The sequence below is a fragment of the Collinsella sp. AF16-8 genome (assembly GCF_003462695.1).
Taxonomy (GTDB): Bacteria; Actinomycetota; Coriobacteriia; order Coriobacteriales; family Coriobacteriaceae; genus Collinsella.
Window position 1 is genome coordinate 57672 of record NZ_QRXX01000007.1, and the last position, 57442, is coordinate 115113.

A 57442-nucleotide genomic window follows, 5' to 3' on the forward strand; every position below is an offset into this window, starting at 1 on the left:
GCCGCATCCCCGTTGAGCTGCCCGACCTGACCGGTCGCAAGAATATCCTTGAACTGCACGCCAAGAGCGTGAAGACGCAGCCGCCGATCGACCTGACCGCGATCGCCCGCGCCACGCCTGGCGCCTCGGGTGCCGACCTGGCCAACATCATCAACGAGGGCGCCCTGCGCGCTGTCCGCGAGGGTCGCAAGCGCGCCACGCAGGATGACTTTGAGGAGTCGGTGGAGGTCGTCATCGCCGGCCAGCAGCGTAAGTCCACGGTGCTGTCCGATCACGAGAAACAGGTCGTGTCCTATCACGAGATCGGCCATGCCATCGTTGCCGCCCGCCAGAAGGGTTCTGCGCCGGTTACGAAGATCACCATCGTGCCGCGTACGAGCGGTGCTCTGGGCTACACCATGCAGGTCGAGGAGGACGAGCGCTTCTTGACCACGCGCCAGGAGGTGCTCGACAAGCTCGCTGTCTACTGCGGCGGACGTGCTGCCGAGGAGCTCATCTTTGGTGAGATGACGACTGGCGCGGCCAATGATATCGAGCAGGCCACCAAGCTCGCCCGCAACATGGTGACGCGCTTTGGTATGTCGGAAGAGTTTGGCATGATGGCGCTCGGTACCGTTCAGAATGCCTACCTCAACCAGGACACGTCGCTCACCTGTGCCCCCGGTACGGCCGAGCGCGTCGACGCGATCGTCGCCAAGCTGATCGAGGACGCACATGACCGCGCCCTGCAGATCCTCAAAGAGAACAAGTTTAAGCTCCATGAGCTGGCTCGTTATCTGTACAAGAAGGAGACGATCACGGGCGAGGAGTTCATGAATCTCCTCACGCGCGAGAATCCGCTGATGCCAAAGCAGCAGTAAGGCTGGTTGCACAACGTCGAACGCCCCATTTGAGTTTCTATCTCAAATGGGGCGTTTTGTTTGGGAGGGATATGTATGAAGATCGTGGTGAGTGCCTGCTTGATGGGAGAGAGCTGCAAATATAACGGGCTCGACAATTACCATCGCGCGTTGGTCGAGGCCTGCGAACGCACAGGGACCGAGGTCCTGTTGGTGTGCCCCGAGGTTTTTGGCGGCTTGCCCACACCGCGCAAGCCGTCCGAGATTGTGAATGGCGAGGTTTGTACCTGCGAGGGCATCTCGGTCGATCGCGAGTTTCGCCAGGGTGCTCAGCGCGCGCTCGATATGTGCGAGCAGGCGGGCGGCCCGTCCGAGATCGTTGCGTGCATTTTGCAGGACCGCAGCCCCTCGTGCGGTACGGGTCACGTCTACGATGGCACCTTTAGCGGTACGCTCACCGCGGGCAATGGTGTTTTTGTCGATCTGCTGCTGCGTCACGGGTACCGTGTGATTCCGGCTAGCGAGTTCGATCCCAGCATGCTGGAACATTGTCCACAGCACTCGAACCCAACACTTCCTCACGGGTGACCGTTTTGGCATCATCCGTGAAGTTGATATTGAGTACGACCCGGTCATCAAAGACGTAGACCGAGTTGACAGGCGCCGTACCCAGGCAGCCCCTCCCCACGGCCCTCGCGCAGGAACGCGCACACGGCCTTCCCGTCTCTTGCGCCTCTCCCGGAACTGTCCACATCAGCGTAGCCAATCCAGTCCGCCAAGGGCTGCAGCCCGGACAACGCGGCGATGGAGGGCTTCTTCGGCCTGCTCAAGAAGGAGTTCTGGCACGGCAGGGACTGGTCGGACTGGACCCCCGCCCGCTTCATCGAGGAACTCGGGGGCTGGATCGGCCGATACAATACGGAGAGGCGCAGCGATGCGCTCGGCGGCCGCACGCCGGCCGAGTTCCGCTCCGCGCTGGGAAGGGCCGCGTAACGGTCCAAGAAATCGTCCGCAGTCCCCATTCTTGCCCCTTTGGGACGGCTTCTTGTTGGGGCGTGCCTGCCTCAAACCCTGCTAGGAACGAGTGCAGCAAACTGGAATTTTAAATTACTCTTTGCAAATAACCTTTGAACCTTCACCATCAATTACAATTCCCTGACGATTGTTAATTGGGCATAGATTCAAATCCGAAAACTCAGTTATTATTTTCTCGGTAACTTTCTTAAATGGTGCTGTAAGAAAATGCGGAAGAACATAGAAATCAATCAAATTAAGCCCTGCATCATCTTCTTGTGAGTAGTCCTCCGGCTTTTCATCCATTTGCTCGATATATTGGATGCTTGGAGCGCATACAATCGCACCTGCCGATTCACCAATCATCAGTTTTCCTTTTGCCAATTCTTTCTTCAACAGCTCATCCGTTCCCGTTTTACGGAGCTGGTCTATAAGGAAAAAAGAATTTCCGCCGGTAAAATAGATCACATCCGCATCTTCAAAAAGAGACTGTATCGTTGAATAAGCCTCCGTTGAAATATCAATTTCAGTTACGATTGCTCCCAACTTTTTGAATAATTTTCGAGCCGAGCCGACATAACCGGTGTAGCCTTCACGCAGCGAAGCTGTTGGAATAAATGCGACTTTTTTACTTTCAACTTCTTCCTTAATCAGACTTCCTACACTTGAAAAGTGAGAACATAAAAACAGTTTCATCAGTATTCTCCTTTATATATAAATTCTTATTTGTTGAACTAAGCCGTGTATACCATACTCTCCAATGAAAGAACGCCCTGATATAGCGAAATTTTGCCGTTTTCCTGCGTACGTGCGTACACACTCCACAGGAATTCTAAGGGGCCTGCCCCCTTAGCACACGGACTTTGGAACAAAGTCTAGTGTGCTACGCCTTGCCAGAGGTGTACAGGCTCCCGGTATGCACGTACGAAGCAATTGCCATCAATGCGCCATATAAGTGGCGATCAAGTTCGCATAAAGCGACCTTGATCCTGCAAAACAAAAGGCAGGATACCATCACCACGATGATACCCTGCCTCTGTTCGTTTCTGTTTACCGTTCCGAGTAGTCCTTCCGCAGAATTTCCGATAAACAAAAAACGTACCCGAACCCTTTCTCGTAAAGAATCGGGTTCGAGTACGAACTGAATGCTGGAGCAATAAAAAACCACCAGAAAGGTGCCCGTCCCCTTTGTGGTGGTTTTGGGTCAGTCCTAGAGCGTGTGGCCGTAAGCGTTGGCGGCCTTGATGGCGGCGGCGAATTTCTCGTCGGTGAAGGGCTCCGGGTTGCCTTGCTTCCATTCGTTGGTGGCGTGCGCGTACTCGCACAGGGCAGGGATATCAGCCTCGGAAAGCCCGACCTGCTCAAGCGTCACGGGCAGGCCCATCTGATTGTTAAAGGCGGCGTAGCGCTCAAGGTTCTCGGTATCGCCCGTATAGGCGAACAGTACCAGCACACCCAGGCTCACGACCTCGCCGTGCAGGTAGGAGCCCTCGCGCGGAATGCTGCAGGAAGCGTTGTAGAACGCGTGCGCCACGCTCGAGTTGTAGTAGTAATCGTTTTGGTTGGTCAGGTTGGAGACGTAGCCCGTGTTGACCACGATATCGAGCGCGATCTGCTTGACGGCTTCGGTCGACAGGTTCTGGCGAACGTCCTCAAGACCCTGCACGCCATAGGTAAACAGCGGCTCGGAGCAGGTGTGTGCGAGTGCTAGGCCAAGGCCTGCCGTGTGCTCCAGGTTGCCGGCGCTCGTGGCGTACTCGACCTCGGGCTGCTTGGACAGGGCATCACCCACGCCGGCCCAGAAGTACTCCGCCGGAGCCTCGGCGATGATCTTGGGGTTGATGAAGATGTGCGCAGGTCGGTTAGGGTACGAATAGCCCTCGAGCGAGCCGTCGTCGTTGTAGACAACGGCAATGGCGGTCGCGGCGGAGCAGTTGGAACAGATCGTCGGTACCGTAAAGACAATCTTCTTGAGCTCGATAGCTGCGGTCTTCACGGTGTCGAGCGCCTTGCCGCCGCCGCATGCGATAAGCACGTCAGCTTCCTGGCAGGCAGGGGAGTTTACGACCTTGGCGATATTTGCGCGCGTACTGTTGGTGCCGTAGACGCGCGTCTCCAGAATCTCGACGTCGGTACCTGCCAGCGCAGCTTCGATACCGGGAAGTGCTGCGGCCAGTGCTCGTTTACCACCAATGATGGCGACCTTGGTTGCTCCGTACTCGGCCAACGCGCCGTGCAGCTCGTCAAAGCAGTCTTCGCCAACGGTATAGTCGCTCATTCCGATCGTGCGCATAGCAATCTTCTTTCGTTCGATAAAGTGCTTACAGGTATTTTGCTCCAAGAGAAGGTCCACGGCCGCAAGAAATTTCGAACGTATAAAACCAGTGTTGAGGGTTTTTCGCCGGTGCGGAACGTGCTAGCATACTCCGCATAAGCGTTGATGGGGACGAGTAGTCGGCCGTCCGCATGCTACAGAGAGCGGGGAGCGCTGAGAACCCGTGCATGCGACCGATGAAAATCACCCCGGAGCTGCGGTCCCAACGGACGTGCCGCGTAGGTTCGTCTTAGTAGACATCGCCGAGATGGTCGTCGATACAGACCAGCCGAGTAACGGATGCGAGCGCGCGAATACGCGGGCGATGGCATCTAAGCTGGGTGGTTAAGCGAAGAGCTTTTGCGGGCGTGCAGCCCGTTTGTGGCGCTTCGTCCCAGCTTGTAGGGACGGGCGCTTTTTTGGTGCCCAGAGGGCGTGCGCGCCCACGACATGAAAGGGGTACCGTGGCAAACGAGTACAAGCAGACGATGAATCTGCCCAAGACCGGTTTTCCCATGCGTGCCGGTCTTTCCAATTCCGAGCCCAAGCGACTCAAGGACTGGCAGGACAACAAGGTCTACGAGCAGGTTCTGAAGAAGAACGAGGGTCACAAGAAGTTCGTGCTGCACGACGGCCCTCCGTACGCCAACGGTCCGATCCACATCGGCCACGCCATGAATAAGATCTCCAAGGACATGATCAACCGCTACTGGATGATGCAGGGCTATGAGGTTCCCTACGTCCCCGGTTGGGACTGCCATGGTCAGCCGATCGAGCACAAGGTCGAGGAGAAGCTCGGCACCGAGAAGTTCAACCAGACCTCCACGGCTAAGATCCGCGAGCTCTGCAACAAGTTCGCTGTCGAGAACATCGAGCTGCAGAAGGCCGGCTTCCGTCGCCTGGGCGTGCTCGGCGACTGGGACAACCCCTATCTGACGCTCTATCACCAGCATGATGCCGCCGACATCGAGGTCTTCAAGGCCATGTTCGATAAGGGCATGATCTATCGCGGCCACAAGCCGGTTCACTGGTGCAAGCACTGCCACACCGCGCTGGCCGAGGCCGAGATTGAGTACTCCGACGAGACGAGCCCGTCCATTTTCGTGCGCTTTGAGATGACCTCCAAGCCCGCCGGCCTCGAGAACTTCGACGGCCCGGTCGACTTTATCATCTGGACGACCACGCCGTGGACCATCCCCTCCGACCAGGCCGTTTCCCTTAAGCCCGGCGCCGCCTATGTCGCCGTTGAGCACGAGGGCCGTGCCGAGGTCATGCTCGAGGACCTGGCTCCTAAGTGTTGTGAGGAGTTTGGCTGGGAGTACACCCCGGTCATGGTCGATGGCAAGCCCTACGTGGTTTCCGCCGAGACCTTCCACCACATCCACTACAAGCAGCCGATCTTTGACGGCGTTGAGGGCGTGGCGCTGCTGGCCGATTACGTCGGTGTCGATGACGGTACCGGTATCGTCCACAACTCGCCCGGCCACGGCGTCGACGACTACTTCGCCTGCCTCAAGGAGGGCATCACCGACATCTGCATGCCGGTCGATGACGACGGCAAGTTCTACACCGGCGAGGAGTTTGGCACCGGCGGCCCCTTCAGCGGCATGGATACCGATGAGGCCAACCCGCACATCATCGAGTTCCTGCGCGAGCGCGGCACCCTGGTTCTCGAGAAGAAGATCACGCACAGCTATCCGCACTGCTGGCGCTGCAAGCACCCGGTGCTCTTCCGTGCTACCGACCAGTGGTTCGTCTCGATGGACAAGACCGGTTTGCGCGAGCAGGCTGGCAAGGAGGTCCGTGAGAACGTCAAGTGGTATCCGGCTCACGCCGCCAACCGCATCGGCGCCATGGTCGAGCAGCGTCCCGACTGGTGCATCAGCCGCCAGCGCAACTGGGGCGTGCCTATCCCCAGTTACACATGCGCCGACTGCGGCGAGAAGGTCATGAACGACGCCACGCTCGACGCCGTCATTAAGCTCTTCCACGAGAAGGGCTCCGACGCCTGGTTCACCGACGCTCCTGAGAGCTATCTGGGCGAGGCCTGCGTCTGCCCCAAGTGCGGTGGCCATCACCTCAAGGCTGATAAGGACATCCTTGACGTGTGGTGGGACTCCGGCGTGTCTTGGAAGGCCGTCTGCGAGTACCGTCCCGAGCTGGAGTACCCGGCGGACGTCTACCTCGAGGGCTCTGACCAGCACCGCGGTTGGTTCCAGAGCTCGCTGCTCACCTCGGTGGGCGCCAACGGCCACGCTCCGTACAAGGCGGTCGTCTCGCAGGGCTTCACCCTCGACGGCCAGGGCCGTAAGATGTCCAAGTCGCTCGGCAACGTTATCGACCCCAACAAGGTCTGTGACGAGATGGGCGCCGACATCATCCGCCTGTGGGTTGCTTCCGTCGATACCAGCTCCGACGTGTCCATCGACCACGAGATTCTTGCTCGTACGTCCGATGCCTACCGTCGTTTCCGCAACACGCTGCGCTTCCTGCTCTCCGAGCTCGAGGGTCAGTTTGAGCCCGAGACCGACGGCGTCGCCTTTGCCGACCTGCTGCCGCTCGACAAGCTCATGGTTGCCCGCCTGACCCAGGTCCAGGCCGAGGTCGACGACGCCTACGCTAGCTACGAGTTCCCGCGCGCCTACCGTGCGCTTTACGACTTTGTGGTTACCGAGCTGTCCAACGTGTATCTCGACGCCCTGAAGGACCGTCTGTACTGCGAGAAGCCCGGCTCGCTCGAGCGCCGGAGCGCCCAGACCGTGCTTGCCGAGCTCTTCTCGATGCTCATGCGCGACCTGCAGCCGATCCTGTCCTACACGGTCGACGAGGCCATGGCCTATGCACCCACCGGCTGCGTCGATCACCAGAAGTACGCCGCGCTGCTCGATTGGTATAAGTCGCCCATTACGGTCGACGAGGCCAATGAGTTTGAGGGCGTGCTTGAGGCTTCGCTCGAGCTCCGTAGCGCCGTGACCAAGGCCCTTGAGGATGCCCGCTCCGCCGGCACCTTCACTAAGAGCCAGCAGGTCCGCGTCAAGGCAGTCGTTCCCGCCGAGATGTATGCGCTGCTGACCGGCGACAAGGCCGTCGACCTGGCCGAGTTCTACATCGTCTCCGCTGTTGAACTGACCCAGGGCGAGGACCTCTCCGTTGCCATCGAGGCTGCCGAGGGCGAGTGCTGCGACCGTTGCTGGAATTACCGCACCACCGTTGGCGAGTACAACGGTCACGCTCACATCTGCGAGAGGTGTGCGAACGCACTCTAGTTACGCGGTTTTACCAAACCGCGTAACGGCTCGACGCTGCAAACCCGCCAGAGCGGCAATCTGCCTTTCAGCTTCGGCGGCATGACCAGAAGGTCTATGCCGCCTTGCTTCAAGGCACCTTGCTCGCTCTGGCGGGTTTTCGCTGTTGGTAGCGAATCATCGGCTATTTCGTTGCTGGTCAATATAAGATATTGATTTGCGTTAAACGTAATTCGATGTTTTTGAGGGTAGGGGATTGATTTGGGTCGTTCTGCGGATATGACGCCGCCTTTGCGTTGGCGGTTGGGTGTTGCTGGTAGCGTGGCGTTGGCCGTGCTGCTTGTTGACCAGCTGACCAAGCTTGCGGTTCGTGCCGTCGGCGATGCTCTACATGTGACTGTTATCCCCGGTGTGATCGACTTCCTTTTCGTGCGTAACATCGGTGCTGCCTTTAGCATGGGCGAGGGACATGGCCTCGCGTTTGCCGTGCTGGCGTTTGTCGTTATCGTTGCGATCGCGGTGTACTTGCTTCGCGCGCCCCAGCTTGCTCGCTTTGAGGTTGTGGGCATGGCTATGGTCGTGGGCGGCGCCATTGGCAATGCGATCGACCGTCTGGCTTTTGGCTTTGTGACCGATTTTATTGCCACCACCTTCATCGACTTCCCCGTCTTCAATGTGGCCGATGTCGGCATTACGGTCGGTGTGGTGCTTGCCCTCATCGGCTACATGTTCTTGAGTCCTGCGGCCCGTGAGGTCGATGCGACCGCCGAGCTTAACGCTCGTGACGAGGCCCGCGCCAAGCGCAAAGCCAAGCAGCGTGGGGAGCGTGCCCGCAAGATTCGCGAAAGGAATGAGCGCTAATGGCCGACATCCATATCCTTGTTGCCGACGATGCCGCTGGTCAGCGCCTTGACGCCTATCTGGGCGCCAATGACGGCTGCCCTACGCGCTCTGCCTGCGCGCATCTGATCGAGGGCGGTGCCGTTGCCGTCAACGGCGAGACATGCCTGTCAAAAAAGTATGCCGTGCGCTCCGGCGACCGTATTTCGGTCGATTTGCCCGAGCCGCACGATCCCACCGATGTGATTCCCGAGGCCATTCCCCTCGATATCCGCTACGAGGACGACTACCTCATCGTGCTCTCCAAGCAGCGCGGTCTGGTGTGCCATCCCGCCCATGGCCACGAGAGCGGCACCCTTGCGAACGCCTTGGTCTATCACTGTGGCATTGACCATCTGGGCACCGTGCAGGGCGAGGACCGCCCCGGCATCGTGCATCGCCTGGATCGTGACACCTCGGGCCTTATGCTCGCGGCAAAAGACGACGACACCCAGCGCGCGCTCCAGAATCTCATCCGCACGCGCACGCTCGACCGCCGCTACATTACGCTCGTCCACGGCCACATTGCCATGGACGAGGGCACCATTAACACTGGCATTGCCCGTTCTACGCGCGACCGTGTCAAGATGGCGGTTTCGGTCGATCCTTTCGCGCGCCAGGCCATTACGACCTTTAAGGTCCTCGAGCGCTTCGATTCCACACGCTTCGACGACGGCTACACGCTCGTCGAGTGCCACCTGTTTACGGGCCGCACACATCAGATTCGCGTGCATATGCGCCATATCAACCATGCCTGCGTGGGCGATCCACTCTACGGCAAGTGCGATGCGCGCGCTGATCAGGGCCTGACCAGGCAGTTCCTGCATTCCTGGCGCGTGGCGTTCGACCATCCCGTGACGGGGGAGCGCATTGAGTGCCGCGACGAGCTGCCGTGGGATCTCGCTGCGGTTCTCGACGATTTGGCTCCGCGTTCGCTTGGCCGCACCGCTGCCGGCGACGAGATCGTTCCTCAGCTCGGTCTTCTCGAAGCCTAGTTAGTATTAGGTGGTTTCTTGAACGCCCCTAGCCTGCGGTAAGATATACGGTTGTTTACGTAACGCGTTCCTGGGAGCCTGCATGCTCGCCTTTTTACAAACCAACACGCCCATCGTGATCTTTAACCAGATTGTGGTTACGCTGCTCACGGTCTGCTTTTTGTACCAGGTGGTCTTCTTTGTTATTGGCGCCCTGCGCGGTGAGGTCGCACCTCCCAAGGCCAAAAAGCTCCACCGGTATGCTTTCTTTATCGCGGCGCATAACGAGGAAGCCGTGATCGCCAACCTCGTTCGCTCCATCAAGGATCAGGATTATCCTTCCGAGCTCATCGAGGTCTTCGTGGTCGCCGATGCCTGCACCGACAACACGGCGCAGCTTGCGCGCGAGGCGGGCGCCATTGTCTATGAACGCAACGACCTGGCCCGCAAGGGTAAGAGCTGGGTCATGGATTTTGGCTTCGACCGCATCCTTAACGAGTATCCCGACACCTTCGAAGGCTACTTTATCTTCGATGCCGATAACGTTATCTCCCGCGATTACGTATCCAAGATGAATGACGCCTTTGACCAGGGCTTCCATGTGGTCACAAGCTACCGCAACTCCAAGAACTTCGGCAGCTCGTGGATCTCGGCAGCTAATGCCACCTGGTATCTGCGCGAGGCACGCTTTCTCAACAACGCGCGCAACATCTGCAAGACTTCTTGCGCCGTCTCGGGTTCGGGCTACCTCATCTCCGCCAGTGTTATTGAGGGCATGCACGGCTGGCAGTTCCACACGCTGACCGAGGACATTCAGTTCACCACGTTCTGCGCCATTCACGGCATCCGCATCGGTTATGCGCCGGCAGAGTTCTTTGACGAGCAACCCGTGACGTTCAAGGCATCCTGGAAGCAGCGTATGCGCTGGACCAAGGGCTTTTATCAGGTGTTCTTTACATATGGTAAGCACTTGGTCAAGTCGACCTTCCGTTACCATCGCTTTGCCGCCTACGACATGTTTATGACCATCGCTCCGGGCATGCTTCTGTCCCTGATTTCCATGCTCGCCAACGCGACGTTCCTCATCGTGGGTGGACTCTCACACGGCTTCTTGGCTACCGAAGTCGAGATGCAGGCTTGTGCCGCCTCGCTCATTATGACCTTCGCGATGATGTACCAGACCTTCTTTATCCTTGCGCTGCTCACGACCATCTTTGAGTACAAGCATATTCACTGCGCGCAAAAGTGGCGTCTGGTGACCAACCTGTTTACCTTCCCGATCTTTATGTTCAGCTATATCCCCATCACGGTGGCTGCTCTGTTCCTAAAGGTCGACTGGGTGCCGACGCAGCACGCCGTAAGCGTTACCCTCGACGAGGTCATGCAAGGCGCCAAATAACCACCACCAAAACCACCACAAAGGGGACAGGCACCTTTGTGGTGGTTTTTGCGTTTGAGCTGCTGCCCAAGGAGGTGTTCGATGGTCTATATCCCGTTTTGGATTTGCATCTTTGCCGGCGCGGCGATTGATGCCCGTGAGCGGCGGTTTCCGAATGCGCTTGCCGGTGCGTGTGCGGTGGCGGCGTTTGCAGGCGTCTGGCTCGACGAGGGCGTTAACACGGCGCTTGACCATGCCGGTCTTGCTCTCATCGTCTGCCTTGCCCTTGTGCTTACCGAGTTGCTCTGGCGTCGTGTTCGCCACGCTCCCGGCATTGGCATGGGGGACGCCAAGGCGCTCTTTGCCCTTTGCACGCTCGACCCTCTGGGCGGCATCGTGGCATTTGCCGTCGCGCTCCTGGTGCTGGCCCTCTCCTGCCTCTTCGCAAAAACGCGTTCTCTGCCTTTGCTGCCGTTTTTGGTGCCGATTTTTGCCATAATCGAGGTCGTGGGCTGCACATTGTAACCGATTGCGCATCCTTCTTAAGGAGCATGCCATGGCATCTAATCAAGAAACGGCCGTCATTAAGGCGCGCATGGACCGTATTCCCTCGGCGTTATCGCCCGAACTTGTCGAGCGCATTGCCGCAGATCGTGCTTCGGGCTATGTCAACCCGTACCGTTGCGACGATGACCAGGTCATCCGTCGCGTTGATCGAGCCGCAGACGAGGGCACGCTCATGCGTCCGGCGTTTATGCGCGATACCGAAAAGATTCTTCATCTTCCGGCGTACACTCGCTATGCCGGCAAAACACAGGTCTTCAGTTTTCGCAGCAACGACGACCTGTCGCGTCGTGGCCTGCACGTGCAGCTTGTCTCGCGCATCGCACGCGATATCGGCCGCGCCCTGGGGCTCAACTGCGACCTGATCGAGGCGATTGGCCTGGGCCACGACTTGGGCCACACGCCCTTTGGCCATGCCGGTGAGCGATTTCTCAACGATATCTATCACGAGCGCACGGGTCGCTACTTTTTCCATAACGTGCAGTCGGTCCGCGTGCTCGATGCGCTGTATGGCCGCAACGTGTCGCTCCAGACGCTCGACGGCGTCCTGTGCCATAACGGCGAGTACGAACAGCGTGTTTTTGAGCTTTCGGACATGAGTTCCTTTGACCAGTTCGACCGAACTGTCGAGGATTGCATTGCCACTGGCTATAGCGCGATTGAGCACCTGCGTCCCATGACACTCGAGGGTTGCGTGGTTCGCATCTCGGATATCCTTGCCTACGTTGGGCGCGATCGCCAGGACGCCATTGCGGCGGGCCTGCTGTCGCCCGACGCTTTTGACGACGGTCGGGGCGGCGCCTATAACAGCTGGATTCTCACGCACGCTTCCATCGATATCGTTGAGCATAGCTACGGCAAACCGCGTATCGAGATGAGCGAGGACCTGTTTGAGGAGATCCGCCGGGCTAAGCGCGAGAACTACGAGAAGATCTATAGCAAGGGCGGTATCGAAGGCGACTCCGAAGCGGAACTGCGCGAGGCCTTCGAAAAGCTCTACGACCGTTGCCTGCAGGATATATACGAGGGTGACGAGTCATCCTACATCTTTAAGCACCACATTTCGCGTATTGAGCAGCAGCTTTCCTATTATGGCCGCACCTATGCTTGGCAGGACGACAAGGATCAGGCCGTCGTCGATTACATCGCAAGCATGACGGATGGTTATTTCTGCGAGCTGACGAGCAAATTGTTCCCAGGTCTAAAGTTTCCGCACCGCACCTATATTAACGAACGGTAGTTCGCATCCTTTCGGTATACTGTTGGTCAACAACGATTTTGATTGATGCACGGGATGGCTATGGACGACCTTTTTTCTGCTTCGACGCGCGAGCGCTCTTTTCAGAATGCCCCGCTTGCGGTGCGTATGCGCCCCAATTCGCTCGACGAGTATGTGGGCCAGCAAAAGGCCGTCGGTAAGGGCTCGTGGCTGCGCGCCGCGATTGAGCATGACGTGCTGTCGAGCGTGATTCTGTACGGCCCGGCTGGTACGGGCAAGACGACGCTGGCGCATATTATCGCCAACCATACCAAGAGTGAGTTTGTCGAGGTCAGCGCCGTCACGGGTACCGTGAAGGACCTTCGTCGCGTGATCGACGAGGCAAAGACGCGCCTGAATACGTATGACCGCCGTACCATCTTGTTCATCGACGAGATTCACCGTTTTTCGAAGTCGCAGCAGGATGCGCTTTTGCATGCGGTTGAGAACCGTACCGTCATTATGATTGGCGCCACGACCGAGAACCCGTACTTCGAGGTCAACTCCGCACTGTTGTCGCGTGGGCGCGTGGTAGAGCTTGATCACCTGAAGGACGAGGATATCGCCACGCTCATTGAGCGTGCTCTCGAGGCGCCGCAGGGTTTGAACGGCAAGTTCTCGGCCGATGAGGATACGGTTAAGACCATCTGCACGCTGGCTGCGGGCGATGCACGCTCGGCTCTGACGACGCTCGAGCTGGCAAGTGAGATCGCCGTGACGCGCCCTGATACCGAGGGTACGCCTGCACCGACGGCGGGGGAGCGCTATCCCATTACCGTGGATGACGTAAAGATTGCCAATCCGCGTCGTGGCTTTACCTATGACAAAAACGGTGACATGCACTACGACATCATTAGTGCGTTTATTAAGTCCATGCGCGGCAGCGACCCCGATGCCACCATCTATTGGCTTGCGCGCATGATCGATGCGGGGGAGGACCCCAAGTTTATCGCCCGACGCATCATGATCCATGCTTCCGAAGACGTCGGTAACGCCGATCCGCAGGCCCTGCTTATAGCGCACGCTGCGTTTAAATCTGCCGAGGTCATTGGGTATCCCGAGTGTCGTATTAACCTGGCTCAGGCTGCACTCTATGTGTGCCTGGCGCCCAAGTCCAACGCGTGCGAGGCTTCGATCGATGCGGCGCTGGCCGATATCCATAGCAGTGGCTTGCGTGAGGTGCCGAGCTATCTGCGCGATCGTCATCGTCCGGGCAGCGATGAATATGGTGTGTACAAGTATCCACATGATTATCCCGAAGGCTGGGTCGATCAGCGCTATTTGCCCGAGGGGCTGGAGCGCGGCGCGTTCTGGCAGCCTGCGGGCCGCGGTTGGGAAGAGTGGCGTGTGGAGCAAAGCGAACGCGACCGGAGCGGGAATGCTCCGAAGTAACTGCTGATTATTTTGTCCCAGGATCTCACGCTTGGCATGTTCGGTCCCCTTTGGGGTACCATGAACAGCGTCTGTATTTCGATTCCTTTGGGAGGCTTGTATGAGTCCCATTCAAATCGCCCTGCTGCTGCTTGCTGTTGTCGGCGTGTGGGCCGTCGTTGAGCTTGCACTCACACTGCGTAAGACTCGCACCGTCGTTGACTCGCTCGATAAGACCGTGAGCGACCTTAACAATACGCTTGCCGAGGCACAGCCCGTGGTGGCAAAGCTCGATGGCGCTGTCGATGAGCTCACCCCCGCGCTGGCACAGGTTGAGCCGCTCCTCAAGTCGAGCAAGACTGCCGTTGATGCTCTGACGTCTAACCTCGTTGAGGTTGAGGCGGTCGTTCGCGACATCTCCGAGGTCACGGGCAGCGTGGCCGAGGCCAGCAATGCCGTATCGAGCGTGACTGATTCTGCTGCTGGCGCCGTGCAGAAGCTCTTCAATAAGGTGAAGGCTCCTGCAGCCGACGCCGATCGCAAGCTCGCCGCTGCCCCCGCCGAGGCCGAGCAGCCCACTGAGCGCGTTCTGATTGGCGACGACGATGCCGCTGCTGACGACGATGATGTTCAGAAGCCCGCTGCTAAGCCTGCTCAGTATTACACCTATACGCCTGCCGAGACCTCCGAGGAGTCCTGCGATGAGTAGCGAAGCAACCTGCCCCATTACGCTGAGCGTTGCCGGTGATCCGCGTCTCGCGCGCTTGGTGCGCATGACGGCCGCCAACGTCGGCGCCCTGTGCTCCATGTCCGTCGATCGCATCGAGGACATTCGTATGGCTGCCGAAGAAGCCTTCATCTTTGGCTGCACGGCTGTTGATTCCGACGATATCTCGATCAAATTCGATGTCGACGAATCGCATGTGGGCATGACCTTTACCTTTGGCGACCAGGCGACTGTCGATGAGGATGACCAGGCTGCCGTGTATGCCGAGCTCATTTTGGCGAGTGTGTGCGACTCCTACGAAAAGACTACAGCGCCCCTAACGCTTTCCCTCGACCTCAAGGCGGATATCTAATATGACCGAACGCTCCCGGAGCGGCAAGACCGCTTGGGACAAGGAGAAAACCCGCGAGCTGTTTCGTCGTTATAAGGAGACCGGTGATCCGGATGCTCGCGAGCAACTCGTCATGTCCCATATGAACCTGGTAAGGTTTCTTGCCAACAAATTTAAGAACCGCGGCGAGCCGCTCGATGACCTTTTGCAGGTCGGGTACTTGGGCTTGCTCAAGGCTATCGATCGCTTTGATCCCGAGCGCGGACTCGAGTTCACGACGTTTGCCACGCCCACCATCTTGGGCGAGATTAAGCGCCACTTCCGCGACAAGGGCTGGAGTGTGCGCGTGCCGCGTCGTCTGCAGGAGCTCTCTGCCAAGGTTAACCAGGCCACCGATAAGCTTACCAACGAGCTTCAGCGCTCGCCCAAGGTTGAGGAAATCGCCGATTACCTTGGCGTGACCGTCGACGAGGTGCTCGAAGCCATGGAATCGTCCTCGGCCTACACCTCGGTGCCCATCGAGGCCCCCGGTGCGTCCGATTCCGATGATGCGCCTTCGATTCTCGATCGCTATGCCGACGACGACAACGAGCTCGACTTTACCGATGACCGCCTGGTAATCGAGGAAGCCATCCGCGATTTCTCGCCGCGCGAGCGCGAGGTTATCGAGCTGCGCTTCGTTAAGGGCATGACTCAGATCGAGATTGCCAAGAAGCTTGGCATCTCGCAGGTGCAGGTCTCGCGCCTGCTGCGCCGTACCCTTAAGAAGATTCAAGATAAGATCGACCCCGACGGAGTGATGGTTCGTTCATGAGTGAGCACCCCCAACAAATCGACCGCACGCTGCGTGATACCCGTATTCTGACGCTGCGCATTTGGGGCGTCGTCGGCTGCATTGTCATCGCTGCCGTCATCTTTAACCTTATGGGCATCCTGGCGCCGGTTATCGAGTTTTTGGCAGTCGGTTCCATCATCGCTTTTGTCATGTCGCCGATCACCAACTGGCTCGAGCATCACGGCGTGAATCGCGGCATCGGTTCGCTTATCGCGCTTATTGTGGTCGTGGCGGTGCTCGTTGGTGTTGTCTGCATCCTCTCGCCTATTTTGCTCGGTCAAATCATGGAAGTCCTGAGCCGCCTGCCCGAGCAGCTTCGTGTTGCGGGTGGCGATCTCAACGAGATGCTCTCGCACGCCAAGACGCTCAACAACACGCCGCTCAAGGAGTATCTGGACGACAATCTTTCTTCGCTGGTTACCGTAGCGTCCAAGTACGTCTCGCAAATCGCTGCCGAGCTCGGTCGCGGTGTATTCCCGCTCATTACCAATACGGCCTCGCAGCTGTTCGTCATCTTCCTGGGCTTGGTGCTTGCCTATTGGTTGGCCTGCGACTATCCCCGTATGCACCACGAGGTCTGCACCATCATCGGACAGGAAAAAGAGACCTCGTACCGCTTTATGGTTGCCATCCTTTCACGCTCGGTCGGCGGCTATATGCGCGGCATGGTCGTGACGTCCATCTGCGGTGGCTTTTTGGCTTTTATCGGCTTTACGCTCATTGGCCATCCATACGCAGCACTTATGGCCATCTTCACCGGCATTATGCACTTGGTTCCGGTTGTCGGTCCCTGGGTGAGCGCGGCGATCGCCACGGTGCTCGGGTTTATGTTCAGCCCTATGCTGGCGTTATGGACGCTTGTCGTGACCATGGTGGCTCAAAACGTCACCGATAATGTCATTTCGCCTAAGGTCATGCAGAGCTCGGTGCAGGTGCATCCCGTTATGAGCCTGACGGCTCTCGTTATCGGTTCGGCACTCATGGGTCCCATCGGCATGGTTATCGCCATTCCGCTGTGCGCGGCCCTCAAGGGCATCTTCGTCTACTACTTTGAGAACGAGACCGGCCGTCAGCTCGTGGCATACGACGGCGCCGTGTTTAAGGGCACTCCGTATCGCGATACCGAGGGTAACCCAGTTGCCGCCTACGACGCGCTTGGCGACGATACGTTCATCTATGAGTCCGAGCTCATCGGCAACGAGACCGCGCCCGAGGCCAAGGCCATGCCCAAGCCCGAACTCGATAACCCCTGGATCAAGCTCTCGGGTCTTCAGCCCGACGCGACGGGTTTCTTTAAGAACCCCTTTGCCAAGGACGACGACACAAGCTCTGACGACGACACCAAAACCGGCATCGACGGCTCCATGGACGATGACGACAAGTAGCGGGGTAATTCGGGCTAACATTCATACGCGCTAACATGCAATTTCGCTGAAGGGCCGGCATTGTCCGGCCCTCTTTTTTGCACAGGCGCGGTGGGATGGTAATATCGTTACGTTTGAACTGTTTCGATGTGAAACCGAGGAGATTCCCTCTATGAGTGCTGACTACCCGTCAATGACTACGGCCGAGATTCGCTCCAAGTTCCTCAACTTCTTTGAGGAGCGCGGTCTTAAGCTCTATCCTTCTTCGTCCCTCGTCCCCGACGATCCTTCGCTGCTGCTTGCCAACGCCGGCATGAACCAGTTTAAGGAGTACTACCAGGGCAAGAAGACCATGAAGGAGATCGGCGCGATCTCCTGCCAGAAGTGCGTCCGCACCAACGACATCGACTGCATTGGCGAGGACGGCCGTCACCTGTCCTTCTTTGAGATGCTCGGCGACTTCTCCTTTGGCGGCGTCTCCAAGCAGCAGGCTTGCGCTTGGGCCTTTGAGCTCATCACCAAGGAGTTCAAGCTGCCGCTCGACCGCCTGTACTTCACCGTCTTTACCGAGGACGACGAGACCCATGACGTGTGGCGCTCCCTGGGCGTTGCCGAGGATCACATCTCGCGTCTGGGCGAGGACGACAACTTCTGGGCCGCTGGCCCCACCGGCCCCTGCGGTCCGTGCTCCGAGATCTACTTTGACATGGGCGAAGAGGTCGGTTGTGGCAGCCCCGACTGCAAGCCCGGCTGCGACTGCGACCGCTTCCTTGAGTTCTGGAACCTCGTGTTTACCCAGTACGATCGCCAGGAGGACGGCTCCATGCCGGAGCTGCCGCACCGCAACCTCGATACGGGTATGGGTCTGGAGCGCATGGCCGCTATCATGCAGCACAAGACCGCCAACTACGACGGCGATCTGATGCAGCACCTCATCAAGCTCGGTGAGAAGATCAGCGGCAAGACCTATGACGCCGACGATTACTCCGGTGCCAGCCGCTCCCTGCGCATCATCGCCGACCACTCCCGTGCCGTCGACTTTATGATCTCCGACGGCATCCTGCCCGGCAACGAGGGTCGCGAGTACGTCCTTCGCCGCCTGCTCCGCCGTGCCGTGTTCCACGGTCGTCTGCTGGGCATCGAGGGCGCCTTCCTGACCAAGTTTATCGACGAGGTCAACGCTCAGATGGGCGAGGCCTATCCCGAGCTGCTCAAGAACGTCGCGCTCGTTAAGGGCATCGTCGCCTCCGAGGAGGAGCGTTTCTCCACGACGCTCGACAACGGCCGCGTTTACCTGGACGAGGCCCTGGCCGCGCTTGCCGAGGGCGCTGTCCTTCCGGGCGACGTTGCCTTTAAGCTGCATGACACCTTTGGTTTCCCCATCGACCTGACCGTCGAGATCGCCGGTGCTGCCGGTCACGACGTCGACATGGACGGCTTTACCGCTTGCATGGAGGACCAGAAGGCCCGCGCCCGCGCCAACGCCAAGGGCGATGCCTGGGGCAGCTTCAACGACGTGTGGGTCGAGCTTTCCGACAAGGTTGCCGCGACCGAGTTCGACGGCTATGACAACGACGTCATCGATGGCGCCAAGGTTGTCGCCATCGTGCGCAACGGCGAGTCCGTCGAGTCCGCCGCTGCGGGCGAGGACGTCGAGGTCGTGCTCGACCGCACCCCGTTCTACGCCGAGATGGGTGGCCAGCAGGGCGATGCCGGTGAGCTTTCCGCCGAGGGCGTTGCGCTGACTGTTGCCGACACCAAGAACCACAATGGCCTGTATGCTCACGTCGCGCACGTTGCCGAGGGCACACTGACCGTCGGTGCTACCGTGACAGCCGCGCTCGACGCCGAGCGCCGTGGCTTCCTGCGCCGCAACCACACTGCCACGCACCTGCTCGACGCCGCGCTTAAGCAGGTCCTGGGCGAGCATGTCTCCCAGGCTGGCTCGTTGGTGACGCCCGAGCACCTGCGCTTTGACTTCACGCACTTCGAGGCCCTGTCCTCCGAGCAGCTCAAGGCTGTCGAGGACCTGGTCAACCAGCAGATCTTCGCTTCCAAACCGGTCGTGACCCGCGTCATGGGCATCGACGAGGCCAAGGCCGCCGGTGCTGTCGCCCTCTTTGGCGAGAAGTACGGCGACGTCGTCCGCGTCGTCTCCGTGGGCGCTGAGGATCAGCCGTTCTCCCGTGAGCTCTGCGGCGGTACGCATGCCGCCAATACTGCCGAGATTGGCCTGTTCAAGATCATTTCCGAGTCCTCTACGGGCTCCAACGTCCGCCGTATCGAGGCCGTGACCTCCAAGGGCGCTCTCGACTACATGGCCGACCGCCTGGCGCTCGTTGACGCCGCTGCCGCTGCGCTCAAGTGCCGTGTTGACGAGGTTCCCGCCCGCGTGGAGAACCTGCAGGCCGAGCTGCGCGAGACGTCCAACAAGCTCAAGAAGGCACTCACCGGTGGCTCCTCCGACGCTATCTCTGGCGCCATCGAGGGCGCTGTCGAGCTGAACGGCTACAAGCTCGTCGTCGCTGAGCTTCAGGGTCTTGAGGCTGCTGACCTGCGCAATGTGTGGGATACCGTGCACCAGAAGGTTGCCGGCCCCGTCGCCTGCGTCGTTGCCAGCGTTACCGAGAAGGGCACCCCGGCCCTGCTCGCCGCCGGCTCCGATGACGCCGTGAAGGCCGGTTTCCACGCCGGCAACGTGATCAAGCAGATCGCGGGCCTGGTCGATGGTCGCGGTGGCGGTCGTCCCAACATGGCCCAGGCCGGTGGCAAGAATGCTGCCGGTATCGCCGATGCCCTCGCGGCCGCCAAGACCGCGCTCGGCGCCTAAGAACCTAAGTAGTCGCTGTGGTCGCGCTCGCACTGGACATAGGGGAGACCAGGATTGGCATTGCCGTCTCGAGCCGTGATGGCAAGATGGCGATGCCTGTCAAGGTGCTTCCGGCTGCCGAGGTCACTGGTATGGCAAAGACGTTTCGCTACCTGGTCGAGGACTATGAGCCCGATATCCTGGTAAGTGGACGTCCCTTGACCATGGCAGGTGAGCCCGGCCCCCAGGCCGAGCGCGTCGCCGCAGTGGCCCAAAAGATTGCCGACGAGCTCGAACTTCCGCTGGAGTTTGAGGACGAGCGTCTGTCCTCGCAGGAGGCCAAGCGAATCCTGCGAGAGCAGGGACTCAACGAAAAGCAGATGAGGGGCAAGATTGACATGATCGCCGCCAGCCTGTTCTTGCAGACATGGCTCGATCGTAAAAACGAGGAGGTTTCGCATGCCTAGCGCTTCCGATCCGCGCCAGCAGAATCGTACACGGCAGCCTGCGCCGCGCCCTGCTCAGCCTGGCCAGCGCCCGGCGCAGCCGACGCAGCGTTCGGCTCAACCTGCTCAGCGTGCCGCTCAACAGCCCGCAGCTCGTCCCGCGCAGCCCGCTGGCGGCGCTCGTTTTAAGCAGCAGGCTCCTGCCCAGCGCACGCAGGGGCAGGCCCGGCAATCACGCCCCCACGCACATCATGCTCATGGCTCGCACGGCGTTGCTCCGGCCACGCGCTCGAGCTATAACACGCATGCCCGCCGTGGCGTCCAAAAGAAAAGCTCTCCGGTTCCTATGATTATCGGTGGCGTCATCGCCGTGCTTGCGCTTGTCGCGATTGTTTTCTTTGTCGTGCCAGCCGTCAAGGACTTCTTTGTCGGCGAGGATGCGAAAGTTGCTGCTGGCCAGCAAGTTACTATCACGATTCCCGATGGCGCCTCTGGTGATACCATCGCTTCGATTCTCTCCGAGAACCATATCGTCGAAGACCCCAAGGATTATTACGCGGCGGTCAAAAAGCTCAATGCCGATATGTCGCTTAAGCCTGGCGCCTACTCGTTTACCACGCTCATGGACGCGACCAAGGTTGTTCAGCAGCTCATGGAAGGCCCCAATGCGGGCTCCGATGCGCTGACTATCCCTGAGGGCCTGACGGTCGACCAGGTCGCCGATCGTGTGGCCGCGGCATACGACAGCATTTCTAAGGAAGATTTCCTTAACCAGGCCAAGGCGAGCAATTATGTGAATGATTACGCTTTCCTTAAAGACGCCGCGAACGATTCACTCGAGGGCTTCCTATTCCCCAAGACCTATTCGTTGGGTAAGGACCCTTCTGCCGATGATGTGATTCGCGCCATGCTTGACCAGTTCAACACCGAGTACAAGTCGCTTGACTTTGCGAGCTGCGAGGCCAAGATCAAGGAGCGCTATGGCGTGGAGATGTCCGATTACGACATCGTTAACCTTGCCTCGATCGTCGAGCGCGAGGGCCTCAACGCCGATCAGCGCGCGCATGTGGCATCGGTTTTCTATAACCGTCTGGCTGGCAAGCTCGATGGCCTGCGTTACCTCAATAGCGATGCGACCATGATGTATGTCACCGGCGGCGAGGTTACCGCCGACGACCTGCAGAGCGATAGCCCGTATAACACCTATAAGCACGAGGGCCTCCCGCCCACGCCCATTTGCTCTCCGTCGCTCGAGGCGCTCAAGGCCACCCTTGAGCCGACCGACTCTGATGACCTGTATTTCTATATTACACAGGACGAGGAGTATTTCTCGAAGACCTACGAAGAGCACCAACAGTCTTGGAATTGATCATGAGGATTTTTAGCCCCAAACGATATGTTGCCTCAGTTGACCGCATCGACCTCGATACCCTCTGGGCCGACGGCAAGCGCGCCATTCTACTCGACCGCGATAACACTCTGGTGCCGCGCGATACCGAGCAGGTTCCCGCTGCGGTTTCAGCTTGGCTCGAAGCCGCCCATGCCAAGGGCTTTAAGCTGTGTATGGTGTCCAATAACTGGCATCGCGACCAGGTCATGGCATCGGCGCGCGAGCTGGGGCTCGAGGCTATCAGCCACGCCATGAAGCCCGCCCCGTTTGCCCTGAAGGCGGGTCTTAAGCGTCTGGGCGCCACGGCCGACGAGGCCGTGCTGATCGGTGACCAGCTTTACACGGACGTGTGGAGCGGTAACTTTGCCGGCGTTGACACTATTCTGGTCAAGCCGCAGGCGACCCAGGACCTGTGGTACACGCAGATCTTCCGTATCTTTGAGCGCCGGGCCCTGCGCGACCTTCCCTGCGAGGAATAGGTTTCGCCATGTCTCAGCACATCAAACACGGCTGCGACCATATCTTCTTTATCGGCTTTTTGGGCGCGGGCAAGTCGACGCTTGCGCGCAACGTGGGCACTATGTTCAAGCGGCGTTTTATCGATACCGATCGTTTGGTTGTGCGTCGATGCGGCAAGTCGGTGACCGAGATATTTAAGACCGAGGGCGAGGATCGTTTTCGTGAACTCGAGACCTCGGCACTCCGTTCGCTTCAAAGCGAGCGCAGCCTGCTGGTATCGTGCGGGGGTGGCATCGTCGAGACGCCGGTGAACATTGAGCTGATGCACGAGATGGGTACCTGTGTGTATCTCGAAGGCGACTTTGAGGACTCGTTGCGCCAGATTCGCCGCTCCGATACCCGGCCCGATTTCCGCTCGCCCGAGCACGCTGCGCGCCTGTTTGAGCATCGCCGTCCGCTGTATCGCCGGGCCGCCGATATTACCCTTGATATTCGCAACAAGTCCTTCGAGGACGTTTCCTACCTTTGTGCCGAGTTGCTTTTGGAGCGTGGACTGCTATGATTCGCCGTCAACTTATCAATTTCCAAAACCGCAGCGTCGATGTCCGCGTCGGATTGGGCGCGTTCGAGGAGCTGCCGCGCATGTTTGCCTCGGCTGTGGGCAAGCCTAAGCGCGCGATGGTGGTTTGGAACGACGCTACATCCGAGCGTTTTGGCGAGGTTGTCGAGCATGCACTGGTTGACGCCGGTTTTGCCGTGTCGCTGCTCGTCCTCGAGGTTTCGCCTGCCGGTGCTACGCTTGCCGATGCCGATACCGTCTTTGGCGCCCTATCGGCTAACGGCATTACCTGCGACGATCTCGTTGTCGCCGTCGGCGACGCGGCGACCTGCTCGGTCGTTTGCTGGTGTGCCAATCAGTGGTGCGGTCGCACCGAGTGCGCCTTGCTGCCGACGACGTTCGACGCCATGCTCACGGTCGCGACGACCATGAAGCCGCTCGTCGCCTCGTCGGCGCATGCGCTTCCCGCTATCGCGTTCCGTCCCGAGCCGGGCTTGGTCGTGTGTGACCTCGACCTTGTACGCGAGGCGGATCCCGAGGATCTCAAGCTCGGCTATGCGGTACTTGTTGGCACCATGCTTTCGAGCAGCAAGTCCCGCTGGAATCAGTTTACCGAGACCATTCCCGAGATTCTCGCGGGCGAGGAGGTCGCGCTCGTCAATGCCGTTCAGTGGTCTCAGACTGCCCGTAAGGACGTACTGATGGCCACGAACCCGAGCGCCCGCCATGCGCTCGATTTTGGCAAGACGGGGGAGCGTACCCTGCGCGCCTGCTTGGGCGATGCCGCTTCGCCGGTGCCTGCCTACCAGCTGTTGTCCGAGGGCATGCGCTTTGAGGCGCGCCTAGCACATGATGCCTGCGACTTCGATATCGATTACGTCTTTGAGGTCGATGACTGCCTGGAGGACTTTGGTATCGAGGAGCTTGCCTTTGATCTGGAGCCTGCCGCATATGTCGAGGAGTTCCGCAGGCAGCAGTTTGTCCGCTCGAACCGCAGCATGTTGCCGCTGCCCGCGGCACTCGGCGCCATTCGTCTAACGAGCGTTGAGGACGAGGTTCTTGAGCGCCATGCTCACGCCTACTTGGCTTCTCGCAAAGAACTTCTCTAAGATTTATTGACATCCATCGTCTTTCGTATCATGTTGAGGGGCGGGTTTTCAATCGGTCGCGGATCGCAAGCGATTCCGTCGTTCGGTTGAGACCCGTCCCGCACTTTTAGAGACAACAAGAAAGGAATCTGCATGTCAGAGTTTGCTGCCGGCCCTGCCGGTCGTATCGAGCGTGTCCGTGCCCTGATGGCTGAGCGCGGCTACGACGCTATCGTCGTGCGCGACGAGGCCAATCTTCGTTGGCTTACGGGCGTGAAGGGCGTCTTCGATTACACCTTCGAGTTCCCGCACGCGGCGTTTATTACGGCTGACCAGTGCCTGTTCCATACCGACTCGCGCTACCTCAACAGCTTTGAGGAGAACACACCTGCCGGCAGCCCCTGGGTCTACGACATGGACGAGGGCACCATTCCCGGGTGGGTCGCCGGCAAGATCGCGGCCAACAAGTGCCGCGTCTGCGCTGTCGAGGACGACATGCAGATCAACTTCTACCAGGGTATTCAGCGTGGCCTGGAGGATCGTTCCGTCGCCTGCATGCTGCCGCTGATGCATGACGACATTCGCAAGATGCGCGCCATCAAGGATGCCGAGGAGATCGAGCTCATGCGCCATGCGCAGTCGATCACCGACGCCGCCTTCCAGCATATGCTCGGCTTTATTAAGCCCGGTATGACCGAGAAGCAGGTTCGCAACGAGCTCGAGAACTTTATGTTCGCCAACGGCGCCGACAGCTTGGCCTTCGGCTCTATCGTGGCGAGCGGACCCAATACCGCCAACCCGCATGCCGTCCCGAGTGATCGCGTGATCGAGAAGGGCGACTTCGTCCTCATGGATTACGGCGCGGGCTACTGCGATTATCGTTCCGACATGACGCGCACCGTCGTGATGGGCGAGCCCACCCAGGAGCAGCTCGACTTGTACGCGCTCGTACGCCGCACCCACGAGGAATGCGTCGCCGCTATCCATCCGGGCGTCGAGGGCAACGAAATTTTCAAGCTTTCCAAGAAGATCATTGGCGATGCCGGCTATGGCGATTACTACAACCATGGTCTGGGCCACGGCGTCGGTATCGACATCCACGAGCTGCCCAACTTCAACCGCAGTAAGAATATCATCGAGGTCGGCTCGGTTATCACCATGGAGCCCGGCGTCTACCTGCCCGGCGTGGGCGGCGTGCGCCTGGAGGACTACGGCGTGGTCACCGAGAACGGCTACGAGCCCTTCACCAAGACGCCGCATGACCTCCACGTCATCGATTGCTAGCTCATTTCGATAGATTTTGGGGCGGGACGTTCGGATAGATTCGGACGCCCCGCGTTCTCTTTTTATGCGCTCGCTGCAGGCGCCGTCTGCAAGTGTATAATTTTGGTCGTATGTAATTTGGACGCTTGTGCGTTCTGCCCATAACAAGAAAGGTCGATATGCCTACCATTTCTACCGCCGACTTCAAGAACGGCCTCGGTCTCCGCATTAAGGACAAGGTCTACACCATCGTCGAGTTCCAGCATGTCAAGCCGGGCAAGGGCGGCGCATTTGTGCGCTACAAGACCCGCGACATCAAGAGCGGCCGCGTCGTCGAGAACACCTGCAACGCCGGCACCAAGTTCGAGAGCGTCATGCTCACCACCCGTGAGTTCCAGTACCTCTACAACGATGGCACCGATTACATCTTCATGGACAACGAGTCCTATGAGCAGGTTCCCGTTCCCGAGGACATGGTGGGCGAGAACTCCAAGTGGCTGCGCGAGAACGACATCTGCCAGCTGCTCTTTGCCGACGATGAGCTCATGGGCGTGACCCCGCCGATGTTCATCGAGACCACCATCGTCCAGACCGACCCGGGCTTTAAGGGCGACACCGTCCAGGGTTCCACCAAGCCGGCCACGATCGACACCGGCGCTGTCATCCAGGTCCCCATGTACCTCAACGAGGGCGAGGTCATCAAGGTTGACACCCGCGACGGCAAGTTCGTCTCCCGCGTCTAGCAACCAACTCTTCTAGGAGGACTCATGCCCCAGGAAATCAAGATTGACGGCATCGGCATTTCGCCCGATGTTCTGACCGCCATCGTCTCGCGCGCCGTGTCGGATGTCGAGGGCATCGCCTCCGTTGGCGTCAAGGACCTTGCCACCAACCTTGTCTCCATGATGCTCTCGTCCAAGGCCCCGGCTTCCGAGCCGGCGGTCGAGGCCGAGGTTATCGGCGACAAGCTCGCACTCACCGTGCGTGTCGTGGTGTTCTTTGGCTATCCGTTCAAGAAACTCGCCGAGGCCGTTCGCGCCGCCGTGGTCGCCGCCATCGATGCTCAGGTGGGCGTCGAGGTCGAGCGCGTTGACGTTTGCATCGACGGTCTCGTTTTCCCCAAGGAGTAACCTTTGAGCCTTAAGGTTTATCGCGGGCGCACGCTTGCCCGCAGTCAGGCGCTGCAGCTGCTGTTCCAGGCCGAGGCCACGGACAGTCCGCTCGAGCGCGTCCTCGAGGGCGATTTCCTGATCTCGAAGGGTCCCCTCGACCCCTATGCGCTGGAGCTTTGCCGCGGTGCCTACGAGCATATCGATCGCATCGACTGTGCCCTGCGCGCCGTCGCCAAGAACTGGGATCTTATGCGCATGCCCGGCGCCGACCGCAACCTGCTGCGTATCGCCGTCTACGAGATGCGCTTCCTCACCGACGAGGAGGTCTCGGACGCCATCGTCATTAACGAGGCCGTCGAAATCGCTAAGGCTTATGGCACCGACCAGTCCGCCTCGTTTGTCAACGGCGTGCTGGGCAAGATCGCTCGCAGCGAGGAGCTGCCGGGCGAGGAACTGTACCAAGAGCTGCTGGCCGATGATCGCGCTCGCGAGGAGGCGCAGGCTGCCGAGGCAGCCGCCAAGGTCGCTGCCGCTCAGGCTGCCGCCGGTGTACTTGCCGAGGATACGGATGCTGCCGAGGCCGTCGAGGCCGACTCCGTCGAGGAGTAGCCATGCCAGAGGGTTCCGTCCGCAACTTCGATGAGATCTCGGATCGCCTGGACCAGATCATCGCCACCGTTCGCTCCAAGGATACGTCCCTGGAGCGTTCGCTCGATTTGTTTGACGAGGCTATTGAGCTTGGTTCCCGTGCGGTCGATATGGTCGACAAGTTTGAGCTGACGCCGCGTGAGGCCGACAAGCTCGAGCAGGAATACGATGAGGATGCGGCAAACGAGTCCCAAGATAGGCAGGCTGCATCCCCGGATACGAATGGTTGATGGCATTCATGAAACGCGTGCGTCTCGATGACGAACTGATTTCACAGGGCATCTGCGCCGATCGCGCGGATGCCCTTCGCACTCTTATGGCCGGCTTGGTCTCGAGCGGCGGTGAGCGTTTGACCTCTCCGGGGCTTAAGGTGACGCCGGGCCTGCCACTGCACGTTAAGGGGCGCATTCCGTACGTTGGGCGCGGCGGCCTTAAGCTTGAGGGTGCGCTCGATGCGTTTTGTATCGATCCCACGGGCCTTGCCTGCCTGGACGTAGGCTGCTCTACCGGCGGCTTTACCGATTGCCTGCTCAAGCGCGGAGCTGCGACCGTTGTCTCGGTGGACGTTGGTCGCGCCCAGTTCGATTGGTCGCTGCGCCAAGACGACCGCGTGACGCTCCACGAGCGCACCAACGTGACGCAGCTGCCCGAGCTCGGCTACGGCGACGCAATCGACCTGGCCGTGTGCGACGTGTCGTTTACGAGCATCGCGAACATCATCGACGCCGTGCTGGCGTGCCTGACGCCGACGGGGTCGTTCTGCACGCTCGTGAAGCCGCAGTTTGAGGCTCCGGCGGCGCTGGTGGGCGAGGGCGGTATCGTGACAGATCCCACTGTGCGTGTTGACACGCTCGTGGCGGCGATTGAGCTCTTTGCCGCCAAGGGCCTGTTCCCGCTTGACGTGTGCGTGTCGCCCATCCATGGCGCCAAGGGCAACGTGGAGTTTTTCCTGTACGGCACGAGGTTTGCCCCCAGCGAGCACTCCGATGACGAGTTGCAATCCCAGGTATCGGCTTTGAGCGAGAAAGCTGCAACGCTATGAAGGTCTTTCTGGTTCCCAATTACTACAAGCAAGAGGCGGTCGAGAGCGGCCTGATGCTCGAGCTCTGGCTGACGCGCCAGGGCTACGAGGTCGCTTGGGCTGCCGACCAGCGCTCCAAGATCCAGAGTACGCCCGACGTGGATGGTGCCGACCTTGTCATCACGCTCGGCGGCGACGGCACGCTGCTGCGCGCCGCCCGCATCCTCAACTATCGAGAGATTCCTATTCTGGGTCTTTCCTATGGTCACCTGGGCTTTTTGACGGCGGCCAGTCCCGAGGAACGCGATATTCTGCAGGTTGTGAGCGATGCCCTGTCCGGTGAGCTCCACGTGAGTCGTCGCGCCACGATCGCTGCAGACATCGTTTCTGTGCGCGAGGACGGCACCAAGGATGTCGTGCGTTCTTTTGCCCTCAACGACATGGCGCTCACGCGCGGGCCGCTTTCCGATATGGTCGAGTTCGATATCACCGTTTCGGGCCACCATATCGATCGCTTGCGCGGCGATGGTGTGGTCGTGTCTACGGCAACTGGTTCCACGGGGTATGCCCTCAGTGCCGGCGGTCCTATCGTGAGCCCGGATTACACGGGCATGGTCTGCGTGCCTATCGCGCCGCATACTATTCAGGCCCGTGCCTTTTTGACCTCGCCGAGCGATGTCGTCGAGATTTTTATGTCTGACGACCGACCGAGTGTACCTGCCATCGCTATCGACGGACAGTTTATTACCTGCGATGGTACCGTCGAGAGCGTAGCCGTGCGTCGCGGTCCCGGCGATGTTCTACTGCTCGACTATGGCCCCGAGAGCTTCTATAACTCGGTGAGCCGCGTATTCTACGGAGTTCGTCATGATCGATGAGCTGCAGGTTTCAAACATTGCGCTCATTCGCGAGGCGACGCTGGTGCCCAGCGCGGGCCTAACTGTCCTGACCGGCGAGACCGGCGCCGGCAAGACTGCGCTGCTCTCGGCGCTTAAGCTCATTTTGGGCGAGCGCGCGGATTCTTCGACCGTGCGCGAGGGCGAGGCGCTTGCGAGCGTCGAGGCGCGCTTGTTCGATGGCCCGCACGACACGGAGGGCTTCACCGTGCAGCGCAGCCTTTCTGCCGAGGGCCGCAGCCGCGTCAAGATTGATGGTCGCATTGCCAGCGTGCGCGAGCTTTCCGAGCGCGTCGGCGTGATGATGGATCTGTGCGGCCAGCATGAACATCAGCGCCTGCTCGATCCGGCACATCATGTTGCCATGGTCGATGCCTGGGCTGGTCGCTCTGCGCTCGAGGCACTGGAAAAGTACCGTGCCTGCTTTAGGGTGTCGCGTGCGGCTGCCAAGGAGGTCCGTCGCGTAGAGGAGGCGTCGCGTGCGCAGGGGAGTCGCGTCGAGGAGGCGCGCTTCGCCCTGGAGCGCATCGCCGAGATCGACCCCAAGCCGGGTGAGTATGAGGAGCTCGAAGAGCTGCTGCCGCGCTCGGAGCATGCCGAGGTGCTGGTGGCCACGGCTAACGAAGCCCATGCATCGATTGCCGCCGAAGGGGGAGCGCTCGATGCCGTGAACAGCGCCGTGGCCGAGCTTTCACGCATGACGACCGTTGACCGCAAGCTAGGCGACATCGCCGATGCCCTTTCGGATGCCTGCATCTCACTCGAGGATTGCGCCAACGAGTTGCGTGCCTATCGCGATGGGGTCGCCTTCGATCCGCGCGAGCTGGCTCGTATGCGCGAGCGCTATTCCGACCTCAAGGGTCTGCTGCGTCAGTGGGGTCCCACCATGGACGACGTATTTGCCATGCGCGATCGCTCGCAAGAGCTGTTGTCGCTGGTAGACGATGGTGATGAGCAGATCAAGAAGGCGCGCGAAGCGCTTGGCGCGGCGGAGCGCGAACTTTTCGCCGCTGCCAAGGCGCTTAAGCGTGCACGCAATACGGCAGCCCCGCGTTTTTGTCACGAGGTGGGTCGTCAGATGGCACGCCTGGAAATGGGCGGCGCTGAGCTGGTCTGGGAGTCTCGCGATCTCCCTCGCGCTGAGTGGACACCCGCGGGCCCTTCGAGCTACGAGCTTCTGTATCGCAGCGGTGCCGGCCTCACACCGCGCCCCCTGCGCCGAATTGCGTCGGGCGGCGAGCTCAGCCGCGTTATGCTTGCGAGCAAGGTGGTTTTGGGTAATGCCGATGGTGTCGATACGCTCGTGTTTGATGAGGTCGATGCCGGTGTCGGCGGCTCTACGGCTCGTGCTCTTGCTGGTGTGCTGGCCGATCTTGCCGCCACGCATCAGGTCATCGTCGTAACGCACCTGGCGCAGGTTGCGGTCATGGCTGACAAGCATTACGTAGTCAGCAAGGAGCCAGGCGATGTTCCCCAGACGCACTTGGACGAGGTAACCGGCGAAGCGCGTACCGCCGAGATCGCCCGCATGCTCAGCGGCGATCAGTCCGAGGCAAGCTTGGCCCACGCAAAGCAGATGCTCGAAGAAGTTCGAGGCTAGGTCGTATCAGCGGTGTTGGTGGGACAAAATAGACTGAAATTTTTGTCCCACTACGCGTTTTACTCAACGACCTTGTCCGGCTGGATGAGCTCCTCGTAGTAGCTGATATGTTCGCGAGCGTCTTCAATCTCGGGCAGCAGGAAGTTGTAGATAACTTCGATGATCATCGTGGCGCTGATCTTGGAGAACGCAAAGTCACCCGTCGTCAGCAGCGCCTCGTGGTTGACGGTATTAAAAGTGTAGTCTGCCAGGCGCGCGAGTGGAGACTTGCTGTCGCTGCTGATGACGACTACGGTGGCACCGCAGTCGCGAGCCGCTTTTGCCATGCGATTCAGTCGGCGCGACTTGCCGGAGTTTGAGATGAGCACGATGACGTCACCCGGGCGCAACGTGAGCGCAAAGCCGATTGATGTCTCGCTAATGGTGCTCGCCATGCAGCGCAGGCCCAGCTGCGAAAACTTAAACGTCGCATCGAGCGCGACCGCGTTCGTATTGCCCACAGCCGCAAACTCAATAACCCCTGCATGCTTAAGGGCATGCACAACAGCCGCCAACGTATCGTGGTCGATCCCGTCGATGGTCGCATTAAGCTCGCTCACCTTGGCAGCCAGGATGTTCTTAAGGCTCTGCTCCATATTGTCGAGCGAGACTTCGTCAGTCAGGCCCTCGTTGCGCTGGCTTTCCAAATCCCTCGCCAACGAAAACTGAAAGCTGCGGAAGCTGCCAAAGCCAAGCTTGCGGCAGAAGCGCGAAACGGTCGCCTCGGACGTGGCGGCGGCGCGCGAGAGCTGAGCCGCCGTGAGGCGTGGCGCCTCGGACTGGTGCTCCAATATATAGTCGACAATACGCTGCTCGGACTCGCTGTATCCCTGATGGGTACTAATGAGGGAAAGTGCGCTCTTGCTACTATCGGTCATGGATGGCTCCTGGTTGGCATGAAAATCGGACTCGTTTTCTAATGTCATAGTATAGGGGGATTTTCAATTACAAGATACACCTTGCCGTTTCAAGTGTTGATGGTAAACTTTCACCTACCGTTTACGGTTATGAAAGAACCTTTCACCGGAGAATTGCGCCTTGTCTCTTCTCACGCGGACGGTAGGTTGGTATCTTTCAGTTGTGGAAAAGCGCGCAAGGACGCGCGTGTAGGGGAGCGCCTGCGGGCGCAAAACTTAAAAAGGAGGGACACATGGCTAAGTTTGACATCATCGCCGCCACCGGTTGCCCGACCGGCATTGCGCACACCTTCATGGCGAAGGAGGCACTGGAGAAGGCAGCTGCCGAGCGAGGTCTGACTATTAAGGTCGAGACCCATGGCCAGGTCGGTGTCGAGAACGAACTCACCAAGAGCGAGATCACCGGTGCCAAGGCCGTCGTCGTCGCAGCCGATAAGGATGTCCAGGCTGAGCGTTTCGCCGGCAAGCCCATGGTTTCCGTTGGTGTTTCCAAGGCCCTGTCCGTTGAGGCCGCCGGTAAGCTGATTGACCGCGCGCTCGCCGCCAAGGGCGACAACACGGTTGCAGCCGCTGCCGATGTCGAGGACGAGGCCGAGGAGAAGGAGTCCATCGGTCACGTCATCTACAAGCACCTTATGAACGGCGTCAGCCATATGCTGGTCTTCGTCGTTGCCGGTGGTGTCCTGACCGCCGTCTCGTTCCTGTGGGGCATTACGTCCTTCGATTCGACGGCGTCTGACTACAACAGCTTTGCTGCGATGCTCAAGATCATCGGCGGCATCGCCATGAACCTCATGGTTCCGGTGCTTTCCGCCTACATCGCCGAATCCATCGGCAAGCGCCCGGCGCTCGTCCCCGGTTTTGTTGCCGGTATGATCGCCATCCAGGGCCTGCCTGTTAACGCCGAGACCGGCATGATCGACGCCGGTGGCGCCGGCGTGGGCTTCGGCTTCCTGGGCGGCATCGTCGGCGGCTTCCTCGCCGGCTATGTCATCCTGCTGCTCGAGAAGGTCTTTGCCGGTCTGCCCAAGAACCTAGACGGCCTCAAGGCCATCTTCCTGTACCCGCTGTTCTCGACGGCTATCGTCGGCCTGGTCATGCTCGGCATTTCGGGCCCCATGGCTGCCATCAACACCGCCATGATGGACTTCCTCAAGGGCCTGTCCGCCTCTGGCGCCGTTGTCCTGGGTCTTGCCATCGGCTGCATGTGCGCCTTTGACATGGGTGGCCCGGTCAACAAGGCTGCTTACGTCACCGGTACTGCTATGCTCACCGAGGCACTGGCTGCCGGCGTTGGCACCGATACCTACAACTTCGGCACCAACTTCATGGCTGCCGTCTCTGCCGCCTGCATCGTTCCGCCGCTGATCACTACCTTCGCTGTCGTTGTCGGCAAGAAGTACTTCAGCCAGGAGGATCACGACGCCGGTATCGTCAACCTCATTCTTGGTTGCACCCACATCACCGAGGGCGCCATTCCGTTCATGACCAAGAACATCTGGCCGGTCATGCCCATCATGATGCTCGGTTCCTCCATCGCCTCGATCCTGACCATTTTGTTCAACGTCCACGATCCGGCGCCCCACGGTGGCTTCCTGGTCCTGCCCGTTGTCGAGAACGGTCCGCTGTGGGTCCTCGCGATCCTCATCGGCGCTGTGGTCGGTGGCATCCTGTTCGTGGCCTTCAAGAAGTACGACTTCGAGAAGAATCAGAAGGCCGCTCCTGTAGCCAAGCCGGTTGAGGCTTCCAAGGCCGCTGCCGTTGAGGCCCCTAAGGCCGAGGCTGCCGACTTCGTGAAGGTTGAGAATGTCTTTGTCGCCGAGGACTTCGCTTCTCGTGACGAGGCTCTGAGCTTCGTTTCCAACCAGGCTGTCAAGGCCGGTATCGCCAGCGACGCCGACGCTGTGATGAACGCCTTCCTGGCCCGCGAGGCCGAGGGCACCACGGGCATGATGGAGGGCTTCGCCATTCCGCATGCCAAGTCCGACGCCATTACCGAGGCTGCCGTCATCGTCGTCAAGGACGAATCCGGCGTGACCGGTTGGGACACCATGGACGGCGCTCCCGTCAACGTGGCTATCGCCCTGCTCATCCCTGGTGCCCAGGCCGGCACTACGCACCTCAAGATCCTGTCCAAGGTCGCCGAGGCGCTCATGGACGAGGACTTCCGTGCCACCGTCAAGGGTTCCGCCGACGCCGCCGAGATCGCCAAGACGATCAACGCCCGCCTGGTCTAATTCCGCAGTACGCGAATAACATCGCCCCCTGTAACAAAGGCGAGGACTCCACCAGGAGCCCCCGCCTTTTTCTATGCCCTCCCATAAGTTGCGGTGAAATGGGGACTGTTTAAACGATTCAACCCCAAATTCAGTCCCTATTTCACCGCAACTTACAAAAGGGCATAGAGTGGGCTGCCTATCGAGTCTTTGTCGCGAACAAGTCATCAGCCAGAATTCCGTTCGCACGATATTACTTTGGACCGACCGAGTTTCCGCAGCTTGCTCGCCCCGGACCCCGCGCGCGGGGGCCATGAGATTTATCGCGAGTTCCGCACGAGCCGAAGAGCACTTAATGTGCTCTTCGTGCGAGCAGGACTGTAGAGCAGGAAATCTCATGGGTCCGCGCGCGGGGTCCGGGGCGAGCAAGCGGACAGAACAGACAACTGTCCAACAATTCGTGCGAAACACAATGAAAAACCGTTTGATGTGAGTTAATATAAACAACGTCGTGAATCTGACTCCTGCCACATGCATGACAGGGGTTAAACACAAAAAAGGAGTCAATTATGGTTTCTGAGAAGGCTACCCTCGTTAATCCTCAGGGTCTGCACATGCGTCCGGCTGGCCTCTTCGCCTCCACCATGGGCAAGTACGCCTGCGACGTGACGGTCGTCACCCCCGAGAAGGAGGTCAACGGCAAGTCCCCGATGGCCCTCATGGCTGCTGGTATCCCCTGCGGTACCGAGGTCGAGGTCAAGTGCGACGGCGCCGATGAGGCCGAGGCTCTGGCTGCTGCCATCGAGCTCATCAAGAGCGGTCTTGGCGAGTAGAACTCAAACGGGTCGCATGTTGAACAATTAAGTTCATACTTGGGGGCGCAGTGACCTGTATCAAGGTAGCTGCGCTCTTTTGTCATGGATATGGCAAAACGCTTTATCACATGGCACGGAGAGAGGAATGGGAATGTATCAGGGAGTCAACGCATCCGAGGGCATCGGAATCGGCACCGTTATGGTCGCCGTCGATCCCGACTTGACGTTTGAACCGCACGAGGTCGCTGATTCGGCAGCAGAGAAGGAGCGCTATCAGACCGCTCTTTCGGTCTTCTGCGAGAAGACCCAGGCTCAGGCCGACCACATGAAGGAGACGGTGGGCGAGGCCGAGGCCGAGATCATGAGCGGACACATTGTCCTGGCTCAGGACCCGGGCATGACCGACGCCATCAACGCCGCCATTGACGGTGGCACCTGCGCCGAGCAGGCGCTCATGGACACCTCGACCATGTTCGAGAACATGTTCCTGTCCATGGACGATGAGATGTTCCGTCTGCGCGCGGCCGACATCGCCGATATCCGCACCGGTATTCTGGCCGAGCTGCTGGGCAAGGAGGTCGTCGACCTCTCCGTTCTGCCCGAGAACACCGTCGTTGTCGTGCACGACCTTACGCCGTCCATGACCGCCACGATCGATAAGGCCCACGTTGCCGGTATCGTCACCGAGACCGGTGGCCGCACGTCGCACTCCGCGATCATCGCGCGCGCCCTCGAGATCCCGGCTGTCCTTTCGGTTTCCAACAGCTGCACCGCACTGCGCAACGGCATGACTGTCGTCGTCGACGGTGGCAAGGGTGTTGTCGAGGCCGATCCCGACGAGGAGACGCTCGCTGCCTACACCGCCAAGGCCGAGGCCTTCGCTGCCGAGAAGGCAGCCCTCGAGGCCTTCCGCGGCAAGCCTTCTGTGACTGCCGACGGCATCAAGAAGATCATCGCCTGCAACATCGGTAACCCCGATGACGTGCCCAACGCGCTCGATCACGATGCCGAGGCCATTGGTCTGTTCCGCTCCGAGTTCCTGTTCATGGACTCCGCTGAGCTTCCTTCCGAGGAGGAGCAGTTCAACGCCTACCGCAAGGTCGCCAGCGCGCTCAAGGGCGCTCCCGTCATCATCCGCACGCTCGATGTGGGTGGCGACAAGGAGATTCCGTATCTGCACATGGTCAAGGAAGAGAACCCCTTCATGGGCTTCCGCGCCGTGCGTTACTGCCTGGCCAATCCCGACCAGTACAAGGTTCAGCTCCGCGCTCTGCTGCGCGCCAGCGCCTTTGGTGACGTCAAGATCATGATCCCGCTCGTCACCTGCGTCGAGGAGGTTGTGGCCGTCAAGGAGCTCGTCGAGCAGTGCAAGGCCGAGCTGACCGAAGAGGGTCGCAAGTTCAACGAGAACATCGAGGTCGGCATTATGGTCGAGACGCCTGCCGCTTCGCTGCTCGCTGACCGTCTGGCCGAGGTCGCCGACTTCTTCTCTATCGGCACCAACGACCTGATCGGCTACACCATGTGCGCCGACCGTGGCAACGACACCATCTCCAACCTGTACCAGGTGTACTATCCCGCCGTGCTCCGCTCGCTCAAGAACATCATCGAGAGCGGCGTGAAGGCCGGTATCATGGTCGGCATGTGCGGCGAGGCCGCTGCCGATCCGCTGCTTGAGCCGCTGCTGATCAGCTGGGGCCTGGAGGAGTTCTCGATGAGCGCTCCGTCCATCCTGCGCGCCCGCAAGACCATCAGCCAGTGGACCAAGGCCGAGTGTGACGAGCTCGCCGAGAAGGCGCTCGCCTGCAACACTGCCGCCGAGGTCAAGGCGCTGCTCGAGTCTGCTGCTCGCTAATTTGGTATCAGAGGTAACCGCGTGGTTGGAATGGGCCGGCCACGCGGCCCTCACATATACAGGGGGTACTGTAAATGTTCTACACGCTAACCGCTAACCCGGCTGTCGACATGACGGTTTCGAGCTCTCCGCTCGAGCCCGATGAGAACGTCCGCACCGGCTCGGCCAGCTACACGGCTAACGGCAAGGGCCTCGACGTGTCCTTCGCCTTTAAGAAGATGGGCGTCGACACCGTCGCGCTCGGCTTCTTCGCTGGCTTCACGGGCAAGTTTATCGTCGAGGAGGTCATGAACCTGGGTTGCCTGTGCCGCCCGGTCTGGACCGACGGTATCACGCGCATCAACACCTATGTCAACGATGGCCAGCACGAGTACGGCATCCTCAACCCCGGTGCTCCTATTACGCCGCAGCACCAGGAGGAGCTCTATAACATCCTGGACACCGCGGGCGATCTTGAGTGCCTGATTGTCTCTGGCTCCGTGCCTCCCAAAGCTACGCCCGACTTCCTGGCTCAGGTCATGGAGCACGCTCAGGCCCGTGGCGCCGATGTCGTCCTGGACCTGTCCTCCGACAAGCTCAAGGAGCTCGCTCACAAGAAGCCGCTGCTCATCAAGCCGAACCATCACGAGATGAAGGCTATCTTCGGCGTGCCGGTCGACACTGATGACGAGGTCCGCGTTGCCATGAAGATGGCTCACGACGCTGGCGTTCAGAACGTGCTGCTCACCCGTGGTAGCCGTGGCGACGCCTACTTCTCCAACGGCGAGGACATTTGGTACGCCAAGCGTGAGTTCAACATCAAGCTGGTCTCTTCCGTCTGCGCCGGCGACTGCACCCTCGCTGCGTTCCTGCACAAGTGGTACAGGGATCGCGACAACGTCGAGGAGGCCATGAAGCTCGCTATGGCCACCGGCGCCAACGTCGCTGAGTCCGTCGGCATCGGCGACTTCGGTCACGTTGACGAGTACAGCAAGCGCGTTGCCGTCCGTAAGCTCGATCGCAAGTAAGCGAAACGCGACATATTCGTGCGCATGCGGCGCTCCGGTTTCGGCCGGGGCGCCGTTTTTTTGTCCCACTCGAACCTCGGAGCCGCGCTTCACGCGTTCCACACCGTTCACCGAGTTGTTGTAGCCTTTTGCCGAAACGTGGAATATACTTTCATTAACACGTTGCTTCGTGAAAGGAACATTCATGATTTACACGCTTACTGCAAATCCCGCTATTGACTACAACATCTCCTGCGATGGCCTGTCCGCCAACACCGTCACCCGCACCCGTAACGCTGTCTACACCCCCAACGGCAAGGGTCTCAACGTCTCTTTTACGCTCGATCACTACGGCGTCGACACCACGATCCTGGGCTTCTTCGCCGGCTTCTCGGGAGAGTTCATCGTTAAGGGCGCCGAAGCCCTTGGCGTGCCCGTCAAGCCCGTGTGGACTGACGGCATCACGCGTGTCAACGTGTTCCTCAACGCCGGTCCCGACACCGAGTACAACATGGTCAATGCTGGTGCCGCCATCAACGCTGCCAACGAGCAGGAGATGTTTGAGCTCATCGATTCACTCGACGACATGACCTGCCTTGTCATTAGCGGCTCGCTGCCCCCCAACACCTCCGAGGGCTTCCTGGCAGAGGTCCTGCGTCGCGTGAAGGCGAAGGGCGCCGAGTTCGTGCTCGATATCTCGAGCCATCAGTTGGTCGACCTCATTGCCATGGAGCCGTTCCTCATTAAGCCTAACGACGACGAGCTGCTCGACATCTTTGGCATTAAGGTGAGCGGTGGCGACGACGAGTCTGTCAAGGGAGCGATGGCCGAACTGCATGCCAAGGGTGCCAAGAACGTGCTGTTGACCCTGGGTGGCGCCGGCGCGTACTTCTCCAACGGCGAGCACATCTGGTTTGCCAACCGTACCTTTGAGGTCAAGCTGCTGTCGACCGTTTGCGCCGGTGACTCTTCGCTGGCCGCCTTCCTGTCCGTGTGGCACGACGCCCCGGAGCGCGTCGAGGACGCCCTGCGTCTCTCGATGGCCACCGGCGCCAACGTGGTCGAGTGCCCCGGTCTGGGCGACTTTGCCAAGGTCGATGAGTATCAGAAGGGTATAGCCATTCGTCAGGTCTGCTAGCGTGGCGTACGGGCCTTGGTTTCGTGCTTTGTTGAGCACCCGTCTCGGATTATCGAGGCGGGTGCTTTTTCATTTTGGTGGCAGAGGTCTTGGGATTCAATCTTGCTTGAAGCGCGTTCGCGTGTGCGCTCGCTCTCGTTTCTTGCTAGACTTCTTGGAAACCATCAATCGATATGCCCGCAATTGCAGGAGGCCACAGGAATGTGCAATGTTTCGCTTAACGCTACGCAGCCCTCAGATGCCTCCCTGCGTGTGCTACATGCGCTTGAGGCAGCCGGTCTTGAGGCCTGGTACGTGGGCGGTTGGGTGCGCGACGCCCTGATGGGGCGCCCCAGCCACGATGTTGACATGTGCTGCAGCGGCCTGTGGCTGGAGTCCAAGGCGGCGCTCGAGGCCGCCGGCATTGCAGTGGTTGAGTCGGGCATTAAATTTGGCGGCATTACCGCCATTTGCGATGATGAGCGCATCGAAGTCACGACGTATCGCCTGGACGGCTTTTACACCGACGGCCGCCATCCCCAGAGTGTGGAGCGTGCGGCGTCGCTTGAGGACGATCTGGCGCGTCGTGACTTTACCGTTAACGCTATGGCCTGGCATCCCGAGCGTGGTCTTGTCGACCGCTACGATGGTCAGGGCGACCTGAAGCGCAAGCTCATCCGCGCCGTTGGAGATCCCAAGCGTCGTTTTAACGAGGACGCGCTTCGCATGCTGCGCGCGGTGCGTTTTGCCTGCCGTCTGGATTTTATGATCGAGCCTAAGACTAAACAGGCGCTTGCCGAGTGCGCGCCGCTGCTCGATGCTGTGGCGCGCGAGCGCGTGGGCATTGAGCTCGAGGGTATCCTTTCGACCGGTCATGGGGGAGACGCGATGCTGCGCTACCCCGAGCTTGTTTGCGCCGCCGTGCCCGAGCTCGCGTCCGCTCGCGGGTTTGATCAACGCAGCGTCTATCATGCGTTTAACGTCTACGAGCATATCGCTCGCGTGCTGACGGTGGCAGGGGAGCTGGCGCTGTGCGACGGCGTCGCGCCCTCGTCGAGCCTTATGTGGGCGGCGTTTTTGCACGACGTTTCCAAACCCGAGTGCTTTACGGTCGATCACGACGGCAGCGGCCACTTCTACGGTCATCCCGAGCTCGGCGCCAAGAAGGCGCGTGTCATCATGGATCGCCTGGCGCTCTCGCACGATTTGGTGCGCGATGTGTGCCTGCTCATCAAATACCATGACAAGCCGCTGCGCCCCGAGCGCTCCCGCCTGCTCAATATGATGCGCGCGCTTTCGGGCGAGGGTGTCGACACGGCCCGCCTGATTGACGAGCTCATGGACCTCAAACGTGCCGACACACTTGGCAAGGCCCCGTCGTGCTTCTATTACGTTGAGACGATTGAGGAGATGCGCGCGATGGCGCACGAGCTGCTGAAGGCAGGGGAGCCCTATACGCTCAAGATGCTCGCCATCAACGGCGGCGACCTGATCCGCGCCGGCGTCAAGCCGGGGCCGGAGCTGGGACAGCTTCTCAACGCCGCCCTCGGCGCCGTGATTGAGGACAACATCCCCAACAACCGCGCAGCCCTCCTGACTCATCTCCACCTAGGGTAGCTAAAATAGCCCCGTCCCAAATTAGCTACCTTGTTGACCTGCGCGTTCCATAACCTCGCGACAAAATTTCGGCAATTTGGAATTTCTTCTTGCGCTTGCGTTTTTTGTCCCGTAATATATTTCCTCGCAGCACGGCAGTGCAGATGTCATGTGGCCCGTTCGTCTAGCGGTTTAGGACGCCGCCCTCTCAAGGCGGAGATCACCAGTTCGAATCTGGTACGGGCTACCACTTCTTTTCTGCCGAGGCCTATGGCCCGTTCGTCTAGCGGTTTAGGACGCCGCCCTCTCAAGGCGGAGATCACCAGTTCGAATCTGGTACGGGCTACCACGCATCTGATACCCGGTCTTTCCACGGAAGGCCGGGTTTTTTATTATCAAACAACTGTCTGTCATTCCCGTTTGAACAAGAGCTTTGCGTTCTGCTTATGGCCCTTACGGGTACAATAACCAAGATATTTTGACTGTTAGAAGGAGTCTCATGACGGAGTCCTCTCAGCATACGTCCAAGCCCCAGGTCGAGGTTGAGGCCTCGGGCGGCGATGACAATAAGAGCGCACGCCGCGGCGCAATCTTTATCGGCGTTGTGCTGGTGGGTTATATCGTCTATCTGGTGGTAACCGGGCAGATGGGGCAGTTCTGGGCTGCTATGTCGAGCGTCCAGGCGCCCTGGCTCGTTGTCGCGTGTCTTTGCATGTTTATGTATCTGTTCTTTGGCATTGTGGCCTATGCGATCGCCGTCTGGCTCGACCCCAATTCACCCGTCGGCATTCGCGACCTGATCTCGGTCGAGGCGAGTGGCATCTTCTTTGGCAACCTGACGCCCATGATGATGGGCTCTACGCCTGCCCAGATCTACCGCCTGACCAAAGCGGGCCAAAACGTGGGCGAAGCGGGTGCCACGCAGTTCACCCGATTTATTGTGTATCAGTTTGGCCTCGTTGCCTGGGGCGCTATCCTATTGCTTGCTCGCATGCCGTTTTTTGCCGAGCGCTATGGCGACATGACGCTGCTGTGCGTCTTTAGTTTTGGCGGTCACTGCTGCATCCTGCTCGGCATCTTCGCCGTCGCGCTCATGCCTAAGACCGTCACGCGCGTCGCGCACTGCATCATCAATTGGCTCGAGCGCATAGGTGTCTCGGCCACTAAGATCGATGGATGGCGCTCGTTTGTCGATGGCGAGATCTACTCCTTCTCCGAGAAGTTCAAGCTTTCGGCCGGACATTTTTCTTCCATGCTGCTCACCGTGTTTATCACCATGCTGCAGCTCGCGTTTTTCTATCTGGTGCCGTATTTTCTGATGCTCGCCTTTGGCCACCACGAGGTCGACTTTTTCTCGGTCATGGCCGCGAGCGCCTTTGTCCAGCTGCTGAGCTCTGCGGTTCCCTTGCCCGGTGGAACTGGTGGCGCTGAGGGCGGCTTTGCTTTGTTCTTGGGTCATTTCTTTGGGTCGGCTTCGACCGCCGGCTATCTGCTGTGGCGTCTCATTACGTTTATCGCGCCGACCATTTTGGCTGCGCCCCTGCTGGGCCTTAAGAGCGCCCACAACGAGAGCATCCATGCGCGCTGGGATCGCGTGATGCGCAAGCTCGGCCGCGAGCCTCAGACGCCCTCTGCGCCCACTAAGCCGCACCCCACGAATGCTGTTACCGTTGATCCCAGGAAGCACGCTCAGAAGGCTTCTGGGACCGCTAAGCCGGCTCATAAAGCCTATGTGCGCCAGACGGGCGACGGTATCCGCGTATCTCCGTCGGCGCTCAATAAGAAGAAGCACCCTAAGTCGCGGTAGGGCAGTCGTGCGTTCTTCATGATGCGGGGCATATTTGAGCTGTATGGGGGATAATCCTCTTACGTAGATTATCTCTCATCTGTTGATGAATGCTCGCATATCGAAGGGACACACCCATGGCCACCAGTAAACCGCGTATTGATCGCCGTATCGTTCGCAGCCGCAATGCCATCCTTTCCGCTTTTGAGCGCTTGCTCATGGAAAAGCCGCTGGCAGACATTACGGTGAGTGCCATCGCGCGCGAGGCCAATGTCGACCGTAAAACCTTCTACGTGCACTTTGGTACGGTTGATGGCTTGCTCGATGCCATTGCCGTCGATGTGGTGGAGATGATTGTCGACTCGGTCGAGAAAACGCTTGCCTCCATTGACGGCGACACCAACGAGCGCGCCCTGGGCGCGGCGGCGACCTTCTTTAAAACCGTTAACGAGGCGCTGTGCAACAACCTGGTGCTCAATCGTCAGCTGATCGAGAACATTCCGCTCGATGATTTTATGGCTCGTCTTCGTGCGCCGCTCGAACACGAGATTGCCGAGCGCGATCTGCTGCCCCAAGGTCTCAAGGACGAGATGTTCGATTACTATCTGGCGTTTTTGCTGTCCGGTATTATCGGTATCTATCGCACGTGGGCGCTGTCTGACGGTTCGGTTCCTATCGAGCGTGTCTCGGAGGTTGCTAATAATCTGACGTTGAGCGGTCTTTCGAGTTTGGAATCTCGCTTGGATTAGGTCTAGTTGGGCTCGTCGGCGTGGAAATTCCTGTTCACGAGGTTCTCCGGCGCCTTGGAGACCTCGCCGGCGTAGGAGCTGTTGCCTGAGGATCCTTAAATGAAAGTCCAGTTTATCCTTCCCACTCCAATTGGGAATCCTCCGATGCGCCTTCGCACGCTCGCATGACCTCGATACCATGCGAGCGTGCGAACTCGACGAGCTCTGCGTTGCGGGCGTTTATGGTGCCGAAGGCGGCGGGGCACACAATAAGGCGCGCGCAGTGGACGATGAGCTCTTTGGCGCGGGCTATGGTTTTATCCCCGATCGGCTCGAAGGCGCGCTCGGCCACGCATTCCGTCGCCAGGTCGCGCGCGAGCTCGCAGTCGATGTCCCCTTCGTGCAGAACGCCCGCGTAGAACGCCTTGCCCTGCCGAATGAGCTGGCGAAACACAGCCGACCCCGTACCTGCGCCGGCGATGACGAACGTGTGCGCATCGCCGTGTGGGCGCCCAATTTCCATGCTGCCGAAGCGCTCGTTGAAGGTGCCATGTTGAAGGCCGTAGAGCTCGCCAATTGTCTCGCGCGTGAATATGTCCTCGGGTGCGCCGGCGCGGAAGACCCGGCCGTCCTTCACGCAAATCACCTTGTCGGCGCTTTTCTGCGCGAGCTCGAGTTCGTGGATGGACATGATGACAGCCACATTCCGCGATTTCGCAAGGTGGCGAAGTATTCGCAGCAGGTCGATCTGGTAGCGGATATCGAGATACGACGTGGGCTCGTCGAGCACGAGCACACGCGGATCCTGCGCGATGGCGCGTGCGAGCATGACGCGCTGGCGTTGCCCGTCGCTTATCTGCATGAAGTCGCGCTCGGCGAGCTCTTCCACATGTGCGGTTTTCATGGCCTCGTCGACCCGACTATGGTCGTCGGGCGAGAGTGTGCCCATTCGCCCGGTGTAGGGGTGCCTTCCCGCCTCTACGACATCGCGGCAGGTGAGGAGCTCGGTCCGGGGGCGATCTGTCAGCATAACGGCAAGGTTCCTTGCAAACTCCGCCGTCTTCCATCGGGAAATCTCCCGCCCGTCGAGCTCGACCGCGCCGGCAAGCGGTGCCAGATGGCGTGTGATGGTTTTCAAGATGGTCGACTTGCCCGAGCCGTTCGGCCCGATGAGCGCCACGACGTCGCCCGCGCGAACCTCCAGATCGACGCCTTCGACTACGACCTTCTTGTCGTAGCCCGCCGACAGGTCGCTTATGTGGAAAAGCGGCGCTCCGTCAGCCTGCGTTTCGACCGTAGTTTCGAGGTTCGGCTCCGCTCGGAGGAGGCGTTCCGCGCGCAGTTCCGCACGAGCCGAAAGTGCCTTCTGGCGCTTTCGTGCGAGCTCAGGACTGTCTAAGCATGGAATGTCCCCTCCGAGCGTTTTGGGCCGCGGCACGAATTCCCCCATCTACCTCACCCGCTTCTTCAACATGAGCGCGATAACCACCGGAGCGCCGAAGATGGCGGTGACGGCGCTGATGGAAAGCTCGACGGGAGAGAACAGCGTGCGCGCGATCAAATCGCAGCCCGCGCAGAAGATGGCGCCTCCCAAGAAGCACGCAGGAATCACGCGGATGGGCTTCGACGACTTTAGCGCCGACTTCACGAGATGCGGAACCGCGATGCCTACGAACGACACCGGACCAGCGAACGCGGTCACGCAGGCGGAGAGCATGCTCGCTAGAAGGACGAGCGCCACGCGGAAGCGTGCGACGTTCACGCCGACGCTTTTCGCGTAGGCTTCTCCCAGCTGGAAGGCGGAAAGGGGCTTCGATATCGCGAATACGCATGCGCTCACGGTGATCACCACGACCGTGATGACCGCGACGTCGTCCCAGCTCGAACCCGAGAAGCTACCCAAAGACCAGTTGTGCAGGTTCACGATGGACTGGTCGTCGGCGAAGGCGATGAGGAAGTTCGTCGCCGCCGAGCAGATGTATCCCACCATGACGCCCGCCACGATGAGCATGGCCATGGAACTTATGCGCCGTGCAATGAGGAGCACGAAACCGATGGTGATAAGCGAGCCCAGAAACGCTGCGGCCACCATGGCCGGCGAGGACATGGCCTGGTTTGCGCCCAGAAGTACGATCATCGTAAGCGCGACGACGAACTTTGCGCCCGAGGAGACGCCCAAGATGAACGGGTCGGCGATGGGGTTGTTGAAAAACGTCTGCAGCAGGAACCCGGAAAGCGAAAGTGCCCCGCCGAGAAGCACGGCTGAAAGCACGCGCGGCAGGCGAATCTCCCAGATGACCTGGCTTTCCATGGAATTGGCCGCGCCGCCCGAAAGGATGCCGGGGATGTGGTCTGCGGGCACGAGCACGCTCCCGATGCACAGGTTGGCCCCGACGAGCACGATGAGGGCAACAGCGAGCAGCGCCGTCACGACGCGACACCGCGCGGCGCGCCCCGATTCGTCGTATGCCATGGAAAGCCGGCTTCTCATGGCGCTAACCGAGCTTCCTCAGATAATGGAAGTCGCTCGCGTCATCGCCGGTGAACGCCCCGTGCAGCTCGTCGATAATGTCGGCGGTAGAAGTCATCTGCTGGTACATGTCGGCGCTTGTGACCCAGACGTTGCCGTTCTTCACGGCTTTGAACTGCGACAATAGCGCGTTTTTGCCTACGAAGTCGTTCAAGGTGGCAACCGATTCGTCGATGGTGCCGTTGTAGACGATGATGTCGGCATCCTTCGCCGTCGCGTAGAAGCGCTCCATTTCGAGCGTTACTGACGAACCTGACGTCGACGCCGTCTGCGCGTCATCGAGCGCATAGCTGCCGCCTGCAAGCTCGATCATCTGCGCCACGTAGTCGCCCGCCCGCCGCGTGACGGCGGCCCCGTTCGAGTTAATGTAGAAATACGCCACGGTTTTACCTGACGACGCGAGCCCCGACGTTTGCTCGACGCGGGCCTTCTGCTCGTTGAACAGGTGCGCGGCCTCGTCTTCCTTGTCGAACAGGACGCCGAAAAGCTTAATCCACTCGACGCGCCCGAGTGCTTCGGGCTCGCTCGACGACTGTTCGGTGAGCACGACGAGCCCGAGCTTCTGCAGCTTTTCCTTCACATCGGGCGTGTGGTTGATCATGGTGTTCTCGATGGCGAGCGTACAGCCCGAGGCCGATATTCGCTCGTAGTCGGGCGCGCTGTACTTGCCGCCGTAGGCGATCGCCCCACTTTCGAGTGCGCTTTTGAAGCCCACGACCGAGCAGTCGTCGGCCTTCGTGCCCGACATGATGATATTGTCGTTCGCATCGAGCGCGTCGACTAGGCACATCGTCGCCGACGACACGAGGTACACCTTGTTGGCGGGGCGCCTTATGACCGCGATGTCGGAGCTTAACCCATCAGGTACCTTCGCATCTTGCGGCACCACAAGGAAGCGCTCCCCGTTCGAAATGCAGATAAGCCGCAGGCCGCCTTCGAACTCGTCGACAGTGAAGTGCTCGGCGTATTCAAGCTGAAGCGCTCCCGTCGGCTCCCAGCCGCAGCCCAAATCGGCGTTGTGGAAGTCGGCCGCGGCGCTTGAAGCCGTTCCCGCAGGGGAGCCGCCGCTTGCATCGTCGCCCGATTTCTCCTTCATGGTGGATGAGTCGAAGTGGAGCGTGTAGTCGATGGTGTGCGGCGTCGACATGGCGACGGTCTCGGCCGACACGGCGATGTCCTCGTCGAGCGTGACGGGTATCTCGAACGTGGAGTTGCCGCCGTCGTTTACGGGCGCGTAGTCCACGCCGTCGACGGTCATCTTGTCGTAGTTCGAACTCGACCAGGTGATGGTCGCGGTGTAGGTGTCGCCATCCTTCACAATTGTGGTGGGTGAGGCGATGCTTGCGCGCCCTGACCCGCCGGAAAGCGAGACGCTCACCGTGTATTCCTGAGAGCCCGCCGTGCCACCGGTCGCGTTCGGGCTCGCACTGCACCCCGCGAAGGGAAGCGTGAGCAGGGCGACGAGAACGCAGGCGATCGCGCGCGCCGCGATGCTGTGGAGCTTCCTGTTTTCCCCCTTGGGAAGAATCGACCGCATGGCGTTACTTCAGTGCGTCGGCGCGCAGATCGACGCCGGCGGATTCGAACACAAGTGTGCGGTCGTACCACTGCTCTTTTCTAATACTCCACGCGGCACAGGCGGTGTCCTCGTCGAGCGCATCAACGGGCACGTCGTAGGTGTACTTGCCTTCCGCGTTTTCCACATAGGGGATGAAGTCGGCCTCGCTTGCGGCGGCAGCCTCGTCGCCCGTGCCCATGAAGAGCTTGCCGTAGCCCGTGCCGGAAAGCGTCATCACGCAGTGCATGGAGCCGTTTTCCACGATGAGCTGGGCGTCCACGATCCTGAACATGTTCGAGCTGGAATCTACGGTGATTGGATAGGTGCCGTCGGCCACCTTGTCGGCGGTGATGGGGGCAGCGCTTGCGCCCGCGGGCGCATCGGCCGCCTGTTCGGTCTTTTCCTGGGAATCGGCATCGCTTGCCTTTGCGCTGTCGATTGAATTTCCGGCGCAGCCGGCGAGCGAGAACGCGCAAAGCGCCGCCGACAGGGCGAAGACGAGGGTTTTCTTCAACATGGAGGGGGTTCCTTTCAATCGCTTCGACCGCCCGTGCCGTGCGGTGGGCGGTCGGGATGCGAATGCAACGGGCATGCGTCGTCAGTCGGGGAAAGGCGCATGCCCGTTGCACGGGGACGCGACCGGCGCCCCCGTGCGCGGCGAGTTTACAGCTTGGCGATGGCGTCGTCCACGTGCGAGACGTAGATGTCGTCGACCGCGACGTTCTGTCCCAGACCCTGGAGCAGGCACGTCACTTCGAAGCCGGCGGCCACGAACTTCGCAGCCCAGCTGTCGGGGTCGGTCTCGTCTGCCATGTCGTTGTTCGCGTGGTCGCCCGCGACCACCATGAACGGCGCGAGCACGGCCTTCTTGTAGCCTGCGGCGCTCGCGGCGGCGATAACATCCTCGCAGGTCGGTTCAGCCTCGACGGTGCCGACGAAGAACTGCGTCAAACCCTCGTTCTTGAACACTTCCTGCATCTTGGCATAGTCGGCGTTGGAATCGGCTTCGGTGCCGTGGCCCATGAGGCACAGCGCCGTCTCGCCGTCGTCGAAGGACGCCATGTTCTCCTTAATGGCTGCGGCCACCTTTTTGTAGTCGTCGTCGGAGGTGAGCAGCGGGTCGCCGAGCGAGATCTTGTCGAACTTGTCGGCGTACTTGTCGAGCTCGTCTTTCACGTCGGCGTATTCCAGGCCAGCCATGAGATGCGTCGGCTGCACGACGATTTCCTTCACGCCGTCTTCCACGCAGCGGTCGAGCGCCTCGGTCATGTTGTCGATCGTGATGCCGTCGCGCTTCTTCAGTTTGTCGATGATGATCTGCGCGGTGAAGGCGCGGCGGATGTCGTAGTCCTGCCAGTACTTCTCGCGGATAGCGTCTTCGATGGCGCCGATGGTGATGTGGCGCGAGTCGTTGTAGCTCGTGCCGAAGCTCGTGACGAGGATGACCGGCTTCGCGGCCTTCTCCTTTTCACTAGATTTCTCGGAACTCGCGGAGGTGTTGGAGCAGCCCGCGAGCGCGACTCCGGCGAGCGCGACGGCTCCGGTTGCTGCGGCGCCCATGAAGCCGCGGCGTGACATCTGGTCGGACATGGTTTTTCCTTTCCTCGGTTTGCCGGTCCCCCGGCGACAGTTGCTTGTCGGCACAAGCGAAAGAAAAGCGCACCCCTCGGGGTTCACAAGGAGCTAACGCCACGGCGATGCCGTGAGGAAAAGGCGAAGCAGTCTGGCTTGGGGCGCGAGGCGGTTCGCCCGCGCGTCCTATACAGTAATGTCCCTTGCCCAGGATTCCCACCTGGTTCCCTCCGCAAGCCAGCGCGGGCTGTGCAGGCGCCGCGCCGGTCATTTCCTTTTATCCGATTGTCATATGCTCGTTGCCGAAACTTTTACTATGATAGTGGGCACTTGTGAACGTGTCAAAGCCAGCGCGGGCGGCATTGCGCCTCCTGCCTGCGTATTTGCGCCGATTGCTGCCGCAGGCGCCGTGTTTTGCCCGCTGCGCGAATGGCGGCGTAAACGGTTGCGATGAGAAACGGGAAGGGAAGGCTCGGATGATTCATATCGTTGGCGCAGGCTCGGGCGCCGCCGACCTTATCACGCTGCGCGGGGCGCGCCTTCTGCGCGCGGCCGACGTGGTCGTTTGGGCGGGAAGCCTTGTGAATCCCGAGCTGCTCGCCGAGTGCAAGGAATCCTGCGTCGTCTACGACAGCGCGCACATGACCTTGGAGGAAGTGCTCGGCGTGATGTGCGCGGCAGATGCGCGGGGCGAGGAAGTGGTGCGCCTGCACACGGGCGACCCGTGCCTGTACGGCGCCATCCAGGAGCAGATGGACGCGCTCGACGCGCGCGGCGTGGACTACGAGGTGGTGCCCGGCGTCTCGAGCTTTTGCGGTGCCGCGGCGGCGCTTCGCCAGGAATACACGCTGCCGGGAATCAGCCAGTCGGTCGTGATCACGCGGCTTTCCGGACGTACCCCCATGCCCGCGGGCGAGGGCATGCGCACCATGGCGGAAAGCGGCTCGACTATGGTCATCTTCCTGAGCTCGGGTATGCTCGCCGAGCTTTCCGCCGAGCTTTTGGGCGCGGGCCGCAGCTCCGACGAGCCGGCGGCGCTCGTGTACAAGGCGACCTGGCCTGAGGAGCGCGTGGTGCGCTGCACAGTGGGCACGCTCGCCGATGCGGGCGCGCGAGAGGGCATCGACCGCACGGCGCTCGTGGTGGTGGGCCGCGTGCTCGGAGCTCGCGGCGGGCTTGCGCACGACGGCGCGCAAGCGGAGTCGTACGAGCGCAGCAAGCTTTACGACCCTTCGTTTGCCACAGGGTATCGGAAGGCGAGCAGCTAGCATGGCCTTCGAGCACTACATATATACCGGGACGACCCGCCTGCGCTGCGGCTACACCACGGGGAGCTGCGCCGCGCTCGCGGCGAAGGCGGCCTGCGAGATGCTCTTGTCACGAAAGCCCGTCGGCCGCGTGTCGATCGTCACCCCCGGCGGGCTGCCCGTCGAGGCGAACGTGGTCGACGCATGCATCGGCGAGGGGTGCGCCCAGTGCGCCGTGCGAAAGGACGCAGGCGACGATGCCGATGTGACCGACGGCGTGCTCGTGTACGCGCGCGTGGAACATGCGGGGTCGGGCACGGGCACTGCGGGCAGCAAGGGCGTGCCCGCGCGCGAATCGGAAGTTTCCGTCGATGGCGGCGTGGGCGTGGGGCGCGTGACGTTGCCCGGGCTCGAGCAGCCGGTGGGGGCGGCCGCCATCAACGCGACGCCGCGCGCGATGATCACTTCGGCGGTGCGCGAGGTGTGTGCCGCGCACGGCTTTTCTGGAAATATTGCTGTGACGATTTCGGTACCCGAGGGTGTTGCCCTTGCCGAAAAGACCTTCAACCCGCACCTGGGGATAGAGGACGGCATTTCCATCCTGGGCACGACGGGCATCGTCGAGCCGCGCAGCCTTGCTGCCTTGCGCGACAGCATCGAGCTCGAGATCCGGCAGCATGCGGCTATGGGGCGGCGCGGAGTCGTGCTCACGCCCGGCAACTACGGCGGGCAGTTCATCTCGGGGCATTTCCACCTAAACGGTGCGCCGGTGGTCTTCATCTCCAACTTCGTGGGCGATGCGATTGATTGCTGCGTTCGCGAGGGATTTACCAATGTCCTTCTTGTGGGGCACATCGGCAAGCTGGTGAAGGTTGCGGGCGGCATCATGGACACCCATTCGCGTACCGCCGACTGCCGCGCGGAGATTCTGGCCGCCCACGCGGCCTTGGCCGGCGCTGGCGCGAAGACCGTGCGCGAGATCATGTCGTCGGTCACGACCACGGCGGCGCTCGAGGTAATCGAGGCCGCCGGCGTGGGGGACGCTGCGCGCGCCTCGCTCGCTGCGGCAATCGATGACAGGTTGCGCCGCCGCGCGGCGGGCGCATGCGACATCGCCGCGGTCGTGTTCGACGCCGAGCGCCAAGAGCTTTTCCGCACGTCGGGCGCCGATGCAGTTATCGGGGAATTGGGGGCTACGTATGAGTAAAGGCGTGCTGTACGGGGTGGGCACGGGGCCTGGCGACCCCGAGCTGCTCACGATCAAGGCCGTCCGCACAATCGAATCGTGTCCGGTCATCGCCGCACCGCAGACGGCGGACGGGGTCATGGTCGCGCTCGACATCGTGCGCGGCGCCGTCGACCTTACAGGCAAGACGGTGATCCCCGTGCGATTCTTGATGACGCGCGACGTCGAGCGCCGCGCGGCCGAGCATGCCTCGCTTGTTCGCGAGCTTGTCGCGCACCTGGATGCGGTCCGCGACGTCGCGCTGCTGAACCTGGGGGACCCGAGCATCTACGCCACCTTCCAGCGCATAGCGCCCGACGTGCGCGCCCGCGGGTTCGAGGCGCGCGCCATTCCCGGCGTGCCGAGCTTCTGCGCGGTCGCCGCGGCGCTCGAGCGCGACCTCACGCCCGAGATGTCGTCGCCTCTGCACATCGTGCCCGGCGGCTACGACGACGTGCGCCGCGCAATCGGCTGGCCGGGGGCGAAGGTGGTCATGAAGGCGCGCCGCTCGCTTGCGGACACGAAGTGCATCCTTCGCGAGGAGGGCGCCTTCGACGGTGCCGAGCTCGTAGAGGACTGTGGGCTTCCGGGCGAGCGCGTGTACCGCTCGGTCGACGATGTGCCCGATCGGGGCAGCTACTTCTCGACGATGGTGGTGCGCTAGATGAGGGTTTCCTGCATAGCGTTCACTGAGAGGGGATATGCGTTGGCGGAGCGCACCGCACGCGCGCTTTCCGATTGCGCGCAGACAGGTGAAGATGACCCTGGCTGGGACGTTTCCGTTTCGCGCGGGTTCGGCGAGGGGAAGGCCGACCTGCGCGCATGGACGGCGCTCGCGTGGGAAGCGTCGGACGCGCTCCTGTTCGTGGGCGCGGCGGGCATCGCCGTGCGGGCGATCGCGCCGCATGTCGCCTCGAAGGCAAGCGATTCCGCGGTTGTGGCGATCGACGAGGCGGGGCGCTTTGCCGTCTCGCTTTTGTCGGGGCATTTGGGCGGTGCGAACGAGTTTGCGCAAATTGTGGCACGCGCGGCAGGGGCCACCCCCGTCATCACCACGGCGACCGACGTCCGCGGCGTGTGGGCGGTGGATACGTGGGCTCGCTGTGCGGGGCTCGCCGTTTCGAATCCCGAGGCTATCAAGCGAGTGTCGGCGCGGCTGCTTTCGGGCGGGCGCGTGGCGCTCTATTCCGACATGCCGATTTCGGGACAGCCGCCTGAGGGGGTTGACATTGCGTCCGACCGCGCTCGGGCCGATATCGTCGTGTCGCCGTTCGCTGGCGCGAATGCGGGTGCGTCCGTTCGCGCGGCGGAGACAACGGGCGAGGTCGTGCCCGCCGGTGAGACGGGGAAGCCGGCGGGCGTGCGGGCGCAGGCGCCTGTGCCCGAGCCGCTTCGCCTTGTCGTGCCCTGCATCGTTGCGGGCATAGGGTGCCGTCGCGGTGCGTGCGCCGAAGCGATCGGGGAGGCGTTTCTTCTCGCGTGCGGGCAGGCGGGCATCTTGCCTTCGGCCGTGCGCGAGGCGGCGACGATCGACGTGAAGGCGCACGAGGAGGGTCTGCTCGCCTTCTGCCGCGCGCGCAATATACCGCTTGCGACGTATTCCGCAGAGGAGTTGTCGCAGGTCGAAGGCAGCGTTTCGTCATCTGATTTCGTGCGCGCGACGGTGGGGGTCGACAACGTGTGCGAGCGCGCGGCGCTCGCGGGCGGGGGCAAACTTATCTTCCCGAAGCTCGCTCACGGCGGCGTGACCGTCGCGTTATCCAAGGTAACTATCGAACTTTCGTTTAAGGAGCGGTGATGGGAAAGCTCTTCGTGGTGGGGATCGGCCCGGGCGGCCCCGACGGCATGACGATTGCGGCTCGGCGCGCGCTCGAGGCGGCCGACATCGTTGTGGGGTACACGAAATACGTGGAGCTCGCGCTCGCCGCCGTGCCCGACGTGGCGCATCTCGCGACGCCGATGATGCACGAGGTCGAACGGTGCCGCCTGGCGCTTTCGCGCGCGCAGAGCGGAGAAGCCGTGGCGCTCGTGTGCAGCGGTGACGCGGGTGTGTACGGCATGGCGAGCCCCGTGCTGGAGCTTGCTGAGGACTACCCCGATGTAGACGTGGAAGTTATCGCCGGGGCCACCGCGGCTCAGAGCGGGTCGGCGGTGCTCGGCGCCCCGCTTGCCCACGACTTCGCGGTCGTGTCGCTCTCCGACCTGCTCACGCCGTGGGAGGTCATCGAGCGCAGACTCGCCGCCGTGGCGAGCGCCGACTTCTGCATCTGCTTGTACAACCCGCGCAGCAGAAAGCGCGCCGACAGGCTCTCGCGCGCGGCGAAGATTATGCTCGAATGGAAGGCCCCCGACACGCTCTGCGGTTGGGTGCGCAACATCGGGCGCGAGGGGCAGCAGTCGGGCATGTGCAGGCTCTCCGAGCTGGGGGAGTTCGACGCCGACATGTTCACCACCGTGTTCGTCGGCAACGCGGGCACGAAGCGCGTAGGCGGCCGTATGGTCACGCCGCGCGGGTATCGGGAGATTCCATGCGAAAGGTAGCGATCATCGGGGCGGGGCCCGGAAACCCCGACTTGCTCTCGCGCGCGGCGCTCGACGCGATCGACATCGCCGACGTGGTCATCGGCGCTCATCGCGCGCTTGTCGGCATCGACGTGCCGCCCGACGTGGTGAGATGCGAGCTCGTGAAGACGGCGGACATCGTCGCCGCGCTCACCGATGCGGCGTCGTGGCAGCGCGCCGTGGTCGTGATGACGGGCGATGTGGGGCTGTTCAGCGGCGCGCGCCGCCTGGTGGAGGCGCTCTCCGGCGACGCGCAGGTGGACGTGCGCGTCATTCCCGGCATAAGCTCAGCGTCGTATCTCGCCGCGCGCCTCGCGCGTCCATGGCAGGATTGGCGCTTCGCGAGCGCTCACGGCGTGGCGTGCGACATCGTGGCCGAGGCCGAGCGCGCAGGTGAGCTCTTCCTCGCCACGTCGGGCGGGGAAGACCCCTCGCGGCTTTCGGGCGAGCTTGTGAAGGCGGGCTTCGGGGACGCGCGCGTGACGGTGGCCGAGCGCCTGTCGTACCCCGACGAGCGCATCACCTGCGCGACCGCAAGTGAAATCGCAGGTCAGAAGTTCGACGACTTGAACGTTATGCTTATCGAGTTCGCAGGCGGCGCCGGGTCGCCTGCGGGCTCTAGCGCAGCCTCCGAGGCGTCGGCCGGCGCGTCTGCGCCCGCGGCGGCTTCTTCCGCGGCGGACTCTGCGGGCGCATCCCGCGCCGCGAGCCCCCGCTGGCCGTACGCTTCCTCGGGCATTCCCGACGAGCTCTTCATCCGCGGCGACGTTCCCATGACCAAGCAGGAGGTGCGCGCCGTCGCGCTCGCGAAGCTGCGCCTTACCGCGACCGACACCGTGTGGGATGTCGGCGCCGGCACGGGGAGCGTGTCGATCGAGGCGGCGCTCGTCGCGCGAGCGGGGTCGGTATGGGCGGTCGAGCGCAACGCGGCCGGCGTGCGGCTCATCCGAGAGAACGCGGATGCATTCGGGTGCGGCAACGTGCATGCGGTCCCCGGTGTCGCCCCCGAAGCGCTCGCGAAACTGCCCGTCCCCGACGCCGTGTTCGTCGGCGGGAGCGCGGGTGAGCTTCCCTCCATCGTGGAGACGGCGCTCGAGAAGAACTCGCAGGTTCGCCTGTGCGTGCCATGCGTCACCGTTGAGACGCTCACCGAGGCGTGCGCGCTCCTCTCGGGTTCGCGCTTTAAGGGGTTCGAGGCGTGCCAGGTGTCGGCCGCCCGCGCCGAGGCTGTAGGCTCGCACCATCTTATGAAGGCGCAAAACCCCGTGTTCCTCGTCAGCGCGCGTGGTGCGGGCGCGGATGCCGAGGAGCTTGCCGATGTCGGGGCGCTTGTTGAGTCGCCTGTCGGGGAGGACCCCTCTGCCGAGGGGAAACCATCCGTTGAGGTGGTCTCGCTTGCTAACTGCAACGCCGCAGGTGGGGAAGGCGGTGCCCGGTGAGCACGTCCATCCCGCGCTTCATGGTCGCTGCGCCTTCGAGCGGGAGCGGCAAGACGGTTGTCACGTGCGCGCTCCTGCGCGCGCTCGCGCGTCGCGGCCTTGCATGCGCGGCCTTTAAATGCGGTCCCGACTACATTGACCCGCTCTTTCACCGCCGCGTCGTGGGTGCGCGCTCGGGCAACTTAGACGGCTTCTTCGCTGACGCCCCGACGCTGCGCGCCCTGCTCGCACGCGGCGCCGCGGGCGCGGATGTCGCGGTGCTCGAGGGGGCCATGGGCTTCTACGACGGCATGGCGCCCGGCGTGGCCGAAGCGAGCAGCTACCAGGTTGCGCGCGACACGGAAACGCCGGTCGTTTTAGTGGTGAACGGGCGCGGGGCGTCTTTATCGCTCGCCGCCGTAATCCGCGGCATCGCCGAGTTCCTGCCTTGTGCGAACGTGCGCGGCGTCGTGCTGAACAAGACGAGCGCCGCTGCCTGCGCCTACGCGGCGCCTGCGATCGAGAAGCACACGGGCGTCGCGGTTTTGGGGAATATCCCCGCCGACGAGGCGTTCTCGCTCGAAAGCCGGCATCTGGGGCTTGTGACCGCCGACGAGGTCGAGCAGCTCTCCGCGCGCCTCGACAAGATGGCCGAGCTGGTGGAAAAGAGCGTCGACGTCGACCGCTTGCTCGAAATGGCGGCGACGGCACCCGATATCCGCGAGGAACCTTACCGGTTGGAGTCGATCGCGGGAACGCGGCCCATCGTCGCCGTCGCGCGTGACGAGGCGTTCTCGTTCTACTACGAGGAGAACCTGCGCGCGCTCGAGGACCTGGGTTGCGAGCTGGCCTTTTTCAGCCCCCTGTGTGATAGCGAGTTGCCCCGGGGGGAAAGCGCCCTCTATCTGGGGGGCGGCTACCCGGAGCTCCATGCGCGGCAGCTCTCCGAGAACGCGCCGATGCGCGAGGCGGTGTTGCGCGCGGTGGATTCCGGCATGCCGACGGTCGCCGAATGCGGTGGGTTTCTGTACCTGCAGCGCGAAATCGCCGATAGTGAGGGGCGGCGCTGGCCTGTTGCGGGCGCCCTTGACGGCGCAAGCGAGAATGGGGGAAGGCTGTCCCATTTCGGGTACGTGGAGCTTACTTCCCAACGCGACGGGCTCTACGGGCCGCGCGGCACACGCATCCGCGCGCACGAGTTCCACTACTGGCAGTCCACCTGCCCGGGCGGCGACTTCTGGGCGCAGAAGCCCCGGCGCGACAAGGGCTGGCCGTGCATGTCGACCACCCCGTCCCTGGTTGCGGGCTTCCCGCATGTGTATTATCCTGCGAACCCCGACGTTGCGCGCGCGTTCGCGTCTGCCGCAGCGTCGTTTGCAGAGAGGAGACGGCATGGCTGAAGCAACCGAAACCGAGCTTGCCTGCATCCGCGAGGAAGTCGAGCGCGCGTTCTCGTCGGCGCCGGGCGCCGTGCTCGAAGCCATGCTCTCTCGGATCGAGCCCGCAGACGAGTGCGCCCGCGCCGCCGCGTACGCCGCGTGGGACTCCATCGCGCATCCCTTGGGGGGATTGGGCGACTTTGAAGACGCCGTCGCGTGTATCGCCGCAGCTCAGGGGAGCGCCGAGGTGGCCGAGTTTCCCCGTGCGCTCGCGGTATTCTTCTCCGACAACGGGGTCGTTGCCGAAGGCGTGTCGCAAAGCGGGCAAGACGTGACGCGAGCCGTCGCGCGCAACATGTGCGAGGGGGCCACGAGCGCCTGCCGCATGGCGGCGTTCGCGGGTGCCGAGGTCGTGCCCGTCGACGTGGGTATGGCCCGGGGCATAGAAGACGCGCGCATGGTGCGCGCGAACGTGCGGCGGGGGAGTGGCAACATCGCGCACGGCTCCGCTATGTCTCGAGATGGGGCCGTGCGCGCGATCGAGGTCGGAATCGCCGTCGCGTGCGGGCTTGCCCGCGCCGGCGTGCGCCTTCTCGCCGCGGGCGAGATGGGCATCGGCAACACGACCACCTCGGCGGCGGTGGCCGCAGTGCTCATCCGGGCGGACGCGCGGAGCCTCGTCGGGCGCGGCGCGGGGCTCTCGGACGCCTCGCTCGCGCGCAAGCGCGACGTGGTCGAGCGCGCTATCGACGCGAACTCGCCCGATCCCGCCGACCCGATCGACGTGCTCTCGAAGGTGGGCGGCTTCGACATCGCGGCGATGTGCGGCTTCTACCTGGGGGCCGCGGCCTCGAAGGCGCCGGCGCTCCTCGACGGGGTCATATCCTGCACGGCGGCTCTGTGCGCGGCGCGCCTGTGCCCCAACGCCTTGGGCTACCTCCTGGGCACCCACGCATCAAGTGAACCCGCAAGCCAGGAGCTCCTTCGCGAGCTCGGCATAAAGGCACCCCTTGACGCAGGTATGCACTTGGGCGAGGGCGCGGGCGCCATGGCGTATCTGCCCCTTCTGGATTCGGCGCTGCGCGTATACCGGGATGGGAAGACGTTCACGGCGACTGGCATGGCTGCTTACGAGCATTTCGAGGCCGGGAAATGACGGTGACGCTCGTCATCGGCGCCGCCGCGAGCGGCAAGAGCGCCTACGCCGAGTCCCTTTGCCTCGGGCACGACGGCCCCCGCGTGTACCTGGCAACGATGGAGCCCTTCGGGGAAGAGGGCGCCCGCCGCATCGCGCGCCATCGGGCGCTGCGCGAGGGCAAGGGGTTTTCCACCCTCGAGTGCACGCGTGACGTGGGCGCCGCAGTGCCCGGGCTTCCGCGCGGCTGCACGCTTCTTTTGGAGGACGTGGGCAACCTGGTTGCGAACGAGCTTTTCGCGGAAGGCGGCTTGTCCCCACGTGACCCCGACGCTGCGGCGCGCGAGGTGCTCGGAGGCATTGAACGGCTCGCTCAG

General features: G+C 61.3%; 53 protein-coding genes and 2 tRNA genes (2 of these 55 only partly in view). 47 read left to right on the forward strand and 8 right to left on the reverse strand.

Going from position 1 to position 57442, the window contains the following annotated elements:
• The 3 genes from ftsH to DWW73_RS07215 all read left to right on the forward strand — a co-directional run.
• Positions 1 to 860, forward strand: partial view of an ATP-dependent zinc metalloprotease FtsH gene (gene ftsH / locus DWW73_RS07200; RefSeq protein ID WP_187364973.1) — the end only. 1033 nt of this gene lie to the left of the window's left edge; 860 of the gene's 1893 nt are visible here — the last part of the coding sequence; its start codon lies off the left edge, out of view; it ends in the stop codon at positions 858 to 860.
• 75 nt (positions 861 to 935) lie between these two features.
• Positions 936 to 1427, forward strand: a complete 492-nt coding sequence (locus DWW73_RS07205) for a DUF523 domain-containing protein (protein ID WP_117765687.1) — start codon at positions 936 to 938, stop codon at positions 1425 to 1427.
• 177 nt (positions 1428 to 1604) lie between these two features.
• Positions 1605 to 1832 (forward strand): IS3 family transposase, encoded by a 228-nt coding sequence (locus DWW73_RS07215; RefSeq protein WP_369831449.1) that lies wholly within the window; start codon positions 1605 to 1607, stop codon positions 1830 to 1832.
• Positions 1833 to 1946: 114 nt separating this feature from the next.
• On the opposite strand, the gene DWW73_RS07220 is transcribed toward DWW73_RS07215, so the two are convergent.
• Positions 1947 to 2549: a Type 1 glutamine amidotransferase-like domain-containing protein gene (locus DWW73_RS07220; RefSeq protein WP_117765683.1), complete on the reverse strand. Its 603-nt coding sequence runs from the start codon at positions 2547 to 2549 to the stop codon at positions 1947 to 1949.
• Between the two features lie 514 nt (positions 2550 to 3063).
• Positions 3064 to 4146, reverse strand: a complete 1083-nt coding sequence (locus tag DWW73_RS07225) for an iron-containing alcohol dehydrogenase family protein (protein WP_117779166.1) — start codon at positions 4144 to 4146, stop codon at positions 3064 to 3066.
• A 509-nt stretch (positions 4147 to 4655) separates the two neighbouring features.
• Between DWW73_RS07225 and ileS the strand changes: the two genes are divergently transcribed.
• From ileS to DWW73_RS07350, 25 genes are all read left to right on the forward strand, one after another.
• A complete protein-coding gene (gene ileS / locus DWW73_RS07230; protein ID WP_369833044.1) occupies positions 4656 to 7433 on the forward strand; it encodes an isoleucine--tRNA ligase in 2778 nt (925 codons plus the stop codon).
• A gap of 240 nt (positions 7434 to 7673) precedes the next feature.
• The gene (lspA, locus tag DWW73_RS07235) at positions 7674 to 8273 is read left to right on the forward strand and encodes a signal peptidase II (protein WP_233509154.1); all 600 of its coding nucleotides are present in this window, start codon (positions 7674 to 7676) and stop codon (positions 8271 to 8273) included.
• Entirely contained in the window at positions 8273 to 9286 is a 1014-nt protein-coding gene (locus DWW73_RS07240) for an RluA family pseudouridine synthase (protein WP_117779168.1), read from the forward strand. The genes lspA and DWW73_RS07240 overlap by 1 nt, the downstream gene beginning before the upstream one ends.
• Before the next feature lie 82 nt (positions 9287 to 9368).
• On the forward strand, positions 9369 to 10664 hold the full coding sequence (locus DWW73_RS07245; protein ID WP_089571721.1) for a glycosyltransferase family 2 protein: 1296 nt from the start codon (positions 9369 to 9371) through the stop codon (positions 10662 to 10664).
• Positions 10665 to 10745: 81 nt separating this feature from the next.
• Positions 10746 to 11168, forward strand: a complete 423-nt coding sequence (locus tag DWW73_RS07250) for a prepilin peptidase (protein ID WP_117779169.1) — start codon at positions 10746 to 10748, stop codon at positions 11166 to 11168.
• Between the two features lie 31 nt (positions 11169 to 11199).
• Positions 11200 to 12447, forward strand: coding sequence for a deoxyguanosinetriphosphate triphosphohydrolase family protein (locus tag DWW73_RS07255; protein WP_117779170.1), 1248 nt, complete (start codon positions 11200 to 11202; stop codon positions 12445 to 12447).
• A gap of 60 nt (positions 12448 to 12507) precedes the next feature.
• Positions 12508 to 13857, forward strand: a complete 1350-nt coding sequence (locus tag DWW73_RS07260) for a replication-associated recombination protein A (RefSeq protein WP_199413485.1) — start codon at positions 12508 to 12510, stop codon at positions 13855 to 13857.
• A 100-nt stretch (positions 13858 to 13957) separates the two neighbouring features.
• Positions 13958 to 14545 (forward strand): hypothetical protein, encoded by a 588-nt coding sequence (locus DWW73_RS07265; RefSeq protein WP_117779172.1) that lies wholly within the window; start codon positions 13958 to 13960, stop codon positions 14543 to 14545.
• A complete protein-coding gene (locus DWW73_RS07270; RefSeq protein ID WP_117736300.1) occupies positions 14538 to 14915 on the forward strand; it encodes an ATP-binding protein in 378 nt (125 codons plus the stop codon). Before DWW73_RS07265 ends, DWW73_RS07270 begins: the two co-directional genes overlap by 8 nt.
• 1 nt (position 14916) lies before the next feature.
• Entirely contained in the window at positions 14917 to 15708 is a 792-nt protein-coding gene (locus DWW73_RS07275; RefSeq protein ID WP_117635146.1) for an RNA polymerase sigma factor SigF, read from the forward strand.
• Complete coding sequence (locus tag DWW73_RS07280; protein ID WP_117779173.1) at positions 15705 to 17114, forward strand: AI-2E family transporter; 1410 nt, start codon at positions 15705 to 15707, stop codon at positions 17112 to 17114. The genes DWW73_RS07275 and DWW73_RS07280 overlap by 4 nt, the downstream gene beginning before the upstream one ends.
• Before the next feature lie 151 nt (positions 17115 to 17265).
• A complete protein-coding gene (gene alaS / locus DWW73_RS07285) occupies positions 17266 to 19923 on the forward strand; it encodes an alanine--tRNA ligase (RefSeq protein WP_117779174.1) in 2658 nt (885 codons plus the stop codon).
• Positions 19924 to 19940: 17 nt separating this feature from the next.
• On the forward strand, positions 19941 to 20369 hold the full coding sequence (gene ruvX / locus DWW73_RS07290) for a Holliday junction resolvase RuvX (RefSeq protein WP_089571740.1): 429 nt from the start codon (positions 19941 to 19943) through the stop codon (positions 20367 to 20369).
• Entirely contained in the window at positions 20362 to 21717 is a 1356-nt protein-coding gene (mltG, locus tag DWW73_RS07295) for an endolytic transglycosylase MltG (protein ID WP_233509155.1), read from the forward strand. Before ruvX ends, mltG begins: the two co-directional genes overlap by 8 nt.
• Positions 21718 to 21719: 2 nt before the next feature.
• On the forward strand, positions 21720 to 22217 hold the full coding sequence (locus tag DWW73_RS07300; protein WP_117583452.1) for a YqeG family HAD IIIA-type phosphatase: 498 nt from the start codon (positions 21720 to 21722) through the stop codon (positions 22215 to 22217).
• Between the two features lie 8 nt (positions 22218 to 22225).
• Positions 22226 to 22759 (forward strand): shikimate kinase, encoded by a 534-nt coding sequence (locus DWW73_RS07305; RefSeq protein WP_117779176.1) that lies wholly within the window; start codon positions 22226 to 22228, stop codon positions 22757 to 22759.
• Positions 22756 to 23865 (forward strand): hypothetical protein, encoded by a 1110-nt coding sequence (locus DWW73_RS07310; RefSeq protein ID WP_117779177.1) that lies wholly within the window; start codon positions 22756 to 22758, stop codon positions 23863 to 23865. The genes DWW73_RS07305 and DWW73_RS07310 overlap by 4 nt, the downstream gene beginning before the upstream one ends.
• Before the next feature lie 132 nt (positions 23866 to 23997).
• Positions 23998 to 25128 (forward strand): Xaa-Pro peptidase family protein, encoded by a 1131-nt coding sequence (locus DWW73_RS07315; protein ID WP_117779178.1) that lies wholly within the window; start codon positions 23998 to 24000, stop codon positions 25126 to 25128.
• A 158-nt stretch (positions 25129 to 25286) separates the two neighbouring features.
• On the forward strand, positions 25287 to 25850 hold the full coding sequence (gene efp, locus DWW73_RS07320) for an elongation factor P (RefSeq protein ID WP_006233983.1): 564 nt from the start codon (positions 25287 to 25289) through the stop codon (positions 25848 to 25850).
• Positions 25851 to 25874: 24 nt separating this feature from the next.
• Positions 25875 to 26237 (forward strand): Asp23/Gls24 family envelope stress response protein, encoded by a 363-nt coding sequence (locus tag DWW73_RS07325; RefSeq protein ID WP_035138197.1) that lies wholly within the window; start codon positions 25875 to 25877, stop codon positions 26235 to 26237.
• A gap of 3 nt (positions 26238 to 26240) precedes the next feature.
• Entirely contained in the window at positions 26241 to 26828 is a 588-nt protein-coding gene (gene nusB, locus DWW73_RS07330) for a transcription antitermination factor NusB (RefSeq protein WP_117779179.1), read from the forward strand.
• A gap of 2 nt (positions 26829 to 26830) precedes the next feature.
• Positions 26831 to 27097: an exodeoxyribonuclease VII small subunit gene (locus DWW73_RS07335; protein ID WP_089571754.1), complete on the forward strand. Its 267-nt coding sequence runs from the start codon at positions 26831 to 26833 to the stop codon at positions 27095 to 27097.
• Positions 27098 to 27105: 8 nt separating this feature from the next.
• Positions 27106 to 27909, forward strand: a complete 804-nt coding sequence (locus DWW73_RS07340; RefSeq protein WP_117779231.1) for a TlyA family RNA methyltransferase — start codon at positions 27106 to 27108, stop codon at positions 27907 to 27909.
• Complete coding sequence (locus tag DWW73_RS07345; RefSeq protein WP_117639364.1) at positions 27906 to 28766, forward strand: NAD(+)/NADH kinase; 861 nt, start codon at positions 27906 to 27908, stop codon at positions 28764 to 28766. The genes DWW73_RS07340 and DWW73_RS07345 overlap by 4 nt, the downstream gene beginning before the upstream one ends.
• Positions 28756 to 30384: a DNA repair protein RecN gene (locus DWW73_RS07350; protein WP_117779180.1), complete on the forward strand. Its 1629-nt coding sequence runs from the start codon at positions 28756 to 28758 to the stop codon at positions 30382 to 30384. Before DWW73_RS07345 ends, DWW73_RS07350 begins: the two co-directional genes overlap by 11 nt.
• A gap of 59 nt (positions 30385 to 30443) precedes the next feature.
• Here the strand turns inward: DWW73_RS07350 and DWW73_RS07355 are convergent, their stop codons facing one another.
• A complete protein-coding gene (locus DWW73_RS07355; RefSeq protein ID WP_117806188.1) occupies positions 30444 to 31301 on the reverse strand; it encodes a MurR/RpiR family transcriptional regulator in 858 nt (285 codons plus the stop codon).
• A gap of 272 nt (positions 31302 to 31573) precedes the next feature.
• Here DWW73_RS07355 and DWW73_RS07360 point away from each other — a divergent pair, with 272 nt between their 5' ends.
• From DWW73_RS07360 to DWW73_RS07405, 10 genes are all read left to right on the forward strand, one after another.
• Positions 31574 to 33577: a fructose-specific PTS transporter subunit EIIC gene (locus tag DWW73_RS07360; RefSeq protein WP_117779182.1), complete on the forward strand. Its 2004-nt coding sequence runs from the start codon at positions 31574 to 31576 to the stop codon at positions 33575 to 33577.
• A gap of 548 nt (positions 33578 to 34125) precedes the next feature.
• Entirely contained in the window at positions 34126 to 34389 is a 264-nt protein-coding gene (locus DWW73_RS07365) for an HPr family phosphocarrier protein (protein ID WP_022094575.1), read from the forward strand.
• A gap of 133 nt (positions 34390 to 34522) precedes the next feature.
• On the forward strand, positions 34523 to 36226 hold the full coding sequence (ptsP, locus tag DWW73_RS07370; RefSeq protein ID WP_117779183.1) for a phosphoenolpyruvate--protein phosphotransferase: 1704 nt from the start codon (positions 34523 to 34525) through the stop codon (positions 36224 to 36226).
• Positions 36227 to 36300: 74 nt separating this feature from the next.
• Complete coding sequence (locus DWW73_RS07375) at positions 36301 to 37233, forward strand: 1-phosphofructokinase family hexose kinase (protein ID WP_117779184.1); 933 nt, start codon at positions 36301 to 36303, stop codon at positions 37231 to 37233.
• A gap of 184 nt (positions 37234 to 37417) precedes the next feature.
• Complete coding sequence (locus tag DWW73_RS07380) at positions 37418 to 38350, forward strand: 1-phosphofructokinase family hexose kinase (protein ID WP_117779185.1); 933 nt, start codon at positions 37418 to 37420, stop codon at positions 38348 to 38350.
• A gap of 201 nt (positions 38351 to 38551) precedes the next feature.
• Entirely contained in the window at positions 38552 to 39946 is a 1395-nt protein-coding gene (locus tag DWW73_RS07385; RefSeq protein ID WP_117779186.1) for a CCA tRNA nucleotidyltransferase, read from the forward strand.
• A 152-nt stretch (positions 39947 to 40098) separates the two neighbouring features.
• A tRNA-Glu gene (locus DWW73_RS07390) sits at positions 40099 to 40175 on the forward strand.
• A 22-nt stretch (positions 40176 to 40197) separates the two neighbouring features.
• Positions 40198 to 40274: transfer RNA gene (locus DWW73_RS07395), tRNA-Glu, on the forward strand.
• A gap of 150 nt (positions 40275 to 40424) precedes the next feature.
• Entirely contained in the window at positions 40425 to 41732 is a 1308-nt protein-coding gene (locus DWW73_RS07400; protein ID WP_055250433.1) for a lysylphosphatidylglycerol synthase transmembrane domain-containing protein, read from the forward strand.
• A gap of 116 nt (positions 41733 to 41848) precedes the next feature.
• The gene (locus DWW73_RS07405) at positions 41849 to 42460 is read left to right on the forward strand and encodes a TetR/AcrR family transcriptional regulator (RefSeq protein WP_158563798.1); all 612 of its coding nucleotides are present in this window, start codon (positions 41849 to 41851) and stop codon (positions 42458 to 42460) included.
• 112 nt (positions 42461 to 42572) lie between these two features.
• On the opposite strand, the gene DWW73_RS07410 is transcribed toward DWW73_RS07405, so the two are convergent.
• From DWW73_RS07410 to DWW73_RS07430, 5 genes are all read right to left on the reverse strand, one after another.
• The gene (locus DWW73_RS07410; RefSeq protein WP_117779188.1) at positions 42573 to 43889 is read right to left on the reverse strand and encodes an ABC transporter ATP-binding protein; all 1317 of its coding nucleotides are present in this window, start codon (positions 43887 to 43889) and stop codon (positions 42573 to 42575) included.
• On the reverse strand, positions 43890 to 44912 hold the full coding sequence (locus DWW73_RS07415; RefSeq protein WP_117779189.1) for an iron ABC transporter permease: 1023 nt from the start codon (positions 44910 to 44912) through the stop codon (positions 43890 to 43892).
• 22 nt (positions 44913 to 44934) lie between these two features.
• Positions 44935 to 46506, reverse strand: coding sequence for an ABC transporter substrate-binding protein (locus DWW73_RS07420; RefSeq protein WP_147343548.1), 1572 nt, complete (start codon positions 46504 to 46506; stop codon positions 44935 to 44937).
• Between the two features lie 4 nt (positions 46507 to 46510).
• Positions 46511 to 47044: a hypothetical protein gene (locus tag DWW73_RS07425; RefSeq protein ID WP_117716075.1), complete on the reverse strand. Its 534-nt coding sequence runs from the start codon at positions 47042 to 47044 to the stop codon at positions 46511 to 46513.
• Positions 47045 to 47190: 146 nt separating this feature from the next.
• On the reverse strand, positions 47191 to 48117 hold the full coding sequence (locus DWW73_RS07430; RefSeq protein ID WP_117583469.1) for a sirohydrochlorin cobaltochelatase: 927 nt from the start codon (positions 48115 to 48117) through the stop codon (positions 47191 to 47193).
• A gap of 458 nt (positions 48118 to 48575) precedes the next feature.
• Between DWW73_RS07430 and cobM the strand changes: the two genes are divergently transcribed.
• The 9 genes in view from cobM to DWW73_RS07475 are tightly spaced (at most 16 nt apart) and all read left to right on the forward strand, a layout consistent with a single transcriptional unit that may run on beyond the window.
• Positions 48576 to 49367 carry a precorrin-4 C(11)-methyltransferase gene (gene cobM / locus DWW73_RS07435; RefSeq protein WP_117779191.1) on the forward strand — a complete coding sequence of 264 codons (792 nt, stop codon included), beginning with the start codon at positions 48576 to 48578 and terminating at the stop codon, positions 49365 to 49367.
• Positions 49336 to 50553, forward strand: coding sequence for a cobalt-precorrin-5B (C(1))-methyltransferase CbiD (gene cbiD, locus DWW73_RS07440; RefSeq protein ID WP_233509157.1), 1218 nt, complete (start codon positions 49336 to 49338; stop codon positions 50551 to 50553). Before cobM ends, cbiD begins: the two co-directional genes overlap by 32 nt.
• Before the next feature lie 16 nt (positions 50554 to 50569).
• Entirely contained in the window at positions 50570 to 51235 is a 666-nt protein-coding gene (gene cobI / locus DWW73_RS07445; RefSeq protein WP_199413486.1) for a precorrin-2 C(20)-methyltransferase, read from the forward strand.
• Positions 51236 to 52369 carry a cobalt-precorrin 5A hydrolase gene (locus DWW73_RS07450; RefSeq protein WP_117779193.1) on the forward strand — a complete coding sequence of 378 codons (1134 nt, stop codon included), beginning with the start codon at positions 51236 to 51238 and terminating at the stop codon, positions 52367 to 52369.
• Positions 52369 to 53112: a precorrin-3B C(17)-methyltransferase gene (cobJ, locus tag DWW73_RS07455; RefSeq protein WP_117779194.1), complete on the forward strand. Its 744-nt coding sequence runs from the start codon at positions 52369 to 52371 to the stop codon at positions 53110 to 53112. Before DWW73_RS07450 ends, cobJ begins: the two co-directional genes overlap by 1 nt.
• Positions 53100 to 54572 carry a precorrin-6y C5,15-methyltransferase (decarboxylating) subunit CbiE gene (gene cbiE, locus DWW73_RS07460; RefSeq protein ID WP_117779195.1) on the forward strand — a complete coding sequence of 491 codons (1473 nt, stop codon included), beginning with the start codon at positions 53100 to 53102 and terminating at the stop codon, positions 54570 to 54572. Before cobJ ends, cbiE begins: the two co-directional genes overlap by 13 nt.
• Positions 54569 to 55951 (forward strand): cobyrinate a,c-diamide synthase, encoded by a 1383-nt coding sequence (locus DWW73_RS07465; protein WP_233509158.1) that lies wholly within the window; start codon positions 54569 to 54571, stop codon positions 55949 to 55951. The genes cbiE and DWW73_RS07465 overlap by 4 nt, the downstream gene beginning before the upstream one ends.
• Positions 55944 to 57086, forward strand: a complete 1143-nt coding sequence (locus DWW73_RS07470) for a nicotinate-nucleotide--dimethylbenzimidazole phosphoribosyltransferase (protein WP_117779196.1) — start codon at positions 55944 to 55946, stop codon at positions 57084 to 57086. Before DWW73_RS07465 ends, DWW73_RS07470 begins: the two co-directional genes overlap by 8 nt.
• Positions 57083 to 57442, forward strand: the 5' portion of a protein-coding gene (locus DWW73_RS07475) for a bifunctional adenosylcobinamide kinase/adenosylcobinamide-phosphate guanylyltransferase (RefSeq protein WP_117779234.1). It continues 189 nt past the right edge of the window; only the first 360 of its 549 coding nucleotides appear in the window; its start codon is at positions 57083 to 57085; its stop codon lies off the right edge, out of view. The genes DWW73_RS07470 and DWW73_RS07475 overlap by 4 nt, the downstream gene beginning before the upstream one ends.

Bases quoted from the DNA above. Each gene is read 5' to 3' on its own strand.
- DWW73_RS07280 (WP_117779173.1), top strand. From the start codon at position 15,705: ATGAGTGAGCACCCCCAACAAATCGACCGCACGCTGCGTGATACCCGT.
- DWW73_RS07345 (WP_117639364.1), top strand. From the start codon at position 27,906: ATGAAGGTCTTTCTGGTTCCCAATTACTACAAGCAAGAGGCGGTCGAG.
- DWW73_RS07245 (WP_089571721.1), top strand. From the start codon at position 9,369: ATGCTCGCCTTTTTACAAACCAACACGCCCATCGTGATCTTTAACCAG.
- DWW73_RS07450 (WP_117779193.1), top strand. From the start codon at position 51,236: ATGAGGGTTTCCTGCATAGCGTTCACTGAGAGGGGATATGCGTTGGCG.
- DWW73_RS07375 (WP_117779184.1), top strand. From the start codon at position 36,301: ATGTTCTACACGCTAACCGCTAACCCGGCTGTCGACATGACGGTTTCG.
- DWW73_RS07350 (WP_117779180.1), top strand. From the start codon at position 28,756: ATGATCGATGAGCTGCAGGTTTCAAACATTGCGCTCATTCGCGAGGCG.
- DWW73_RS07340 (WP_117779231.1), top strand. From the start codon at position 27,106: ATGAAACGCGTGCGTCTCGATGACGAACTGATTTCACAGGGCATCTGC.
- DWW73_RS07310 (WP_117779177.1), top strand. From the start codon at position 22,756: ATGATTCGCCGTCAACTTATCAATTTCCAAAACCGCAGCGTCGATGTC.
- cobJ (WP_117779194.1), top strand. From the start codon at position 52,369: ATGGGAAAGCTCTTCGTGGTGGGGATCGGCCCGGGCGGCCCCGACGGC.
- DWW73_RS07225 (WP_117779166.1), bottom strand. From the start codon at position 4,146: ATGCGCACGATCGGAATGAGCGACTATACCGTTGGCGAAGACTGCTTT.
- DWW73_RS07385 (WP_117779186.1), top strand. From the start codon at position 38,552: ATGTGCAATGTTTCGCTTAACGCTACGCAGCCCTCAGATGCCTCCCTG.
- DWW73_RS07270 (WP_117736300.1), top strand. From the start codon at position 14,538: ATGAGTAGCGAAGCAACCTGCCCCATTACGCTGAGCGTTGCCGGTGAT.
- ileS (WP_369833044.1), top strand. From the start codon at position 4,656: ATGAATCTGCCCAAGACCGGTTTTCCCATGCGTGCCGGTCTTTCCAAT.
- alaS (WP_117779174.1), top strand. From the start codon at position 17,266: ATGAGTGCTGACTACCCGTCAATGACTACGGCCGAGATTCGCTCCAAG.
- DWW73_RS07365 (WP_022094575.1), top strand. From the start codon at position 34,126: ATGGTTTCTGAGAAGGCTACCCTCGTTAATCCTCAGGGTCTGCACATG.
- DWW73_RS07380 (WP_117779185.1), top strand. From the start codon at position 37,418: ATGATTTACACGCTTACTGCAAATCCCGCTATTGACTACAACATCTCC.
- DWW73_RS07355 (WP_117806188.1), bottom strand. From the start codon at position 31,301: ATGACCGATAGTAGCAAGAGCGCACTTTCCCTCATTAGTACCCATCAG.
- DWW73_RS07425 (WP_117716075.1), bottom strand. From the start codon at position 47,044: ATGTTGAAGAAAACCCTCGTCTTCGCCCTGTCGGCGGCGCTTTGCGCG.
- cobM (WP_117779191.1), top strand. From the start codon at position 48,576: ATGATTCATATCGTTGGCGCAGGCTCGGGCGCCGCCGACCTTATCACG.
- mltG (WP_233509155.1), top strand. From the start codon at position 20,362: ATGCCTAGCGCTTCCGATCCGCGCCAGCAGAATCGTACACGGCAGCCT.
- DWW73_RS07300 (WP_117583452.1), top strand. From the start codon at position 21,720: ATGAGGATTTTTAGCCCCAAACGATATGTTGCCTCAGTTGACCGCATC.
- DWW73_RS07260 (WP_199413485.1), top strand. From the start codon at position 12,508: ATGGACGACCTTTTTTCTGCTTCGACGCGCGAGCGCTCTTTTCAGAAT.
- DWW73_RS07360 (WP_117779182.1), top strand. From the start codon at position 31,574: ATGGCTAAGTTTGACATCATCGCCGCCACCGGTTGCCCGACCGGCATT.
- DWW73_RS07255 (WP_117779170.1), top strand. From the start codon at position 11,200: ATGGCATCTAATCAAGAAACGGCCGTCATTAAGGCGCGCATGGACCGT.
- DWW73_RS07265 (WP_117779172.1), top strand. From the start codon at position 13,958: ATGAGTCCCATTCAAATCGCCCTGCTGCTGCTTGCTGTTGTCGGCGTG.
- DWW73_RS07405 (WP_158563798.1), top strand. From the start codon at position 41,849: ATGGCCACCAGTAAACCGCGTATTGATCGCCGTATCGTTCGCAGCCGC.
- DWW73_RS07220 (WP_117765683.1), bottom strand. From the start codon at position 2,549: ATGAAACTGTTTTTATGTTCTCACTTTTCAAGTGTAGGAAGTCTGATT.
- DWW73_RS07250 (WP_117779169.1), top strand. From the start codon at position 10,746: ATGGTCTATATCCCGTTTTGGATTTGCATCTTTGCCGGCGCGGCGATT.
- DWW73_RS07335 (WP_089571754.1), top strand. From the start codon at position 26,831: ATGCCAGAGGGTTCCGTCCGCAACTTCGATGAGATCTCGGATCGCCTG.
- DWW73_RS07470 (WP_117779196.1), top strand. From the start codon at position 55,944: ATGGCTGAAGCAACCGAAACCGAGCTTGCCTGCATCCGCGAGGAAGTC.
- cbiE (WP_117779195.1), top strand. From the start codon at position 53,100: ATGCGAAAGGTAGCGATCATCGGGGCGGGGCCCGGAAACCCCGACTTG.
- DWW73_RS07430 (WP_117583469.1), bottom strand. From the start codon at position 48,117: ATGTCCGACCAGATGTCACGCCGCGGCTTCATGGGCGCCGCAGCAACC.
- DWW73_RS07315 (WP_117779178.1), top strand. From the start codon at position 23,998: ATGTCAGAGTTTGCTGCCGGCCCTGCCGGTCGTATCGAGCGTGTCCGT.
- DWW73_RS07325 (WP_035138197.1), top strand. From the start codon at position 25,875: ATGCCCCAGGAAATCAAGATTGACGGCATCGGCATTTCGCCCGATGTT.
- DWW73_RS07240 (WP_117779168.1), top strand. From the start codon at position 8,273: ATGGCCGACATCCATATCCTTGTTGCCGACGATGCCGCTGGTCAGCGC.
- DWW73_RS07415 (WP_117779189.1), bottom strand. From the start codon at position 44,912: ATGGCATACGACGAATCGGGGCGCGCCGCGCGGTGTCGCGTCGTGACG.
- DWW73_RS07400 (WP_055250433.1), top strand. From the start codon at position 40,425: ATGACGGAGTCCTCTCAGCATACGTCCAAGCCCCAGGTCGAGGTTGAG.
- ptsP (WP_117779183.1), top strand. From the start codon at position 34,523: ATGTATCAGGGAGTCAACGCATCCGAGGGCATCGGAATCGGCACCGTT.
- efp (WP_006233983.1), top strand. From the start codon at position 25,287: ATGCCTACCATTTCTACCGCCGACTTCAAGAACGGCCTCGGTCTCCGC.
- DWW73_RS07305 (WP_117779176.1), top strand. From the start codon at position 22,226: ATGTCTCAGCACATCAAACACGGCTGCGACCATATCTTCTTTATCGGC.
- DWW73_RS07420 (WP_147343548.1), bottom strand. From the start codon at position 46,506: ATGCGGTCGATTCTTCCCAAGGGGGAAAACAGGAAGCTCCACAGCATC.
- DWW73_RS07275 (WP_117635146.1), top strand. From the start codon at position 14,917: ATGACCGAACGCTCCCGGAGCGGCAAGACCGCTTGGGACAAGGAGAAA.
- DWW73_RS07205 (WP_117765687.1), top strand. From the start codon at position 936: ATGAAGATCGTGGTGAGTGCCTGCTTGATGGGAGAGAGCTGCAAATAT.
- DWW73_RS07410 (WP_117779188.1), bottom strand. From the start codon at position 43,889: ATGGGGGAATTCGTGCCGCGGCCCAAAACGCTCGGAGGGGACATTCCA.